47 protein-coding genes and 2 pseudogenes are annotated in these 42979 nt (G+C 62.8%); 26 read left to right on the top strand and 23 right to left on the bottom strand.

Features of this window, described 5'->3' with window-relative positions:
• Window positions 1-117: 117 nt before the first annotated feature.
• The 3 genes and pseudogenes from U1703_RS17260 to U1703_RS17270 all read left to right on the top strand — a co-directional run.
• Window positions 118-665: pseudogene (locus tag U1703_RS17260) on the top strand (IS5 family transposase); the annotation flags it as partial.
• Window positions 666-668: 3 nt separating this feature from the next.
• The gene (locus tag U1703_RS17265) at window positions 669-1958 is read left to right on the top strand and encodes an IS1182 family transposase (RefSeq protein ID WP_332786750.1); all 1290 of its coding nucleotides are present in this window, start codon (window positions 669-671) and stop codon (window positions 1956-1958) included.
• Window positions 1927-2736, top strand: coding sequence for an IS5 family transposase (locus U1703_RS17270; RefSeq protein WP_332786708.1), 810 nt, complete (start codon window positions 1927-1929; stop codon window positions 2734-2736). The genes U1703_RS17265 and U1703_RS17270 overlap by 32 nt, the downstream gene beginning before the upstream one ends.
• A gap of 399 nt (window positions 2737-3135) precedes the next feature.
• Here U1703_RS17270 and U1703_RS17275 read toward each other — a convergent pair whose 3' ends face one another.
• The 13 genes from U1703_RS17275 to U1703_RS17335 form a co-directional block, all read right to left on the bottom strand.
• The gene (locus tag U1703_RS17275) at window positions 3136-3330 is read right to left on the bottom strand and encodes a hypothetical protein (protein WP_332786709.1); all 195 of its coding nucleotides are present in this window, start codon (window positions 3328-3330) and stop codon (window positions 3136-3138) included.
• A 98-nt stretch (window positions 3331-3428) separates the two neighbouring features.
• A complete protein-coding gene (locus tag U1703_RS17280; protein ID WP_332786710.1) occupies window positions 3429-3719 on the bottom strand; it encodes a hypothetical protein in 291 nt (96 codons plus the stop codon).
• Between the two features lie 232 nt (window positions 3720-3951).
• Complete coding sequence (locus tag U1703_RS17285; RefSeq protein ID WP_332786711.1) at window positions 3952-4884, bottom strand: hypothetical protein; 933 nt, start codon at window positions 4882-4884, stop codon at window positions 3952-3954.
• The gene (locus tag U1703_RS17290; RefSeq protein ID WP_332786712.1) at window positions 4881-5180 is read right to left on the bottom strand and encodes a hypothetical protein; all 300 of its coding nucleotides are present in this window, start codon (window positions 5178-5180) and stop codon (window positions 4881-4883) included. The genes U1703_RS17285 and U1703_RS17290 overlap by 4 nt, the downstream gene beginning before the upstream one ends.
• A gap of 83 nt (window positions 5181-5263) precedes the next feature.
• The gene (locus U1703_RS17295; RefSeq protein WP_332786713.1) at window positions 5264-6574 is read right to left on the bottom strand and encodes a hypothetical protein; all 1311 of its coding nucleotides are present in this window, start codon (window positions 6572-6574) and stop codon (window positions 5264-5266) included.
• Window positions 6540-7175 carry a hypothetical protein gene (locus U1703_RS17300; protein WP_332786714.1) on the bottom strand — a complete coding sequence of 212 codons (636 nt, stop codon included), beginning with the start codon at window positions 7173-7175 and terminating at the stop codon, window positions 6540-6542. Before U1703_RS17300 ends, U1703_RS17295 begins: the two co-directional genes overlap by 35 nt.
• 61 nt (window positions 7176-7236) lie before the next feature.
• The gene (locus tag U1703_RS17305; RefSeq protein WP_332786715.1) at window positions 7237-7638 is read right to left on the bottom strand and encodes a type II toxin-antitoxin system VapC family toxin; all 402 of its coding nucleotides are present in this window, start codon (window positions 7636-7638) and stop codon (window positions 7237-7239) included.
• A gap of 8 nt (window positions 7639-7646) precedes the next feature.
• Window positions 7647-7913 (bottom strand): antitoxin, encoded by a 267-nt coding sequence (locus tag U1703_RS17310; protein ID WP_332786716.1) that lies wholly within the window; start codon window positions 7911-7913, stop codon window positions 7647-7649.
• Window positions 7914-8016: 103 nt separating this feature from the next.
• Window positions 8017-8358, bottom strand: a complete 342-nt coding sequence (locus U1703_RS17315) for a hypothetical protein (protein WP_332786717.1) — start codon at window positions 8356-8358, stop codon at window positions 8017-8019.
• 47 nt (window positions 8359-8405) lie between these two features.
• Window positions 8406-8972, bottom strand: coding sequence for a thermonuclease family protein (locus tag U1703_RS17320; protein ID WP_332786751.1), 567 nt, complete (start codon window positions 8970-8972; stop codon window positions 8406-8408).
• A 24-nt stretch (window positions 8973-8996) separates the two neighbouring features.
• Complete coding sequence (locus tag U1703_RS17325; RefSeq protein ID WP_332786718.1) at window positions 8997-9575, bottom strand: DUF6927 domain-containing protein; 579 nt, start codon at window positions 9573-9575, stop codon at window positions 8997-8999.
• Window positions 9576-9626: 51 nt separating this feature from the next.
• Window positions 9627-10556, bottom strand: a complete 930-nt coding sequence (locus U1703_RS17330; RefSeq protein ID WP_332786719.1) for an ArdC family protein — start codon at window positions 10554-10556, stop codon at window positions 9627-9629.
• An 89-nt stretch (window positions 10557-10645) separates the two neighbouring features.
• Entirely contained in the window at window positions 10646-12829 is a 2184-nt protein-coding gene (locus tag U1703_RS17335; protein WP_443025835.1) for a ParB/RepB/Spo0J family partition protein, read from the bottom strand.
• Window positions 12830-12888: 59 nt separating this feature from the next.
• Between U1703_RS17335 and U1703_RS17340 the strand changes: the two genes are divergently transcribed.
• A complete protein-coding gene (locus tag U1703_RS17340; RefSeq protein WP_332786721.1) occupies window positions 12889-13101 on the top strand; it encodes a hypothetical protein in 213 nt (70 codons plus the stop codon).
• A 137-nt stretch (window positions 13102-13238) separates the two neighbouring features.
• On the opposite strand, the gene U1703_RS17345 is transcribed toward U1703_RS17340, so the two are convergent.
• From U1703_RS17345 to U1703_RS17365, 5 genes are all read right to left on the bottom strand, one after another.
• Window positions 13239-17450 (bottom strand): strawberry notch-like NTP hydrolase domain-containing protein, encoded by a 4212-nt coding sequence (locus tag U1703_RS17345; RefSeq protein ID WP_443025836.1) that lies wholly within the window; start codon window positions 17448-17450, stop codon window positions 13239-13241.
• Between the two features lie 112 nt (window positions 17451-17562).
• A complete protein-coding gene (locus U1703_RS17350; RefSeq protein WP_332786722.1) occupies window positions 17563-17754 on the bottom strand; it encodes a hypothetical protein in 192 nt (63 codons plus the stop codon).
• Window positions 17755-17848: 94 nt separating this feature from the next.
• Window positions 17849-18130, bottom strand: coding sequence for a hypothetical protein (locus tag U1703_RS17355; RefSeq protein WP_332786723.1), 282 nt, complete (start codon window positions 18128-18130; stop codon window positions 17849-17851).
• 6 nt (window positions 18131-18136) lie between these two features.
• Window positions 18137-18982 carry a DUF7146 domain-containing protein gene (locus U1703_RS17360; RefSeq protein WP_332786724.1) on the bottom strand — a complete coding sequence of 282 codons (846 nt, stop codon included), beginning with the start codon at window positions 18980-18982 and terminating at the stop codon, window positions 18137-18139.
• Window positions 18983-19037: 55 nt separating this feature from the next.
• Window positions 19038-19259: a hypothetical protein gene (locus tag U1703_RS17365; RefSeq protein ID WP_332786725.1), complete on the bottom strand. Its 222-nt coding sequence runs from the start codon at window positions 19257-19259 to the stop codon at window positions 19038-19040.
• A 238-nt stretch (window positions 19260-19497) separates the two neighbouring features.
• Here U1703_RS17365 and U1703_RS17370 point away from each other — a divergent pair, with 238 nt between their 5' ends.
• The gene (locus tag U1703_RS17370; protein WP_332786726.1) at window positions 19498-19767 is read left to right on the top strand and encodes a hypothetical protein; all 270 of its coding nucleotides are present in this window, start codon (window positions 19498-19500) and stop codon (window positions 19765-19767) included.
• A 49-nt stretch (window positions 19768-19816) separates the two neighbouring features.
• Here the strand turns inward: U1703_RS17370 and U1703_RS17375 are convergent, their stop codons facing one another.
• A complete protein-coding gene (locus U1703_RS17375) occupies window positions 19817-21109 on the bottom strand; it encodes a DUF8535 domain-containing protein (RefSeq protein ID WP_332786727.1) in 1293 nt (430 codons plus the stop codon).
• 14 nt (window positions 21110-21123) lie between these two features.
• Between U1703_RS17375 and U1703_RS17380 the strand changes: the two genes are divergently transcribed.
• The gene (locus U1703_RS17380) at window positions 21124-22179 is read left to right on the top strand and encodes a lytic transglycosylase domain-containing protein (RefSeq protein ID WP_332786728.1); all 1056 of its coding nucleotides are present in this window, start codon (window positions 21124-21126) and stop codon (window positions 22177-22179) included.
• A gap of 174 nt (window positions 22180-22353) precedes the next feature.
• Here the strand turns inward: U1703_RS17380 and U1703_RS17385 are convergent, their stop codons facing one another.
• The 4 genes from U1703_RS17385 to U1703_RS17400 form a co-directional block, all read right to left on the bottom strand.
• Complete coding sequence (locus U1703_RS17385) at window positions 22354-23160, bottom strand: helix-turn-helix domain-containing protein (protein WP_332786729.1); 807 nt, start codon at window positions 23158-23160, stop codon at window positions 22354-22356.
• Between the two features lie 415 nt (window positions 23161-23575).
• Window positions 23576-24421, bottom strand: a complete 846-nt coding sequence (locus tag U1703_RS17390) for a replication initiator protein A (protein ID WP_332786730.1) — start codon at window positions 24419-24421, stop codon at window positions 23576-23578.
• Between the two features lie 235 nt (window positions 24422-24656).
• Complete coding sequence (locus U1703_RS17395; protein ID WP_332786731.1) at window positions 24657-25205, bottom strand: hypothetical protein; 549 nt, start codon at window positions 25203-25205, stop codon at window positions 24657-24659.
• A 79-nt stretch (window positions 25206-25284) separates the two neighbouring features.
• Window positions 25285-25761 (bottom strand): hypothetical protein, encoded by a 477-nt coding sequence (locus tag U1703_RS17400; protein WP_332786732.1) that lies wholly within the window; start codon window positions 25759-25761, stop codon window positions 25285-25287.
• Between the two features lie 338 nt (window positions 25762-26099).
• Here U1703_RS17400 and U1703_RS17405 point away from each other — a divergent pair, with 338 nt between their 5' ends.
• The 20 genes and pseudogenes from U1703_RS17405 to U1703_RS17500 form a co-directional block, all read left to right on the top strand.
• Complete coding sequence (locus U1703_RS17405) at window positions 26100-26420, top strand: TrbC/VirB2 family protein (protein ID WP_332786733.1); 321 nt, start codon at window positions 26100-26102, stop codon at window positions 26418-26420.
• A gap of 61 nt (window positions 26421-26481) precedes the next feature.
• Complete coding sequence (gene traL / locus U1703_RS17410) at window positions 26482-26769, top strand: type IV conjugative transfer system protein TraL (RefSeq protein ID WP_332786734.1); 288 nt, start codon at window positions 26482-26484, stop codon at window positions 26767-26769.
• A gap of 1 nt (window position 26770) precedes the next feature.
• The gene (locus U1703_RS17415; protein WP_332786735.1) at window positions 26771-27340 is read left to right on the top strand and encodes a type IV conjugative transfer system protein TraE; all 570 of its coding nucleotides are present in this window, start codon (window positions 26771-26773) and stop codon (window positions 27338-27340) included.
• Window positions 27337-28146 (top strand): type-F conjugative transfer system secretin TraK, encoded by an 810-nt coding sequence (locus U1703_RS17420; protein WP_332786736.1) that lies wholly within the window; start codon window positions 27337-27339, stop codon window positions 28144-28146. Before U1703_RS17415 ends, U1703_RS17420 begins: the two co-directional genes overlap by 4 nt.
• A 4-nt stretch (window positions 28147-28150) precedes the next feature.
• The gene (locus tag U1703_RS17425; RefSeq protein WP_332786737.1) at window positions 28151-29482 is read left to right on the top strand and encodes a TraB/VirB10 family protein; all 1332 of its coding nucleotides are present in this window, start codon (window positions 28151-28153) and stop codon (window positions 29480-29482) included.
• A gap of 82 nt (window positions 29483-29564) precedes the next feature.
• Complete coding sequence (locus tag U1703_RS17430; RefSeq protein WP_443025837.1) at window positions 29565-30359, top strand: DsbC family protein; 795 nt, start codon at window positions 29565-29567, stop codon at window positions 30357-30359.
• Window positions 30359-31303 (top strand): conjugal transfer protein TraV, encoded by a 945-nt coding sequence (locus U1703_RS17435; RefSeq protein ID WP_332786739.1) that lies wholly within the window; start codon window positions 30359-30361, stop codon window positions 31301-31303. Before U1703_RS17430 ends, U1703_RS17435 begins: the two co-directional genes overlap by 1 nt.
• Window positions 31300-33876: a type IV secretion system protein TraC gene (traC, locus tag U1703_RS17440; RefSeq protein ID WP_332786740.1), complete on the top strand. Its 2577-nt coding sequence runs from the start codon at window positions 31300-31302 to the stop codon at window positions 33874-33876. Before U1703_RS17435 ends, traC begins: the two co-directional genes overlap by 4 nt.
• Before the next feature lie 5 nt (window positions 33877-33881).
• The gene (locus U1703_RS17445) at window positions 33882-34259 is read left to right on the top strand and encodes a hypothetical protein (protein ID WP_332786741.1); all 378 of its coding nucleotides are present in this window, start codon (window positions 33882-33884) and stop codon (window positions 34257-34259) included.
• The gene (locus tag U1703_RS17450) at window positions 34256-34786 is read left to right on the top strand and encodes a type-F conjugative transfer system protein TrbI (protein ID WP_332786742.1); all 531 of its coding nucleotides are present in this window, start codon (window positions 34256-34258) and stop codon (window positions 34784-34786) included. Before U1703_RS17445 ends, U1703_RS17450 begins: the two co-directional genes overlap by 4 nt.
• Entirely contained in the window at window positions 34783-35322 is a 540-nt protein-coding gene (locus tag U1703_RS17455) for a S26 family signal peptidase (RefSeq protein ID WP_332786743.1), read from the top strand. The genes U1703_RS17450 and U1703_RS17455 overlap by 4 nt, the downstream gene beginning before the upstream one ends.
• Window positions 35319-35960, top strand: a complete 642-nt coding sequence (traW, locus tag U1703_RS17460; protein WP_332786744.1) for a type-F conjugative transfer system protein TraW — start codon at window positions 35319-35321, stop codon at window positions 35958-35960. Before U1703_RS17455 ends, traW begins: the two co-directional genes overlap by 4 nt.
• Window positions 35960-36235: a hypothetical protein gene (locus U1703_RS17465; protein ID WP_332786745.1), complete on the top strand. Its 276-nt coding sequence runs from the start codon at window positions 35960-35962 to the stop codon at window positions 36233-36235. Before traW ends, U1703_RS17465 begins: the two co-directional genes overlap by 1 nt.
• Window positions 36235-37266, top strand: coding sequence for a conjugal transfer pilus assembly protein TraU (gene traU, locus U1703_RS17470; protein ID WP_332786746.1), 1032 nt, complete (start codon window positions 36235-36237; stop codon window positions 37264-37266). The genes U1703_RS17465 and traU overlap by 1 nt, the downstream gene beginning before the upstream one ends.
• Window positions 37266-38012, top strand: a complete 747-nt coding sequence (trbC, locus tag U1703_RS17475) for a type-F conjugative transfer system pilin assembly protein TrbC (protein WP_332786747.1) — start codon at window positions 37266-37268, stop codon at window positions 38010-38012. Before traU ends, trbC begins: the two co-directional genes overlap by 1 nt.
• Entirely contained in the window at window positions 38009-39784 is a 1776-nt protein-coding gene (locus U1703_RS17480) for a conjugal transfer protein TraN (RefSeq protein WP_332786748.1), read from the top strand. Before trbC ends, U1703_RS17480 begins: the two co-directional genes overlap by 4 nt.
• A gap of 43 nt (window positions 39785-39827) precedes the next feature.
• The gene (locus tag U1703_RS17485) at window positions 39828-40181 is read left to right on the top strand and encodes a hypothetical protein (protein WP_332786749.1); all 354 of its coding nucleotides are present in this window, start codon (window positions 39828-39830) and stop codon (window positions 40179-40181) included.
• Window positions 40174-41031, top strand: a complete 858-nt coding sequence (locus tag U1703_RS17490) for a conjugal transfer protein TraF (RefSeq protein ID WP_443025838.1) — start codon at window positions 40174-40176, stop codon at window positions 41029-41031. The genes U1703_RS17485 and U1703_RS17490 overlap by 8 nt, the downstream gene beginning before the upstream one ends.
• Complete coding sequence (locus U1703_RS17495) at window positions 41031-42488, top strand: conjugal transfer protein TraH (protein ID WP_443025839.1); 1458 nt, start codon at window positions 41031-41033, stop codon at window positions 42486-42488. Before U1703_RS17490 ends, U1703_RS17495 begins: the two co-directional genes overlap by 1 nt.
• 11 nt (window positions 42489-42499) lie before the next feature.
• A pseudogene (locus U1703_RS17500) lies at window positions 42500-42862 on the top strand (conjugal transfer protein TraG N-terminal domain-containing protein); the annotation flags it as partial.
• Between the last annotated feature and the right edge of the window lie 117 nt (window positions 42863-42979).

The following is a 42979-nucleotide window of genomic DNA, read 5'->3' on the forward strand; positions in this document are numbered from 1 at the left end:
GCCCGCCCTACGCCGCAACCAGCGCGAACGGTGCGCCCGTCATACCCGTCACGCTGCTCGACGAAGGGGGTCCCTTTTGCACGCCGATAGGGGGTCCTTTTTGGACGCCGATTGACAGTGTTCAACCGCATCTTTGCCGGACTGGCGGCCGAGGGCGGACCACCGGATCAGTTGATGATCGATGCCACGCACCTGAAAGCGCATCGAACGGCAGCCAGCCTGCTCAAAAAGGGGCTCTTCCCCGATGTATCGGGCGTACCAAAGGCGGCCTGAACTCCAAGCTGCACGCTATCTGCGATGATCGGGGGCGCCCGCGCGTCATGCTGCTCACCGAAGGGCAGATGAGCGACTACAAGGGTGCAGCCCTCATGTTCGAGGCGATGCCACCCGCTCCCATTCTGCTCGCCGATCGCGGCTACGACGCCGACTGGTTCCGCCAGGCGCTCACCGCGCGTGGAACCGCCGCCTGCATCCCGTCACGCAAAGGCCGCAAGGCACCGATCCCGCATGATGCTGCACTCTACCGCCGTCGTCACAGGATCGAGAACATGTTCGGCCGCCTCAAAGACTGGCGACGCATCCATACCCGCTACGACCGATGTGCTCACGCCTTCATGTCAGCCATCGCACTCGCTGCCACCGTCATCTTCTGGATCAATCAATGAGTCCTGAGCCTAGGTAAAGCGGGTTTCCAGCGGTCGCGACCGAAGGCAACGGGACGGCCTGGGTACGATCCGGCCGACATGCTCAAGCTCTACCTGTACGGCTACCTCAACCGGGTGCGCTCGAGCCGACGCCTGGCGGCGGAGGCGGGCCGCAATCTGGAACTGATCTGGCTACTGCGCGGGGTGCGTCCGGACTTCCGGACTATCGCCGACTTCCGCCGCGACAACCGGGTGGCATTCAAGGCGGTGTTTCGCGAGTTCGTCGTGCTATGCCGCAAGCTCAACCTGTTCGGTCGCGAGCTGCTGGCGGTGGACGGCACCCGGTTGAAGGCGGTGAACAGCCGGTCGCGCAACTTCAGCCGCGAGCGGCTCGCGACCTATCTCGCCGCTGCCGACGCGAGACTGGAACGCTATCTGGCCGAGCTGGACCAGATCGACCGCGGTGAGGATGCGGCCGGCACCGGCCGCGCCGAGGCGCTGGCGACCAAGATCGCCAGATTGCGCGAGCAGCGGCAGGCGAGCGTAGCGCTGATGGAACAGCTGGAGGAAAGCGGCGAAGGGCAGATTTCCCTCACCGATCCCGATGCCCGCGCGATGGTCGCCCATGACAAGGTGACCATCGGCTACAACGCGCAGGTGGCGGTCGATGCGAAGCACAGCCTGATCGTCGAGCAGCACGTCACCAACGCCTGCAACGACATGGGCCTGCTGGCATCCATTGCCGGGGCAGCGAAGGAGGCGCTTGGCGTCGAGCGGATCGATGCAGTCGCGGACATGGGCTACCACAAGGGTGAGGACATCGAGGCGTGCGAGGCGGTTGGCATCACACCGTACATTCCCCGCCCGCACCGGGGCATCAATATCAGCAACGGTCTCTTTCCCAAGGAGCGGTTCCGTTACGATCCGGCAGCCGACGCCTATCACTGCCCCGGCGGGCAGGTGCTCGACACCCGCCACAGCTCGATTACCCGAGGGCATGTCACGGTCCAGTATTCCAAACCCACCGCCTGCGTGGGGTGCCAGATGAAGGTGCTATGTACCACGGGACGCTGGCGGCGGGTGAACCGCTGGGAAAAGGAAGAGATCATCGAGCGCATGGCCGAGCGTCTTGCGAAGCGACCGGACCTCCTTGTCACCCGCCGTTCCACCGTCGAGCACCCGTTCGGCACGATCAAGCAGTCGATGAACCAAGGCGCGTTCCTGATGCGCGGGCTAGAGGCTGTTATGGACTTGGAGGATCGGCTGATTCATCTGATTTTGGATGAGTGTTTGCCGCAAGCCGTATCCGTCTGACATCAACGACGAGGAATGGTCGCTGATCGTGCCATACCTGCTGTTGCAACGGGAGGATGCGGGCCAGCGAGAGCATGATCTGCGCGAGGTTTTCAACGGCTTGCGTTACATCGTGAAGACGGGCGCGCCGTGGCGGTGGATGCCGAACGACCTGCCGCCCTGGGCTGCGGTGTACCAACAGACGCAACGCTGGCTGGCAGCGGGCTGTTTCGAGGCGATGGTGGACGACCTGCGCGGTGTATTGCGACTGGCCGCAGGACGCCCGGCCGAACCCAGCGCGGCCATCATCGACAGTCGGACGCTGCGATCGACGCCCGAGAGCGGGGAACGCGCCGGCTATGACGGGGGCAAGCGCAAGAAAGGCTCGAAAATCCACATGGCGGTGGATACGCTGGGACACCTGTTGGCGCTGCATGTCACACCCGCCAGCGCCGAGGATCGCGGTGAGGTGGAGCGGCTCGCCCGCACCGTGCAGGCCGTCACCGATGGCCACGTCGAGATCGCCTGGGTGGACCAGGGCTATACCGGCGAGCGCGCCGCCAATGCCGCGGCCGGGCACGGTATCGCCTTGAAGGTCGTCAAGCTGCCTGAAGCCAAACGCGGCTTCGTGCTGCTGCCGCGCCGCTGGGTTGTCGAACGATCATTCGCCTGGGCAACCCGCTTCCGCCGCCTCGTCAAAGATTATGAACGCTACGCCGAAACACTCGCCGGACTTCATATCGTCGCCTTCGCATGCCTCATGATGAAGCAAGTCGCTCAACTCCCCATAGGTTCATAACAGCCTCTAGAGAAGGTGCGCGCCGAGTTTAGCCTGACGGCACTTGCCTACAATCTCAGACGGGCCATTACCCTCATCGGCGTGCCGGGGTTGATCCAAGCGGTGCAGGCCTGATTCCCGCAGCCATATTCGCCGTCACGACCGAGGGAATCACTTTCCCAAAGCCGATTTGGCCTCACGAGGGCGCAGCAGTCGGCAAATATCCCAGATTCAGCAATTCCTCTGCGGACTTTCCCGTCCAAGCATCTCGCGTCGCGTTTTCGGACGGTCTGCATCCCAATCGGGACGCTCGCCAGCCTTAGCGTACGATTTTGACCATTCTCTAACCGGACCCCGATCAGGATGGATGTGGATCACACGAGAGGGCTGTGATCCGGGATGGTGATGGATGGCCTCGCGTCAGGCGATGCGAGCAAGCGGGCGGCCTTCGCAGGCGAGACGATCAGCCGTAATGCGGTAGGGCTGGACCGGGTCGCCGGTCGGGTAGACGAACTGGTCCGTGCCGGTGGCCTCGCACATGCGGGTGGCGACGGCATATGCGTTCTCGAACGAGGCGAGCCGTGCGCGCTTGGGTGATGTTTCGATGCCGGTCATGATGATGTCCTTCGGGTGATGTGCTGATGCTGGACCGGCGGATGGAGTGTGGCGATGCCCACACCGTCCGCCGGTCATGAATGGAATACGGCCGCTGGTCAGTAGAGACGCGGCCAGAGCGGCGATCGGGCAGGCTGCTCGGCGAAATCGCGGCGCAGGTTTTCGATCATGCCTGCGGGCACGATCGCGAACGGCTCGACGACAGCGATCGCGGCCTCGGGCGTGGGCAACTCGCGGTCGTTGGTGCCTTCCCAGACGGCGACTTCTTCCTCGCCGGTGGCGTTGGAGAACACCTGGACGAAGAAGGTATTAAGCGGCCGGTCCCAGCCGATGACGGCATGTGCGACCCAGGCTTTATCAGCGCGGCCTTGGAGTTCGTAACGGCTCATCGACTGTCTCCTATCGTCAGGATGTCATGTTGGGTGGCTATTCGCAGGGCAGCGCTGACGCGAAATGCGGTGAGCGTAACCTTGGGAAGGGTGGATGGGACCCGTCAGGCTTGGCGGGTCCTATTTCCCTGCTAAGGGGCGCGGAGGCGTCCTGTCCTCCCACTGGGCGCCGGTAAGGGAAGGCCCTGACGGACATGGGACAGCCACATTCGTCAGGGCCTTCTCGGCCTAGTCACGCGGCCTTGGGGAGGACCGCCAGACCGGCGTGAAACCGATCGAGCCAATCGCGCATGGTCGGCCGTTCGGCGAGCGGGATCGCGGCCGCCACATCCTGGAAGCGGATCAGATCGGTAGGTGCATCGCGGATGATGCGATCGATCTCGTCGCCTGGCAGCAGGCGCTCCTGGCGAATGAACGAAGTCATCGAGCCAGGCCGGTTGCGGGTGCCGCGCCGCCACAGGCCTTCGACCGTGTGGAGGCGGGGCGCTGCGCGGGCTTCGACCAGGACGATCAGGCGCAGGCACCAGTCGGGCAGATCGCGGATCTCCTGTGGCTGGTTGGCGATGCAAAGCCAGCAGGCGGATTTGGGCGGCACGGGCAGGCCTTCGGCCTGGATGCGCGCTTCGCAGGCTGCGCGGTCCCATCGCCAGTCCTGCAAGGGATACTCGCACTGATAGAGGGGATCGTCGATCGCCAGCGCGTGGGTGGCGCGCTGCAGATCGCGCCGGCCGGCGTCATAGCCGATATAGCGAATGACGCGCTGGCCACGGTCCCATGCCGCCAGCGCTGGCGGCCAGCTCGCCAGGAAAGCGTCCTGGGGGGCCTTCTTGTATTTCAGGCTGCAGCTGGAGCCACCCAGCGATTTGCTGGGCAGAGTGGCGTTGGTCAGGCACATTTCCAACAGCCCGTAATAGGGCGGCCAATGCTTGAAACGCTTCGTGCGGTACAAGACGATCTCATGGCGGATGCCGCGCTCCTGCATCCAGGGCTGGATGGCATCGAGATAGGCATAGGTGGCGGGCTTCTCGACGGTGGTGTCGGCGGTCAGCACGAGATCCGGCGCACGGCCTTGCGCAACCAGCTCGATGAGCAGCGCTGTGCTGTCGACGCCAACGCCATATGCGAGCACCGTGGGAGCTGGCGGCAATGCTTCAACGGCGGTCATTGGTAGCGAGGCCGTTCAGCGGGGAAGTGCTCGGGTGCCAGGCCCGCAAACGAAAGGGCGCGGTAGCGGCCGCCCTCATAGAGGATAGAGTCGACGCTGCGACGACGGCGCTGCAGGCGTTCGAGGAGACGGTTGGCGCGCTGGGCAGCCTTGAGTGCTGCTTCGTCGTTCAGGTACACGCCAAGCGGGCGGACACAGCGGCCGGTGTCATAATACCAGCCGCCTTCCTCGGGCCCGCCATAGGCGCGGTCGACCTCATAGAACGCGACAATGGAACGCATCGTGTGGGAACGCATGGTCTGTCATCCTTCCGGCGGCATTACCGGTTACCCCTCTTCCACCCCTCTTTCCTTTCACCTTCCCGCGCCGATCAAAGGGATCAGGCGGCCATGAGTTGGGTGGCGCCACAGAATGCACGCAGAGCCTGAGCCATCTCGCGGCGCAGGTGGGACTTGTTCGAGATGACGATGTCAGGCGACAGCAAAGCACCTGAGGACGTTGCATAGCCGTCGGCAGGGCAGCCTGACGGTATCTCGATGCGGATGAGATGGCCGCGCGGTGACACCGGGCCAGCATAGCGCGCCGTGAATTCTCCGAGTTTGCCGGTAAGCCCATGGATCACCTTGCCCCAGCGGATGTGACCGGCACCGACATTGTCATCGGCCTTGCGCCCCCGATCGAGCCAAAGGCGCAGCTGGCCGCGCTGCAACAGCCGCGTATGCCGTGTGCGCTCCATCGTGCGGCAGAGCGGCAGGACACCGGCAATCCCGTCGACGATGCCAAACTGTGCGTCGTCGACAGCGATCAGGATGTCGTCGAACTCGGCAGCTCCGATCAGCGCGCGCAGCTGGGCGGCCTCGGGGATAGCACCCTTCAATCGGATGCCGGGCATGGCGGTAATGTCAGCGCTGCCCGGCTGAAGCAGAACGAAACCGTGGCGGGCATCTATACCGATGACCGTCATGGCCTCCGCGCCTGGACGGTCAAAGATGAGCGCGACCAGCTCTGGATTGGCGACGATGGCGAGGCGTCGAGGCCAAGGCGTCGGACGCGGCCGATCGCTCGGTTGCGGCCAAGCACTCGGCAAGGGCCGACTAAAAGGAGTGGGGAGGGGGAGCCTGGGCGAATTGTCGGCGCGCAGCGCGGCCAGATTGCTCCGCCGTGCGGTGTCGAACAGATCCTCGACGTTTCCGCCGCCCTCGGCAAAGCCACGATCATAGGCGGCTTGTCGCGCCCAACGAACCGCCAGGTCGGATCCGTCATGGTGGCAGGCATGCGGCCATCCGCGTTGTGCGGCTTGCCAGCCATCGGCATAGCGCACCGCCTCCATCCAGCCATAGCCATGAGCGTCGCGGCCCTGGAGGATCATGCCATCATGTTCGCTGGCCTTGCCCGCTGCGGCCTTGGCCGCGACGAAGGCGAAGTTCGACGCTTGTTGGCGCAGGTCGCTGGCGCGGGCGATGGCAATGTTGATGGGCCGCATGGCGTCGACACGCTTGCGGAAGCGCTCACGGCGATCCGCTGCAGAGGCCTCAACCGGCAGGTCTGGCCAGGTGCGCCAGACACAGGCCAAGGCCTCGGCCATCTCAGGGGAGCGACCCTGCGCTATCCATGTCGCAGGATCAGCGGCGATGAAGGGAGCCTCGGTCATTGCGTTAGGCCGCGCGCAAATGGGCAGCAGGCCGGGCAAGCCCGAGATCGCGCCGGATTTGGGCTGCAAAGGCCAGCGGCGCCATCACGTCCGGCATGGTCGAGGCATAACGCTGCCCGCCGCAGGTATCATGGCGGCCGCGAACGCGGCGATAGCTTACCTCGATGCCAGCACCGAGGAATCCGTAACCGACGGTCACATAGACCTCATCGCCGTGGAGGACGGTCGTGCCGTACATGCCCGTCTTTTCATCCGTGGCGATGGTATAGTCGTCGTGATGAAGATCGAGGGCCTGGGCGACCCGAAAGAGTGCCTTGCGCGCGTCAAGATGGAAGCGCCCGATCGCCTCGTGGTCGAGCTTGGCGCTGCGCGGTTGCGCCGCTGGAAAGGGCGGCCTGGCGCGGGCATCGGCCATCGCTGATGCGCACATGCGCTGGAGCAGGCCGTTTGAATGCCGGGGTTCGCAGAGTTGGCCCAGGCGGCGGGCCAGCAGAATGACGGCGGGGTCGGCCTCGGGGTCGATTCCGGCATGGCGGCAGTCTGCCAGGGCCAAGCCGATCGCATGGACCGTCTCACCAATACGCGTCAGTTCGTCTGCTTGAAGGGCCTGGTGATGGCGAGCGGCGGGGTCGTGAACCATGAGGAAGCTCCGAGATACCGGGCGCATTCACACGCCCGAACCTCTCGCTCCCTCTCTCCTTTCAATGCCCGGGGTAGCTCAGCCAATTTTCGACCCGCAGTCCCCGGATGCGCTGGAATTCGCCAACATTGGCGGTGACCAATGTCGCATCGACGGAATAGGCATGAGCCGCAATCAGCAAGTCATTGGGACCGATCGGCTTCCCAGCCGCTTCCAGCTCAGCCCGGATACCGCCATATTCTCCATCGGCTGGCACATCGAAGGGGAGAATATCGATGCTATCAAGGATCGCCTCGACCTGCGCCAACAAGCGAGGGGACCCTTTCTTGGCACATCCATAACGCAGCTCTGCTGCGGTGATGATGCTGATGCATATGCTGTCGCTGCCGAGAGCCGCAATCTGCTCGAATACACGGCCTTGCGGATTGCGTATCAGGTCAGACACGATGTTGGTGTCGAGCATGTAACGGGTCACAGCTCGACGTCTTTCAGCGGCAGAAGGGTGTTGTCGAGATCCTCGGGGAAGGCATCCTCAACCCCGAGCGGCGACAACGACCTGAGGGTATCGAGCAGATTGGGTCGGGGTTCAGGCTCGATGATGAGGCGATCGCCCTCCTTATGGATCAGCACCGATCTGCCCGAGAACTCAAACTCGGCCGGGATGCGAACGGCTTGGCTCCGATTGTTACGGAACAGTTTGGCCAAGCGCACATCACGGTTCATTGCTGGTTCGGCCATAGCAACGTCTCCTTGCATATGTCGTGTATATACCATGGCGAAGGCTATGGTTCAAATGGGGCCGAAGCCTTTATGATTTGGGACGGAAGGGCTGTGCCCGACATCAAAAATCATGGGTCGGGCGTGTAGCCCATTTTGGGTCCGTACGCTGCTGGTCGACGGCCTGCCGGTACGCTTCATAGCGGTCGATAAACAGAGCAGCGGTCATCTCGTCATTGGCCCAGGCCTCGGGCTCGGCCGTGATCAGCGCGATCGCGGTCATCAGTGCGCCCGCAGCGCTGGTCTGGCCGAGCAGATCGAGGATGCGCAGCGCATCGGCCATATGCTCGAAGGCACGCAGCAGCTCGCCATCAAGCGTGCGATGAATGGGAATCGGAGGGAGCGCGTCGGCAACAGCCGCGTCGGATTGTGCGGCTGATGTTCCGGTGGGCGAGGGGAAAGACAAGGCGGCATCCTTTCAACAGAGACACCGCCATCCTTTCCCGCTCTTCTCTATGCGCCCGGGTCGGTCGCAGGCCCACGTCGGCTTTCACATGAAAGACGTTCGCCGCGGCGCCATTTGTCAGGAGCGAGGGCATTGCCGTCTTGCGCGCCAACATGAGCCGCAGCAGCGCGGTTGAAAGCCGCCGAATAGCGCTCGGCCCGATCTGGATCGGCCTTGAGGTAGCGCAGCGCTGGCACGGCAAGGCCTGCCTCGATCATGGCCTCCCCCATATCCTGGCCGTCGACGGTGATGACGGCGACGGGGCGGCCATAGCTCTGACTGCCGGTCAACTGGATCGTGGCATTGCCGCGCTTCAGGAAGCGGGCGGCATAGTCCTGGGCGGCCTTGCCGCATGGCCAGCAGCCGGACTGACGCTCACAAAGCTGACGCTTTTCATAGGCGTCTGCGCCGAACAGGCGGAAGTCGACCGAGACGGTATCGCCGTCGATCGCGCGGCCGCGCGCAACCAGCGCATCAGCGCGTTGTGAAGACACAAAATCTGCGATCGCCGGCTTGCAGCCGGACAGAACGAGGCAAAGGGCAGCGGCAATGTGCGCTGGGCGGGGTTTGGCCATGGTCAATGCTTTCGGGAAAAGGGATCAGGCAAAGACGGTCTTGTAGACCTTGGTCTCTGGGATGACGCGCCATGGCAGCGTCGCGACACCGCTGATGCGATAGAGATTTGCCCGTCCTGCCACCCGGAAGGCAAGCCCGCCGCGCCCGCGAACGGCAACAAATTCATCACCGCTATAGCCATCCTGGAAGTTGATCGGCTGGTCGAACTTGATCTTCATGCCGTCCGTGATCTTGCGACGCCGAAGCGCGATGCGGTCTCGGCAATTCTTGCGCCAGGCCAGAGAGCGTACGTCATCCGTGGGTGTCAGCATGTCGAGGATATGCTCGGGGCAATCGACCTCGAAAGGACGTCCATGTTCAGTCATACTCTTATAGCCGAAGATCATGCCGTCCGCTGCTCGGGGGTCCCAGCGGATCACGCAGATGACCGCAAACACCTCGCCGGCCCGACCGTTCTGGGTCTCCTGTGCCGCTGCATACCAGATGCGGTTGCCGGGGCAGGACGATGCAAGCACCCTCAAACCCTTGGTGACGCCGTCCGTGACACGCTCATAGGTGAATTGCCCATCGAGATAGGATTTCGGCGTGCTGTACGGCGCCATGCTGCGCTCGCCCTTATATAACCAGCCCATGAATATGGTCTCCGTCAGCGATCAGGCCGCGATCGCGGTGTTCAAGGGGGATGTTGCCGCATTGGCCGCGCAGTCATGGAGATAGCGGATGGCCTGGTCGGCCTTCTTGGCGGCAAGAAAGATGGCGGATGTATTGGTGCGCAGGATCGAGAGCCAATGCGCCAGATAACCGGCATGGCTGGCCTGCAATTCGCTCGGCAGACCCAGCTCGGCGCAGATCATCGCCTCGCCGATACAGGCGACAAGCTCCTCAAAGGCATAGGCGTCGTCGCCGAACCGCTTGGGAAATTCCCGATCGAGGCGCTGCGGGCTGCCGGTCCAGTGGATACACTCGTGCGCCAGCGTGCTGGCATAGGCATCGGCGGAATGAAAACTGCCAAGGTGCGGCATCTGGATGATGTCGCGCAGGGGGCAGTAAAACGCCTCGTCACCACCACGCCGGATCTTCAACGGTAGCTTCGCGAAAAAGGCATCGATCGCGGCCTGCCGTTCGGACAGCAGCCGGGGCAGCGGGGGCACGTCGCGCACATAATACCAGTCGGGCAGGCCGACGATCTCGTCGGCATTAAAGACGGTGTAATGGCGCAGGAAACTGATGATGCGCGCATGGCCAGCTTCGGTGGTGGTGGCCTTGGCACCGCCCTGGCGAACGGTCGCGGCATAGATGGAGAAGGAGGCGGCTGCGCCGGGCAGCAATGCGCCGCCCAGACATTCGGCCTGGCGCGCAGTCATCCAATAGCGACTGCGATAGCCCCGGCTCTCGGCCGTCGACCATAAGAGGAGACAATTGATCCCATTATAGGGACAGCCGTCGTGGCGAAGCGGCCGACCGCCTTCGCCCGTCAACGACCAGGGGCGGCTCCATGGCAGCGCACCGGCTTCGATCCGCTCGACCAGGTTCTGGGTCACGGCCTCGGCAAGCGCGCGGCCGGACAGGCGGGGTTCGGTCATGCCGATCCTTTCGGGCTAGGGAAACGCAGCCATGGTCGACCGCCCGATCAGGGGTGGCCGGCCACAGCGTCGACGTGCGTGACGCCTCGTTATTCGGCCGCGATCGCGTCCGGCTCGTCGACCAGCAGCGCTGCCAGATCGATGTCGGTGTCCAGCTCGCAGTCGTCAGCCGGATCTAGCGGCACCGTCAGCTCGCTGGAGGCCGTGCCATCGGCCACGTCGGCTGTTGCCTTCTCCAGCGAGGGTGCCGGCGTGTTGGGGAAGCGCATGGCAGCGGGCACCCAGGCCAGTGCCGCCTGAGCGACTTCGGCCTCGACGATCGCTTCGCCCGCGAACAGTTTCTGGCACGAGCTGGAAATCTCGGGCTTCTTGCCGCTCGCATAGCGGCTGGAGAGCGTCGGGCCGCCAACTTCATGCAGGACCGACATGAGCGCGCCCTTGGGCACACGGTCGAAGAAGTTCGCCGACGTCGGCCGCCACCACTGGGCAACGTCGACCTCCATGATCGTCGCCAACCGGTTCTGAAGCGCGTTCTGAACGGTCGCGCTATAGCTGTCCTTGGCTTCCAACGAGGTGGCAACGACCCAAGCCAGCCATGCCGCCTTGATGTCGTCTGCGAGGAGACGGAAGGCCTCGAACCGCGCCACCTTATCATCATGCTCGGTCCACTTACTGTCGAGGGCGTCATACGCCTCGGCGATATGAGCCGCAGCGCGGCTTGCCGGGATGGCATCGACCGGCATCGGGTTCTGCGGAAGGGGGGCGCGGATCGTCGCTCCCGAGCCTGACCCACCGTGTTCGCGAGCATCGACCATCAGGAAGAGCATATAGTCGACGGCGAGGGCGGGGTGGCTGAGCAGCGCGGCCCCCAATACGTCACGGCGCTGCATCGCCAGCTGGTCGTACAGCACCTGGCTGAGCTGCTTGCCGTCCGGACCAGCCATCGCGGCCGGCACCGGCTGGGTGGACGCTGGCCGTTCCTCGATCCGCCACGCCGACGCCGGAGCATCGCCCGCACCGTCTTTGCTCTGCGCGTCGGTGTCGTCATGGTCGCTGTCATCACTGCATTCGCCGTCCCCGGCCGCGGGTTCGACCGCGGTGATGGTCAGCGGCGTTTCGCTATAATAGGTCGTGTCGAGGACCATCTGGCCGGTCTTGGTCAGGGTCAGGAACGCACCGACGCGCGAGCGCAGTTCGTCGGGCAAGATCTGCGGACGACGACGAATGTCGCGCGCTTCGGCCTCAAGGGCGTCACCTTCGGCCTCGATCGCCTGGCATTCCTCCTCGGTGAACTCCTGGCCGTTATCGCTCAGGTCGTCGATCGCCTGGAGCCGCTCAGCGATCGCGGTCAGACGCGCATCTTCGTCCTCGCTGAGGGGTGCGGTCGGCAGGCTGACACGGTGGAGCTGCCGTGCAGCGGTATAGATGTCCGTGGATACCAGCGGCCGCACCCAGGCGAGCCCCGCGTCCTCACCCAGCCGCTTGGCCTCGGCCTCTAGCAATTCGGACGCAAGACCCTGCGCGATCTCCGGGTTGATCCACTTGTCGCCTTCGTCGCTGAACAGATCCGCATCGATCTTGCCACCGGCCGCGACATAGGCGTCGGCGCCGATGAGCAGCGCGATCGGCTCGGTCGAGCGGATGGTTTCGCTCAGGATCTGCCGGCGGATAGTGTCGACGCTGTAATAGGCGCTTGCGCCATAGCTGTTCCAAACCAGCATCTGGCGGGCCTGGCTCGATGCCGCACCGTAAGCCTTGGCGAGATCGAGCGTGATCTTACCCTGGGCCAGTGCATCGAAGATCGGCTCCGCCAGCTGGGCCAGGCGCAGCCGTCCCTCGACAAACCGCACCGTCACACCGAGCCGCTTGGCCACGCCGTCGACATCAGCGCCCTTGCTGATGAAATGCTGGAACGCGCGGCATTCCTCGGCCGGGGTCAGCTTCATCTGATGAAAGCTGGCGGCCAGCGAGGTCTCGCTGAGCGTCGCCTCATCGGCCTTGAGAACGCGGACAGGAACGTCATAGGTGTCCAGGGCGATCTTGCCCTGCGTCGCCAGAAGGTTCAGCGCCCGCCAGCGCCGGCCGCCATCGAACACCTCGAAACGACCACGCGACTTGCCCGCGGGTGAGACCAGGAGATTGACTAGAACGCCGCGCGCCTCGATGTCAGCGGCAAGCGACTCGATCTCCAGCGTTTCCTCCGACGCAGTGCGCACGTTGATCGCGGACAGGCTCAGGTTCGACAGCTTCACGGACTGAATGGTCACGGGCATTTCCTTTGACAAGCTCCCGGCTCATCGACCGGTCACCTATCCCCTTCCCCCTCTCTCTTTTGACCACTGCAAGTGTTGCCGGCCTGGATGAGATGATCGAATTAAGCTATGTTGCCGGCCATATCGAAAAGGGGTGCGGAGGTTATGGGTATCTTGAAAGCTGTCTCACCATGGGGTGTTGGAGCTATTCTTGCCGTAGCAATGATAATCACCCCAACACCCAATTCGGATTTTTTGAATCAGGTCAGCAGCGCCTGCCCCTCAGCATTTGAAAAAGGACCGCTTCAGCCCGGTCAGACTTGGATCTCTCTTTTCCAAAAGAATCGCGTGACAGACTGGGTGGACCGCCAGGCTGCGATCGATATGTATAATTCGCAGCCCAACGGACCAGAACCTGCTTGCGTACCTCTCAGGTTCCCGGAAGGATTAGGTTGAGGATGGCTTCGGCCCGGTCCGCCGCCACGAACACACGCGTCTGGTAGCGGATGATCTCGGTGAAGCATCCGAGCGATTTGAGCCAAGCCAGCTGATTGGCCGGTGCCCCGACGATCTCGACACGCTGGTTGCCATTCACGCGCGCCAGTTTGATCGTCATCGCGAACGGGCGGACGACGTCGACGCTGCGGCCCGACAATACCGAGCGCGCAATCGCACCGACTGGCAGGTCGCCCGCCTCGGCGATCCCCAGCTTGGTGTAGAGCTTGGCGATATGCTGGTCGAAGACCAGGCGGCCGAGCCAGCTATTGCCATTCTGGTCGACGATCCGGTTGACCGCGAGATGATCCGACGGGAGGGCCGACCAGATGGGCAGAAGGAGGCCGGTCGCCAATCGGACGATCTGGGTGTCGATTTCGTTGGCGGCCTCTTCGACCTCAGCTGCCCACTTTGCCTCGAAGGTCGCGCGATCGATTGGTTCCCATGCGCTCTCGAACAGCGTGGCGGCGCCATGATATTCGCGCCGGCAGGGACGCTGCAGCTCGGCGCGAGGGATCGGCTCGCCGCTTTCGTCCATCCAGGGTCGCCCCCAGCTACGCAGCGCCACGCGCCCCGAGCGGGTATTCATGAGGAACGCCTCGTCATCCTCGTCGCTGGCAAGAGAGAGAATGCGCGCCAGCGTGATGGGTGTCTTGCGACGCTGGATTTCGATGGTGAGAAGATGGGACTTGGCCCCCGAGATCGGATCGATACGCAACACGACATCGTCGATCACGGTCGCGGTGTCGGCCGTGATCGTCTCGACGCCGACATCAAGCGTCCCAGCCTCGCGCGCTGCTGCGATGCGGGCCTCAACGAGACCGAGAAATTCCTCGAAGATGGCGTTCTGCATGCCGATTGGTAGTGCGAGCAGGCGGTTCAGCCAGCGCTGGATGGGCGGCAGATCGTCCTTCAGCATTCCATCGGGATTGTGGAGGACCAGGCCGGTGCGGTCGCAGAAGTCGCTCATGTTCGCGCTCTTGAGCTTGCCGCGATCGAGGAGGTGGAACCAGCTGATGAGCGCCGCCTGGGCATAGCTGCTCTCCAAGTTGTCGGACGGGTCGAACAGGTTCTGGCCACCGGTCTGGCGCTGGCCGCGCGTCAGCGCTCCAAGCGAGTCCAGACGCCTCGCGATCGTCGACGTGAAGCGCAGCTCGCCTTTGCAGTCGGTCGTGACCGGCCGGAATAGCGGCGTCGAGGCCTGATGCGTGCGGTGGGTGCGTCCCAGCCCCTGGATTGCCCGGTCCGCGCGCCAGCCCGGTTCGAGGAGAAAGTGAACGCGCTGTTGCTGGTTCTTGGCCTCCAGGCTCGCATGGTAGGAGCGCCCGGTGCCGCCCGCGTCCGAGAATACCAGGATGCGCTTGGTCCCAGCCATGAATGCCGCGGCTTCGGCCTGGGAGGTCCTGCCTGTGCGGCTCTCGATCTTCTGTCCACCGGCCGCGGTGGGCACCAGCCGCTTGGAGCGCCCGGTCACCTCAGCGATATGGTCGGGACCGAAATGCGCGATGAGAGCATCGAGGGCCGACGCGATCGGCGGGAGCGCGCAAATCTGCTCGATCATTCGCTCACGCGCTGCCAGTGCCTCGGGGTTGTGAACCGGATTGCCCTCGGTGTCGGACATTGGCCGTGAGCGAACGGTTTCCGTGTCGTCGCTGAAGGTCTCCATCTGGCGCGTCGGAAAGGCGCGTTCGAGATAGTCGATGCAATATTCGAGCGGGGACAGTGTGATGTCGAGATCCGCATGCTCCTCGGCCGACAGGCTGCCGAGCTGGCGATCGAGGATGGCTTCGGCGGTCGTCACCAGCTGCAGAACCACCGACTGGCCGGCCGCTACATGCCGCTCGACCTCGCTGATGACCGAAGGCAGCTTCATCGACAGCAGCACCTGACCGAAAAAGCGCTGCTTGGCGGACTCGAAACGCGACCGCGCGGCCGCCTTGGCGCCACTGTTCAGCGTTTCATTGGCCAGACCATCGACGACGCCAGTGATGCACAGGGCCGCTTCCATGTTCTGCAGAATGATCCGCCAGCCCTCGCAATAGGTGTCGTAGATCGCGATCTGCTCGGGCGTCAGCGCGTGACGCAACACTTCATATTCGACGCCAGCGAAGCTCAACGCCCGGGCGGTATATAGGCCAAGCGCCTTCAGGTCGCGCGCGACCAGCTCCATGGCCGCGATCCCGCCTTCGCGAATCTGGCTGATGAACGCCTCGCGATCGGCAAAGGCGGTGTCCGGCCCCCACAGGCCAAGCCGCACCGCATAGGCAAGATTGTTGACGTCGGAGGCACCGGTGGCGGAGGCATAGAGGATGCGGGCCGCGGGCAGATGGTTTTGGAGAAGAACGCCGCACACGCCCTGCTGCGAGCCCTCGGTCTTGCCCATCACGCCCTCACCGCCGGCGACGCCGCCCATCTCGTGCGCCTCGTCAAACGCGATGACGCCATCGAAATCCGAACCAGCCCAGTCGAGGATCTGCTGGAGACGGGTGGCATCGCCGCGGCTGGAGCGCAGCGTCGGATAGGGGACGAACAACACCCCTTCGGTCAGCGTGATCGGCTCGTTGATCTTCCAGTTCGACAAGGGCTGGATGTCGGCCGACAGGCCACCGAGCGCGGTCCAGTCGCGCTGTGCGTCTTCGAGCAGGGGGGCGTTCTTCGACACCCAGATGTGACGGCGCCGGCCCGCCAGCCAGTTATCGAGGATACAGGCCGCCACCTGTCTTCCTTTGCCGGCACCCGTGCCGTCCCCCAGGAAGAAGGCCTTGCGATATTCACGACCGTCCTCGTCGAGTACCAGGCCGACACCCTGCTTGTCCGGCCGGAAACGCCCACTGAGCATCTGGGTCCAGGCGTGCCCAGCATACACCACCGTTTCCAACTGGGCGGCAGAGAGCAGACGATCGGTGACGGTCCGCTCGGGGAGATGCGGAATATGGCTGGCGATGGGAGACGGAATCGAGCCCATAGCGATCGATTCCACGAGGGCGCTTGGATGCTCCCCGGCCGTATCGAAGACCAGGCGGCTGGGTCGATACGGCAGATAGATGCCAACCTGACGCCCAAGCGGAGCCGGATCAGTCAGCGTGGTATAGCCGACTGGCAGTACGGCGTTGCGCGCCGGAGCGCGAAAGGGGCGGGGCGGCGCGACCTTGGTCGCGCGGGCCGCCCCGAACAGCGCCAGCGCTGGCGTGCGCGACGGCGCGGGGGCGGGCGCCAGCGGGAGGCGGTCAGGAACGGTCACGACGTCAAGAAGCTCGCCGACCGAGCCGCGCTCGATGGTTGGGCAATTCTCAGCGCCATCGGCCTTGTCGATGACGTAGAGCCGCACGTCGATGCTGGTCCCGTGCTTGGCGTAGCAGCCGGTCAGGCGTAGCGAGGTGCGCACGCTGCAGCCCGCAAGCACGGCCGCGAACACCTGTTGCAACCGAGCTGACGGCGCGAACCAGTCCGGCATGATCGCCACGACCCGCCCGCCAGCGCGGACCCGGCGAAGTGCTGCCTGAAGGTGACGCGCGGCCGCCAGGTCGTCAGCGCCGCGCCCGACGCTGCGGGCAAAGGGCGGGTTCATCAGGACCACACTTGGCCGCTCCAGCGCGGCGTGGTGCGCAACCAGCTCAGCGGCATCGTGACCGGTGACGATCGCGGTCGGGAAACTCACAACCAAGCCGTCGCGCCGGCCTGCGTGCAGCTCGTTCAACTGCAGGCTGGCATGGGCCGGGATCTGGGCGACAAGCAGGCCATTGCCCGCGCTCGGCTCCAACACGACGTCATCGGCGCCAATCGCGGCGAGCAATACCGCCAGCGCGGCAATATCGATCGGCGTGCTGAATTGCTGCAGATTGAGCTGCTCCTCACTTCGCACGGTCTGGGTCGGCATGTTGGCGGCCAGGTCGATCGCATGACGGACATCGGCCGGTGCGGTCAGGGCGCGGGGATGGCGAAGCAGATGGAGGGCCAGCGCCCGCTCCAGTGCCTCGAAGCTGTCGCGCTGGCTCCAAAGCCCGTCGGCGTCGCTTCCGCCATAGGCATCGGTCATTACCTGGTTCAGATCAGCGCGCGTGATGCGACCGCGATCGGCAATACGTGCTGCGATCCAGGGCGCAGGGTCATAGCCTATCGAGACGGTCTGCGCGGTATGGTGGGGCATGGAAGATCTCCTCGGGCGGCTGCTTCGTCGCGCCGCCTCCCATCTTCCTTTCCCTCTCTCCTCTATTGGCCCGGACAGCCCTGGAACCGCGGGGAGAAGGGGGGCCGCCCCGTTAGGTCACCGGGGGGGCAATGCGCAGTTTAAATTGCAAAAAGCCGAGTAGGGCGGTGCTGATAGCGACAAAGATCAAGAGGCCCAGCACCGCCCAGATCAGGCCCCATGTCGGTGCAACGTAGATGAAGAAAAACGCCAGTCCGCCCGCGTAAACGAGGAAGTCGAATAGCCGGAAGAGATTGGTCTTCATGGACAGGCCTCAGCTTCATAAGGTCCAGGATCACCGTATAGTCACCAGGATTTCCCCGAGCATTCTACGGTCGCCACCTTCGCGCGGCAACCGGTCATCCCCGGCCGATAGGGCGACTGTTCCCGGTGCGTCGCGGTCTGCTATCGCGCGTACCATATTTCTGCGCCAGCCAAAGATCGCTTTTTTCATATTCCGTCAGCGATGGTGGCAATGGCAACCCTAACAGGATGGTCACCGCCGAGAGGAGCATAGTCATTCCGGAAATAACGCCGAAAAGACACGCCATCTCGGGCTCTCCTAAACGATAGAAGGCGTATGAGGAGGCTCCAAGTAGGAGGATCATCAGCAGCTGCGTTCTCTTGCGAGGAAAGAGCATGATCCTTCACCTTTCTACTTTGGCTGATAGCTGATCGTTCCAGTCGCCGAAACCGTTTGGAAACTGAGGGATCACAACCCGATTGTTCGAGACGTAGGCTGGGATCGCTTTGTTTACGGCGCGTCGACCCTCCGTATCGGGGTCTCCCGCCAGGATGAGTTTGGTGACGCTGGTCGGAATATCGATGAGATCCATCCGGCGAGCGCCCATCGAGGACCAGCAGGGGACGCCATAGAGCCTGGTGAACGCAACGGCCTTCTCGAAGCCTTCGGCGATCGCCAGCGTCGGGCCAACCGTACCGCCGGTCCAGGCACCGGCGCCGGGGGCTCCGAGCTGGGCCTTGGCCGTGTGCCATCCAGTGTCAGGATCGAGAAAAATGCGCTGGATGGCCACCAGGCGCCCAGCGTCACGGATAGCGACCAGCAGCGCCGGCTTATAGGTCGTGTTCGGCTTGGCACCGTGCGGACACTTCGGGTGGAAGCGGATGTCTGCCGGGATCGGCAGCATGTTTCGGCGTCGCAGGTAGCGCTCGCCAAGCGTGCCCATCACGGACCGGGCCTGGTTCCAGATGCGCTCGACATGGGCTGTACCGGTCTGAGCGGGGGTGATGGCTGGTGCGTGGCACGAGCCCGTCACCGGAATACGGTCAAGGCTGCGCAGGACGTCAGGCCGCGTACAACCGGCAAAGCAGGTGAGGAGGATGCCGCGGTCGCCCTGCCGGATCGAGAGACTGGGTTCGCTGTCCTTATGCGCCGGACAGCGACACATCGCGGTATAGCCGTGCCAGGTGCCTCCAAGGGCCTTCACCAGGTCGCGGGCGGCTTGAGACGGGGGGTTCTTGATCACAGCCACGGGCTGTCTCCTGAGGCGTGCGGGGCCGACGCCGAGCATCAACCCCGCCTATTGGTCAGCTGGGGCGGCGCACGGTCACGAGAGCGCAGATCACGCCGTCGCCCTCACGGAAGGCTTTGATCGCTTCATCATCGTCGGGCGGGCACGCGATATCGTCACGCGCCCAATGCTCACGAACGAAGCCGATAAGTGCGTCACGAGCATCATTCTCATTACCGTAGACGTCGGCAATGTCCTCTTCGCCGGGCCGGCGAATGAATAAGATCACAGGTGTCATGGTGGGCCTCTCGACCTTGGGGATGCGAGCGCATCCATTGGATGGAAGAGCATGCGCGGAAGCTTCCCCGCAGCTCACCTTCCGCCTTTCTCCCTCTCCTTTTGGACACTTGGTGAAGCTCGGCACTGCAGGTGCCGATGACGCTGTCTGGTTTGGAGGAGCCTCATAGGGTGGAACCCTGACCATCGCGTCACGGTTGGAGACGGCACGCCGGGGCGACGGATCATGAGGACCGAAAATGGACCAGTTTACGGCGCTAGAAATTGAGAATTGGGTGGCGCTTTATGTCGCGGCGGGCATTTGCTGTGCGTTCGCGATGACTATGTCAGTCGCTGTAACAGGCTGGCAGGCTTACCAGGAGCAGATTTGGAACGATGTGCGGTCGCGGCGTCAGGCGATGCTTTTCCTGCCGCGCTTGTGGTGGCGCTGGCAAAAGCTGTATTTTCTCTCCACACCCGTAACACTCGGCATTGTCGTTGCCTTTGCCGCCTCCATGAAGTGGAGCTGATGCTTTGGGCCGATCGCTGAATAACTGGAAATGGGTCGCCATAAGCACGTCATAGATCGAGCGCCTGCTTCAACCTCATCGGAATAGAGCCGTTTGCAACGTCTTCAGGCGCGATGCTGATCAACTCTCCCAGATGCCGCATCCTGGGATGCGTGACGGCTTTCGAGGCGTGATATGCTTCGTCATTCAGCCCCATCGCCTCGATGACAATGGTGCGGATCTCGCCCGTCATGCGCGACCGCGCCTCGATCAAGAAGTCAGGCCGGCAACTTCCATCCGGGGTAAGCCGATCGAACACCGGTTTGTCGATCGCCAGGTCAATGCCGCTTGCGTCGAGCGTGCGCTGAGATCGCAATAGTTCGCGCAGGACCTCGCGCTCGAAATTCGAGTCGACCGGCACGAACATCTGCCCGTTATAGATCGGCTGCGCATAGCCGCGCAGCGGCGCCAGGCCGTGAGCTTCGGGATATTGGCCGACAACGACGAGGACCAGATAGGGTCCGGCGATGCGGTTGCCACGCACCGATGGCGACTGGACGCGGTTGGCGATCGTGATCAGTTCGCCGTCGGCCACCTGGATGTCGCACCCGCGAATGGCTTTGGCATACATCAGTACGAAGCCTTGCGGCGCATGGTCACGCGGCCATTCACGTCCCATCCGGCGAAGCGTCGCATAGATAGCATTGGTCTGCAGCGGTCGGTGATGCGACCAGAATGCCCGCGCCAGCTCGATCCCCGGCGCGATCTCTATGCGACCTGCGGCATAGCCGATCGCGCTGAAGCCCGCTTTGATCGAACGCTCCTCGCCGGCCGAGATTGGCGCCACAGTGTTCACACCGGCGGTGTCGAGGAGCCGCCACAAGAGGCGGGCCATGCGTGGGACCGACGCATTGCGCGTCCGATCGTCGGTGACATCCTCGTCGGGCCGTTGGGACAGGTTCTCCGGCGCCGGCTTCAGCACCTCGAAAAAGCCAGACGGTGGGTCCGCCGGTGTCGAGCGATTGCGGATCTCCGTAATCCGATTGGTCGCCTGGTCGCGGAAGAACGGGCAGGCCTCTTTATGCTCTGGTCGGTGGGATCCTGTCAGGCGGCGCAGATAATAGGTTTCGGCCTCGGAGAGGAACGCAGGCGTGAGAATGGGCGGCGGGGCGGACGGGCCCAGACAATCGCAGGCCAGCCACTTGAGGCCGATGCGTGCATTCTGGACCAGGGTGATCCCGGCATTCTCGTCGTGGAAGCTACCTTTACCGACGTACCAGCTCACCAGCGCCTGGCGTAGAGCAGGTGGTAGAGGGATGCGGCTGCCTGAACAGCCGTTCGTATCGCGATCGATCAGCCACATAGGCACGGCTCCGCATGTCCCATCAGGACGGCAAAACGGTGCGATGGCAGTCGCGAACGAGCGCCGGAAACGACGCCTGGATCGCCATTTTGCCACCATGTGCCTATCTTGACAATTCGGACTTCGCCGCTCTCCCCTTGGCTGAAAGGGACAAAAGGGAGCACGAAATGCGACAGGGATGGGCCGCCAGCGCGGTGGCAATAGTGGCAATGACAGGGGCGGTTGCAGGGCACGCGCAGACGGGCAGGCGCAGCGTCACACTGATCACGATGAACCAGCCTATGCCAGCCGGCGAGGCTGAACCGGCGGGAAAGCCGAGCGATGAACCAAATGAAACATCGACCGCAGATTCGCTCTTCCGCGTTCACGACCTGAGCCGACGTTACGTCGAATATCGCATGAGCCAGGAGATGACGGCGCCCTCGCTGGCACCGGCTACGGCCCCCGCAGCGCCGCCAGTGGTAAATGCCGTTGCACCACTCTCCAGCATAGCGGTGCCAAGCTGGATGCGCCGTGGTGCACCAGCGCCGATCGTCACCTTCACTCCTGGCTGCGCACCCGCTGCCTATCATCCGTCTGGTTTTCTGAGCGCCGCGACCGAGCGCCGGAGGGCAGCCTATTATGCGATGATCAGCGCGATCGCATGCGAGGCGGGGATCCCGGTCGGTCTGTTCGACGCGATGATCCTGCGGGAAAGCGGCTATGATCCGCTCGCGACCTCATCAAAAAATGCCTTTGGTTTAGCGCAGCTTATGCCTGCCACGGCCGCGCAGCTCGGCGTCGATCGCTATGACACCGTGCAAAACCTTCGCGGGGGCGCACGCTATCTGCGCAGCCATCTCGATCGCTTCGGTCAGGTCCATCTGGCCCTGGCGGCCTATAATGCCGGGCCTGGCCGGGTACGCGGCGGTATGGTGCCGCGGATTGCCGAGACGCAGGCCTATGTGACGAACATCCTGGCCAACTGGAACCGTCTATCAGGCTATGCGCGGGTAGCGCCGCTCCAGCCTATGGTGTCTGGCCAATCTGCGGCCACGCGTCGGCCGGGCGCAACCATCGCCATCTTCTGATCGACGCTTCAACAGGCGCTCCGTGCACGGCTGGGCCGGTCGGAGCCGCTTGCTTCCACTAGGAAGCATTGTGACGGCGCTAGCCGGCACTCCTGGGCTGTCGTGGTGAGGTTGGGCATTTCGTTGTTCTGGTCGTTTTCCGTACTCTCGTCGTTAGACGTCTGCGTTGGCCGTCTAGGCCAACTCATTGTCACCCTTATTGATAGACTCTGTAAGCGGTTGAGCATCAAAATGATCCTCGCAGGAAATGCGATCGATACTGGCGCCCAGGCGGGCCAGAACCTTGCCCAATTCGCCGCCCACCCGGAAGCGCGCGAGCTCCGCTGAACTCAGCGTGTCGACCATGATGTGCAGCTGTTCATCCTGGTCCGCGCGGTACTGTGCGGCATCGTCCGGCACTGGCGCTGGCTTCATCCAACGCGGCAGGAAGCGCTTGGCGATCGCCGGCATCAGCGGGCGATAGGCATTGGACGTCTGCTTGTAGCGCGGCCCGTCGGATGCGCCTTTGACGCGCTCAAAACGGCGCTGCCGAACGAGAAACCCGATCGCCTCTAGGGTATTGATCGCCCGCCCGATGGTGGCACGGCCAAGCTGAGTAGCCTCGGCGAGATAATCATAGGACGGGAACACCCGGCCCCGGTTCAGCCGAGCCAGCGTCAGGATTTCTTCGTAAACGCGCACCGCCGCTGCCGTCAGCCGTGCGACATGCCGTTCGGCCGCACTCAGCAACCGTTCACCTGCCCGTGCCTCCCGCTTCAGCCGTCGCGCCGCATCCAGGGTCTTACGCGCAGCATGGAGCAAGCGATCGGTCTCCCCCTTCGCGGGCACGAGGTAGAAGCTCTCCTCGAATGACCCTGCCTCCACACTTCCGCGCAGAACGGGTGCGCCCGTGCGGTGTATCGCTCCGGACTTTGCGGGCGGACGCCGCATGATCGTGGCGAGCGCGGATGACCCGGCTTCGCCGACAGAAAACAACCCCATCTTCCATTCTCCCTAGGGAGACTGGGACCAGGCAAAAAGATAGCGTGGCGCGAAGCGCGCATCCTTGAACCGGAGTTCGTTTTCGGCTATATGGAGGAGGTACTTCACACCTCGGGTCGACGTTTGGCGACGTCGCTCCATTAAACCTTGGGATGCCCGGCCTTCGTGCCGGGCTTTCCTTTATGTGGTCACAGCCGCTTCCTTCATCGTTGTTAGATCATCCACTTAAGCTTGCCATTTCTGGCGCGCTTTTGATCAGCGCGAAATAGTCTCGATTCGTGCTTTCGCCGACCCATCGCGACAAAAGTTCGTGCTTTCGCTGACCCTTGCGGACTGCAATTCGTGCTTTCGCCGACCGATCGCGGTGGAGGCGGTGCTCTTCTAGCTTGGGTGCTGGCGAAAGCGCTCTCTACCGTTATTTTCGAATTGATGTGATTCGAACTCCGGTTGCGCCAGCATTGCGTCGCGCAGGTTTTTTATGCTCCCCAGCTATAGCATCTAGTAATTCAAACTTAAAATCTGGAATAGACTGAGATTCAATTACCCGCTTCATTTCATGACGAAAGTGCTTAATAGAACTCTGATATCCTAACTGGAGTCTAAGCGCTTCTATATCTACATCAAGTACACCTTGTGGACACATAGATCTCGCTACTTCATATAATCTTCGTTCAATTGGGCCGAGCGAGAAATATAATGAAGAATATTCTAAAACCCTCTTATCTCTCAATATTGCCCTATATAACCAGTCGCAAAGTCTGACTTTTATAGCTTTCAGGCGCCTTTCGCCATTTTTTGTCTTCGAGTATTGAAGTTGCGCATCAGATAGCCACGAAAAGAATCCTGATTGCCCCTCTCCGCCTGCCTCAATATTTGTTTTAATTTGAGTGCCTTGAAGGCGTTCTAATGCATCCGAGAGTCGCGTATAGGAGCGAGCGGACGCGCTATCTCCTGTTACCCGAAAAAGATCATGTGCCGTAAAATAAAAATCTTGGCTAACTTGCTGGCCCGCTTCTAACTTAGCCACCATCAAACTTGCGATGTATAATAACACTTCCTTATCATATATTGTAGCAACGCCTTTTGGCGTGGCTACTATCTCAATGGAAACAGAATCATTATTGTATTTTAAAGGCTTGGTCCATTTGCCTTTGCTCAATGCAAAAAACGGAAAAGCCATCAAAGATGACTCGCCCCTTACTTCTTTAAGGAGAGGGCTATCCAGCGCGAAGAGGTCGCCTTGGTTCGCAGGAAGGGTCATTAGTGGAGTGTCCTATCCCAAGGTCGGCGAAAGCACGAAGTTGAGCGTTATCTGTGTCCGCCATACGGGCACACGCGTCCGTGGAGGGGGGCGGTTCGTGTTTTCGCCGACCGTTGGCCGCACAGCGCGAATCCATTCGTGCTTTTGACGACCGTTTACTCGGTTTGAAGGGGGTGTTGCGCTGGAGCTCATGAGTCGGCGTTGATCGTACAAAGTCGAAAAATCCGATACATCATCAACCGGTTTTTTGCAGCGCCTCCCTCATAGCCCATAGGTCACCCGAGCGATCGAGGCGCGCACTTCGTCTGACAGCAATACCTGAATAGTGCCTCTCAAAGAAATCAAGAACATGTTCTTGGGCCTGCAGGCCATGCTCCTCGCGGATATCGCTATCCCTCAAACCTTCGATATGCCCCAGCACCTCGGTTAGCCGGGATGCCAAGCCATTTGTCATAGTCGACATAAGGGAAGCAACTCGATCAGCGGCTGCAAGGTCTGATACCTTGTTGCTCAGGAAGAGCTCGCATGCGAGCATTGCAATGAAATGGTTTGTTTCCAGCGCTGAACAGATTGCTGAAGCTTCATCCAACCGCATTGGTCGTCGCTTCGCCGGTGTGCGGTGAAGAATATCGCCTAGCCGGCTATGCTTTATAGCGGTGCGTGATCCTAGGTCGCGGATGCTGACATTGAGCGCATCCATTCTCGATATAAAAAAGTCGCTGATATCGAGAATAGGTGTGGCGTCCGCCACATCTACTCGCATCATCCCCGCCGATGCATTCATCTTCGAGCCCTCCCAAGCCGTCTTAACTCGACTAGCGGAGCATCAATTTGAAATGCAACCTTTTGGCCTGAATATTCTTTTAATTGTCAGGCCGCCCCCCGATGGGCACCACATTGTCGTTACGCTCTCTCAACAAAGCTGAATATTCGCGCGCCTCTGCTAAGCTGAGACCGAGCTTTGTTAAAACCTCTGTCTTATTTTCTTCGACGACATAGTCAAAAAGCATGAGTGATATGGCACTAGCGAATGAAATGGACTCGCTAAGGGCCTTGCTGATAGCCGGAATGGCATGCTCCACGTCATCACCAACAGTAGGCAATATTTCCAATATGATAGGAATTTCGCCGTCCGTAGGTATTATTTTTAGATGTTTTTTGAGTTCGTCCGGCTTATAATTTGCAGGAATGTCACTAGCGACTCCTGCCCGCGCTTCAACGACTTGTGATATCGTCGCAAATTGCTCCTCTCTATTGGAAAATAGTCGAACGCTTTCGGTGGCAAGGCGGAAGAGGTACGTTGAGGCGTCAAGCCGATATGTTTTTTTTATTTCTGGCACTTAACGCCCCCTATTTTTCGACTTAGTTTTCAATCATTTCGTAGCTAGATGCGATAGAAATCGGATTTCTATCGCCCTTGCAAGCGGAACAATAGCAGCAGCCAGCCTGATTTGGTCCGATTGACTGTCCGCAATTACGGACAGCTGTCCGTCGCGTTGGACGAAGCGTCCGTGCCGGCGGACGTTCCGTTGCTTCAATGCCACACCCCTGCACGCATGATCTCGAATATGTTTGTCTCAGGGCCGGTATTTGCGGTTCAATTTGCGACACTCTGCCTCCCCCCACACCCTTGATGACGGCGCGGATTTCACTGCGCCGAATCCAGGGAGCTTTCCTCATGAAAAGTATGCTGCGCCAGGCAGGGCGGTACGAGATGGCGATGCTCGCCGTTCTCGCACTGGCTTTTGTCCTGTGCTTCTTTGCGCCGTCGGCCTTCGCCGGCGCTGACGCCACCTTCGATACCGCCCTTCAGAAATTCACCGGCTTCCTGTCGGGTTCGGGTGGCAAGGTCATCACCGTGCTGTCGCTCGCTGGCGGCATTGTCGGCATGGCCTCGGGTCGTTTCAGCCTGGGTCAGGTTGCCGTCCCCGTCGGCGTCGGCGTCGGCGCTGGCACCGGCGTTCCGATCGTCACCTCGACCGTCACCGCGACGATCTGACCGTCTGCTCATGACGGTGCGTGGCAGCGCGCCGTCATGAGCCCTTCTGGAAGGTGGCGACATGGCAGCCAATTACATGATTCCGTCTCATCTGGATGATCCCGAGCTGATCGGGTTTTGGACGCTGGATGAGTTCCTCGCGATGGTCCTCCCATTCATCTGGGGAGTCATGTCCCAGCACATCATCATTGGCATGGCGCTAGCTGGCGCCGGCTGGTGGGCTTTGAAAAAGTTGAAAGCTGGGCGTGCGGCATCGTGGCTGATCCATATGGCCTATTGGTACCTCCCCGGCGGCTTCCCCTCCGTCAAGGCCACGCCACCTTCCTACCTCCGCTTGATGGTGGGTTAAGATGGATTTCTCCTATCAGCATGGTCAGAGCCAGCGCGTGCTGCGCCAGCGCAATGTGCTTGGCGTTGCCGCGTTTGGTCTAACCTGCGCTGTCATAGCGCTACTCTTATTCGCCACCTCGCGGCCGCGTGAGATCGTGCTTCAGCCGGTGCTCCAGTCCCCGGTGACCATTTCCAGCTCAGGCGTCAGTCACGAATATCTGGAAATGGTGACGCGCGACACCGCGCTCCTGATGCTCAACCGCTCGCCCGGCAATCTCGACTATTGGATGACCTCGGTCCTCAACCTGGTCGCGCCGCGCGCGCAGGGCCGGATCAAGGCTGACCTGGTCAAGATCGTCAGTGAGCAGCGCGGGTCGAGCCTCTCGCAATTCTTTGCGATCGAGACGATGTCGATCGACACCAAGAACCTTCGTTCCACCGTCAATGGCAAGCTCAACACCATTGTCGGCCAGCAGGTCGTGTCGAGCGACATGCGCACCTTTGAATTCCAGTGGGAATACAGCGGCCTGTCGCTGAAGCTGATCGGCTTCGGGCTGGTCACGCCCAAAAAGCCCGGAGAAGCCCAATGAGCCTCGGTCTCTATGCCCTGGGCAGTGCTGTCGTGGGCACCGCCCTGGCGGCCCGCAGCCAATGCACGCTCAGCCGCATGACGGGCGGCTTGCTGATCGGCGTGGCGGCACTCGCCTATACGACACCCGCCTTTGCCGATCCCGACCAGACGCTGCGGGCGGCGGACGGCGCGCAGGTCACCTGCAGCGCCTCTGCCAAGGACCTGACCCGCATCAGCCTCGTGGAGGACGAATTCGCCAGCGTCTCCAAGGTCAGCACCGGCAATCCGGGCGACGACTTCAGCGTCGTCAACGAGCCCGTTCGCGGTGACATCTACTTGTCGGTGCCGGAAGGCTTCAGCCGCCCGGCGCTGTCGTTCTTTGCCACCAGCAAGCGCGGCTACGTGTACAAGTTCGTCTGCCGGGTCAGCGGCAATGAGGCGGTTCAGGTGTTCATCACCAATCCCGCGATCGCCAAGGCCGATGTCGCAGACGCCGCCCCCCAGGCTGCTGCCGGACCGCAGGACGCTGCGATCGGGCTGGTCCAGGCCATGTATTCGGGCCGGATCGTCGACGGCTACGAGATGCGTCAGCGCTCTATGAAGCCTGTCTATGTCGGTGATCTCAAGGTCCAGATGATCGCGGAGTATCGCGGCACCGATCTGACCGGCCGGGTCCTGCGCATCGAGAACAAAGGCACCCAGGAAACGGTACTGACCGAGGCAACGGTCGCCCCGCCAAGCACACTGGCCGTCTCGATCGCGGAGCCCAAGCTCGCCCCCGGCCGTGTCACCACGGCCTATCTCGTCTCTCGCACCGGGAACTGAGCGGATGGACATTCGCAATATCTTTTCGCGTCGGCGCCGCAGCCTCGATGGCGGCGCACCTGACCCGACCTCGCCCGTCGATTCCGATCTCGCCAGCAATGACCGCACCCTCAAGAAGCAGAAGCTCCTTTTGGCGAGTGTCGCCGGTATCGGCCTTATCGGCTCCTCGTTCTACATCTTCGGCGGTGACGATAAGGCCCCCGGCCTCGTCTCAGACAAAGCCGGCGACGTGAAGGTCTCGACGCCTGACCTCATGAACCGCAACCTGTCCGAACAGGAGTGGATCGCGTCGTCGGAGAACCGCTTCCAGTCGACCGAAAATCAGCTGAAGGCCGTAAACGGTACGCAGAGCCGACTCGACGCGCTGTCGGCCGAGCTCGATCGGCTCAAGTCGCAGAACCAGTCGATGTCCGACGATGGCCAGCGGGTACTCTCTGCCTACCAGTCGGAAAACGAGCAGCTCCGCCGCCAGATCAACGAGCGTCAGAGCGCACCGCCACAGCCGGTTGCCGGCCCCAGCGCGATGTACGGCCCGGGCGCGGCACCATTGTATCAGCGCCCCGATGGCGCCCCCCAGACGGCCGCAGCAGACGTCGCACCCGCGCGTCCCAGCGAGGTAAAGCTCGTCTCCTTCACGACGGCCGGTAATGGCACCGCGACGAAGGTCGAGAAGGGCAACACGGTCTATACCGACAGCCCGAACTATCTGCCGCCCAATAGCTTCGCGACCGCGCGCGTCATCGTCGGCGTCGATGCGGCCGCGGGTGTCAACAGCCAGACCGACCCGCTGCCTGTCGTGCTGCGCGTGACAGGGCCTGCCCGCTCGGTCTTCCAGAACGGCAAGCTCCTCACCACCAAGATCCAGGGCTGCCTCATCAACGGCGCGGCTCGCGGCGAACTCTCCTCGGAGAAGGTCTACGTCAAGCTGCAGAAGATGACCTGCCCGCAGCCGGGTGGCCGTTATGCGGTCTCCGAAGTGAAGGGCTTCATCGCCTTTGGCGGCAAGACGGGCGTGCGCGGCCGTGTCGTCAGCCGCGAGGGTTCGCTCGTCAGCCAGGCCTTTATCGCCGGCCTCGTCGGCGGGTTCGGCCGCGGCTTTGCCGCCAATGCCAATTCCGCGCTGCTCGGTCCCAGCGTCACGGTCAATGGTCAGCGCCAGCAGCTTGGGCTCGGTGAGATCGCACAGGGCGGCCTGGGTCAGGGCGTGGCGCAGACCGGCGACATGGTCTCGAAATATCTAATCGAGCGCGCCGAACAATATCAGCCGGTCATCGAGATGCCGACCGGCGTCGACGTCGAAATCGTCTTCCTGGAGGGTGTCCATGTCCGCAATTAAGCCCCGGCCTAAATGGCTGGCCCGTCTGGTGGGCTCACGGTCCTTCAGCCCGGTATCCATCGGTATATACGCAGCGTGCGGAATGGTCGGCTGTGCTCTCGGCGGGGCAGGCGTGGCCCATGCCGTGCGGACCGCCATCCATACCGTCCCGGTCGAGGATCTGCTCAAGAAGCGCCTACCGAAGACCAAGATATCGGGCGTCGATTGCAAGCGGGTGTCGGGCCTGTGCGAAGTCACGGCCGGTCAGAACCTGTTCTATGTCGACAATTCGGCGCGCTATCTCGTCATCGGCCGCATCTATGACATGGAGACGCGCCAGGACCTGACCGCCGCGCGCCTCCTGGAGATGAACCCGGATACGCTGGTCGGCGGGGCTGCCAAGGCGAATGCCGCAGCCGAAGCCGGTGAGGCCCCCGCCCCTGGCACCGGCCGCCCGGCCGCGCCTGCCCCGATCCGCCATCTGCCAATCGAGACCCTGCCTGCCACCGGCTCGATCGTCTGGGGCAACCCGGCGGGCAAGCCTGTGACCGTCTTCAGCGACTTCCGCTGCGGCTATTGCCGGGCGCTGACCAACACGCTGCGGTCGATGAACGTCAAGGTGATCGAGCGGCCGATCTCGACGCTTGGTAGCCGCGAGCTGGCCAATCAGGTCTACTGCGCCAAGAACCGTGAAAAGGCGCTTCACGCCGCCTATGCCGGCGATCCGGTTCAGGGTTCGGGCACCTGCGACACCTCGGGCCTGGATGCCAATGAGCGCTTTGCCAAGGCGCACAATCTAACGGGTACGCCAGTCATCGTCCGCGCCGATGGTGCGACGCTGGAGGGTTATCGCCCGAAGGAATTCCTTACGAAGTGGCTCGCCGGGGGGGACTCGTGATGGCGCGGCGGTACACCCTGCTGGCGCTCGTCGCCGGCACCACCTGCCTTTCCGGCTGCGTCGCGATGGGCAGCAATGTGAAGGGCTCGTTCTCCTGCGTTGCGCCCGATGGCATGTGCGCGCCCTCGTCGACGATCGACGACCGAGCGCTGGCGCTGATCTCGGGTGCCGATGGCGATCGCATGATCGCGCCGATCGGCACCTATACGCCTGAGCCAGCGCCTGCACCGTCGCAGGTTCGCGGTTTTCAGACCGTTGCTGCCAACACCGGACGCACGCAGGAGAAGGTCCTGCGCATCGTATTTCCGGCGCATATCGACGGCGCCGGCCGGCTTCATGAGCAGACCGCCGTCCACGCCGTCGTCGCGCAAGGCGACTGGCGAGAGGCAGCAGCGATGGATGCGGTGGCAACGACGCGGGGCGATGTCGCGACCGCGACCGGAGCCGCATCGCTTCTCGCAGCCGTCGAGAAGGTCGACCTACCCGTCGATGCGAGCCAGCCCGACCCCGACCTGCCGAGCGCAGCGATGGTCCAGGCGGCACGCGCCAAGGCAAGCGGTCCGAAGTCCGCTAGCGCCGGCGATCCGGTGGGCGCCATCAAGGATGGTGTAGCGGCCGCGATCGCAAAGCGTCGCACCCCTCCGATCGCCACCGGCCAGGCCGCTGAAGCTCGGACATCCGCCACCCCCTCGCCCACTTCTTCCGCGCCTGCCTCGACCGTTGCCACGACCGCGCCGGTCACGGCTCCTGTCACCACCGCTGCCGCACCGGCTCACGCGACCCCCGCGGGCCGGGCTGCCCTGGCCGCCGTTCGCTCGGCCCCCGTGCTGCGAGAGGCCGGAGCCCGCACCCAGAGCGAGGTGCGCGACGCCGCACAGTCGAGCGGCGCGGCACCGGTGGTCCGCGCGGCGAACTTTCCCGCCATTGTTGGAGGCGACCGATGAGCTTGATGTCCTGGCTGCAGGAGAATTTCCTCGGCGATAGCAGCCGCCCCGATAGTGCCGCGCCCTCGACGGTCGTTCCCCGCCTGAGCCACTGGCTGCCGTATCGCAGCTACGACCCGCGCACCCACATCTTCTATAACAGCGCGTCGCGCGGCTTCGTGCTGGAGGCCGCCCCGATGCTGGGCGCCAATGAACGTACCGGCGAGATTCTGACCCAGTTTCTGTCGGAAGGCGTGCCCTCGCCCGGCAGTCTGCAAATCCACGCCTGGATGAGCCCGCGCGTCAGCGAGCGGCTCTCGGCCTGGTACACGCCGCGCTACCTGGCAGGCGGCGTCTATGAGCGCATGGCCAAGCACCGCAGCGAATATTTGATGAAAGGGGTGTGGGACTCGCTGTCGAATTCAGCACCGTTTCACCTGCGTAATCACCGTGTGGCCTTGTCCTACACGACACCTGAATCGAGCAGCGTCTCGAACGACGAAATCGTCTCGGTCATGCAGGGGCTCATCTCCTGCCTGGAGTCGGTCGGGATCGAGGCACGGCCGATGGATCCGCGTGGCCTCATCTCCTGGATCGATGACATCACCTCGCCCACGACCGCGCCGGGCGATGATGCGATCACCTATAACGCGTTCGACTCGATCGCCGATCAGGCGGTCCGCCACGATGTCGAGATCCGCATCGATCCCGACCACATCCTGCTGCGCACCGAACGGTTTCGCCCGACCGGCCGAACCGTCGACGGCGCGCCCGAGATCGGCGAGATCTATCCAGACGTTTTCGACGTCCGCTCGTTCTCGGTGCGCAACCTGCCGCAGCGCTGGGCGCCGTGGGACATGGCCAAGCTCATCGGCGATGTCTTTGCCGACAAGCTGCGCATGCCCTGCCCGGTATCGACCAATCTGTGCCTCGAATTTCCTGACGCTGAAGGGCAGAGCAGCCGTGCGAGCCGCAGGTTCATGCGCACCACCAGCCTCGCGGACTCCAAGAGCGCGCGCTACCTGCCGCAGCTGCGCGACCAGTCGGCCGAATGGAAGTTCGTCAAGGATGAGATGCGTCAGGGTCGCAAGCTCATCCAAGGCTTCTACTCGGTCACGTCCTTCAGCCCCAAGAGCCGGGGTGACGCCAATGAGCGCATGCTGAAGTCGGTCTATAGAGCGGCCGGCTGGGATTTGCTCGACGATCGCTATCTGCAGATCCAGGGCCTGCTAGCGGCCATGCCGATGACGCTGGGCAATGGCCTCGCGTCCGACCTGCGCAGCATGAAGCGCTTCCGGACCATGCTGACCACCTCGGCCGCCAGCCTCATGCCGCTGCAGGGCGAGTATCTGGGCGGCAACATCCCCCATCTGATGCTGATCGGGCGGCGTGGCCAGCCTTTCTACTGGTCGCCCTTCGAGAATACCGCCGGCAACCACAACGTCGCTGTCTTCGGCAAGTCGGGGTCCGGCAAGTCGGTGGCGCTGCAGGAGCTGTGTGCCGCTCTTCGCGGAGCCGGCTCCAAGGTCGTCGTCATCGACGATGGCCGGTCGTTCGAGCATTCGGCCAAGCTCCAGGGCGGGGCCTTTGTCGAGTTCACCATGTCCTCGGGCTTCTGCCTCAATCCGTTCGCCATGATCGACCAGGCGCAGGCGGAAGAGGATGAGGACTACCTCATGGACTGCTTTGCGATGCTGAAAAGCATCGTCAACCAAATGGCGCGCCACGTCGACAAGCTGAACGACACCGAGCGCGGCCTGATCGACGGCGCGATCAACGAGGTCTGGAAGGCCAAGGGCCGCAAGGGCTGCGTCGACGACGTCATCGCCGCACTCGACGCGACCGGCAATCCGGTCGCACACGAGTTGGGGATCGCCATGCGGCCATTCTCCAGCGCTGGCACCTATGGCCGCTTTTTCGAGGGCGACGTCTCGTTCCAGCTGACGGCCGACCTGACCGTGTTCGAGCTGTCCGACCTGTCTTCGCGCGAGGAACTGCGCTCGGTCGTGCTGACCGCGATCATGTTCCTGTCCTCGCAGATGATGCGCCGTGTCGATCGCTCGATCCCCAAGGCGCTCCTCCTCGATGAGGCCTGGCAGATGCTGAAAGGCGGCTCGATGGCCGACTTTATCGAGGCCTATGCCCGCACCTGCCGGAAATACGGTGCGTCCCTCGTCACCGCGACCCAGAGCCTCAATGACTATTACAAGTCGGATGGCTCGAAGGCCGCGCTCGAGAACAGCGATTGGTTCATGATCCTTCAGCAGAAGGCCGAGACCATCGCGGACTTCAAGAAGAACGACCGCTTCGACATGGACGATCATACCGACGCGCTCCTTCGTTCTCTGAAGCGCAGCGGCTCGGAATATTCGGACATCATGATCAAGGGGCCGGACTCGATGGCGGTCGGCCGCCTCGTCCTCGATCCCTATTCCGCGACCGTCTATTCCTCGTCGCCCGGCACCTTCGCCTCGATCAGGGACCTGGTGGCCAGTGGCCTGCCGATGGACGCCGCGATCGAGCGTGTCGCCTTCCCCGATGACCAGACCAAATGGGGCGGCCATGACGCCGCCCTGGCGGTCGCGGCGGAGTAACGCCCATGGCGACCATCATCGATTCCGTGCCGCTTAGCGTCTCCACCCGCCGTCGGCCGTCACTGTGGCGGACGATCCGCGATGCACGCGGCTACATGCTGTTCTTCAGCCTGCACGTCACCGGACTGCTCGCCTCGACGCTCCTCATCAGCTGGGGGCTGATCGTCCTGTTCTTCCTGGCGATCGGCGGCTTCTCCGTGGACGGCGCGATGCACCACCTCGCCAATCTGGCTGACCGCTATGTCCAGGCAGATGCGGACCGGGTGACCGGCTTCAAGGTGGCGCTGGGCATCGTCCAGATCACGCTGGCCGGCGCGGTCCTCTTCATGCGCCGCCACCTCCTCATTCCTGCCGACCGCAAAGTCTCGGAGCCCCAAGCATGACCACCCCGACCGAGCCCGTGATCGACACGACCGTCGACACCACTTCCTCTTCCGCGCCTGCCGCCCTGCCAGCGCGCCGAGCGGTCTTTGCCGGCTTCACCGGCCAGCAGCTGGCGATCGGCCTGGCGCTGGCCGTCGTGCTGATCTGGGGCATGTGGGTGACGCGCAGTCTCCTGACCGGGCGCGACGATCACATCGTTCGCGTCGATATGTCGCGCATCGTCGGCGAATATGTACAGGCGCAGGCGCGCAGCAACACCGACCCGCAAGAAGTCCAGGGTGAGATGCGTCGCTTCATGGCGGCGCTGGAAACCGAGCTGCAGCGTCGCGGTGCCAACGGTCAGGTCGTGCTCGTCGGCGAGGCCATTCTTTCCAAGAACGTCCCCGACATCACCGCCTCGGTCGCGACCGCCGTTTATAACTCGGGGGTCAAGCGTCCCCAACCCGCCATGGCACCCGCACAGAGCACTGCGCCCGCCACCATGCCGGTCGCTCCGACTGCCGTGACCGAGGTGCCCGCACGATGAGCGAGGTCGCGGCCAATCCGGACGGCGCGCCCGCCTGGCGGCCGCGCAAGCATTTGTGGAAGGCGCTCGGCCTGCTCGTCGTCGCGGGCATCGGCCTCAAGGCGATCGGTGAGTGGCGCGACACACATGCCCTGCTCATCAATACCAGCGCCTCGCTGCCCAACTGGGCCTTCGTCATCCACAAGAACGCGGTGCCGGCGCGCGGCGATTATGTGTTTTTCGTGCCGCCTGCAGGCCCACTGGTCGCGCGGCATTTCGGCATTAGACCGCAGATGTTCGGCAAGATCGTCTATGGCATGCCCGGCGATATCGTCGAGCACCGTGGTGCGGACGTGTTGGTGGCTGGCCGCCTCGTCGGTCGGATGAAGGCGCAGAGCCGCTTTGGCGAGCCGCTGGCGGCCGGACCGACAGGCACCATCCCGGCAAGCTGCTATTATGTCGGCTCGCCCCACAAAGACGGCTTCGACAGCCGCTATGCCGCGATCGGCTATGCATGCTCGAACAAGATCGTCGGCACCGGATGGCCTGTCCTGTGAGGCGCGCCGTCGAAATCGCGGGCGTTGCAGCCCTCCTGTCGCTTGGCATATCGTCCGGCCCACTGATCGCGAGCGATCACGGCATGGTTGGCCAGACCTTTCCCATCATTGAGCCTGATCTGCTCGCCACGATCGAGGCGCGGCTCAAGCGACTGGAGTCGACGGGTGAAATCGACCGGATGAACGCGACCTTCGCCAAGCGGGCAGAGGCGCGCATTCGCCGTCCCAAGCCCGTCGCCGGCATCAGCACGGCAACCGAAGCACGGAAGTGGATCTATGATCCCACCATCACGATCGATCACGACGTGCGCGACCAGAAGGGCAATCTGATCGCCGCGCGCGGTCAGAGCGTCAATCCGCTCGATTTCGTGACCATGCGCCAGGCGCTCGTCTTCATCGACGGCGACGACAAGGCGCAAATGGCCTGGGCCACGTCGCGCTACACCGACCTGAAAGCCAAGCTCATCCTGGTGAACGGGTCGCCCATCGATGAGATGACCCGCGCCAAGCGCCGCTTCTATTTCGACCAGGAAGGCCGGCTGACGGCCAAGTTCGGCATTCGCCACACGCCTGCGGTCGCAGCCCAGGACGGCCGTGTCGTCCGGCTCGATGAAATCGTCCTGAAAGGAGCGCAATGATGCTTTGGCTCGATCTGTTGCGCACACCCATGGCAGCCCCTGAGACGCCGTCGCTGCGCCGTATGCGCTACCTCTTCCAGGCGCTTTGCTTCCTCTCCGCCGCCAGCGTCGGCACGCTCAGCACGATCCAGGATGTGTTCGGCCGACGCGGCACCATCGCGATCCTCATTCTGCTCGCGGCAACGTCCATCCATGGGATCGTCTACCTGGTCCGCAAGAACGCGGCCGACAATGCGTGGCTCGATCAGGCACAGTCGAGCGAGCTGTCATCGTGATGAGCTGGCTGCGCACCCTCATTCTCAGCCTTTTGCTTCTGGGTGGCATCGCCGCGGTCGCGCCCGAGCTGCGCGCGCAGGTCCCGTCGGGCAAGTCGCAGTGCAACGGCAAGTTCGTGAACCCGATCACGGACGTCTGCTGGTCTTGCCTGTTCCCGCTATCGGTCGGCGCGCTGAAGATCTGGCCCAGCGCCCGCGCCGATACCGACAACCCCGACCTGCCCGTCTGCGCATGCGGCAGCCCTGTCCCGCGCATTGGCATTGCGGCAGGATTCTGGGAGCCGGTGCGCCTGGCTGACGTGTCGATGAAGCCCTGGTGCTTCGTCAATCTGGGCGGCGCCAAGATTTCGCCCGGTTTCGACATCGGCAATGGCCATCTGGAAGGCCCCTCGGCTGTCGGTGGCAAGGCGCAGAACACCTCGAAGTGGCATGTCCACTGGTATGTCTACCCGCTCCTCTACTGGATGGAGCTGCTGACCGACTTCCTGTGCTTCGAGCAGGCCTCGTTCGACATCGCCTATATCACCGAGATCGACCCCCTTTGGCAGGACGATACGCTGACGGCGCTGATCAACCCGGAAGCGGTCGTCTTCTCCAACCCGATCGCCCAGGCCGCGTGCGCCGGCGATTGCATCGCCTCGACCGCCAAGCTGCCGCTCGATGCGATCTTCTGGTGCGCTGGCTGCCAGGGTCCGATGTATCCGATGAACGGCAACATCGCCGCCTCGATCGGCCATGTGCAGGCCTCGCGTCTCGCGCTCTCGCGCTTTGCCTACAAAATCCACCGCGAGGGTCTGGCCTGGGGCACGATGGGCTCGGCCGGGCTCTGCAACAAATATCCGATGCCGATGCTGCGCAAGCAGCAATACCGCGTCCAGATGGTCAATCCCTCGCCGATGGTGAGCGGCAAGATGGCGTGCTCGCCACTCGGCGCCTCGACCATGCCGCCCCAGGCGGGACGCGCTTATCCTGTGAAAGGTGAAGACATGGGCTACCTGGTGTGGCGCAAACGCAATTGCTGCATCCTGTGATGCGGCGTCTTCTTATCGCCAGCTCGGCCGCGATCGCCGGCATCGTCGGCATCCAGGCCATTGCCCAGACGGTCGACGGGCTCGACCTGCAAGCGGTCAAGCGCCGCGCCGCAGTCGTCCAGGGCGACGCGCAAGCCTTTGCCGACCATGTTCGCGGTCGTGGTGATGCCTTTCGCGAAGAGGCATTGTCGGTGCGCGACAACGGCTTGGAAAACCTGAAGGCGGTCGCCAAGACCGACCTGCCCAAGGGACCGGCCGGGGCGGTCGACTTCGACGAGATCATCGCCGGCGCTGGCCGCAACGTGACAGAGGGACGCGGAGAGGCACCGCAGTTCATCGTCTTTGCCAGCCTGTCGATGCCAGAGGCATCGCTGCGCCGGCTGATCGCGGATACGGCAGCGGCAGGCGGCATCGTCGTTTTTCGCGGCTTTCCGAACAACTCGCTGACCGAATTCCGTCGTCTCCTCTCGCGCGTCGTCGACAAGCAGGAGCAGGCCAACAATATCGGCATCGACCCTCGCCTCTTCCGCGCTTTCGATGTCCAGGCCGTGCCGACCTATGTGGCGGTGTCGTCCGACTTCGACCTGTGTTCGGGGTTTCAGTGCCGCACCGCAGTGCCGCCCTATGACCGCATGGCGGGCAATGTGACGGTCGCCTATGCGCTGGAGGCTTTTGCCAATGCCCGCGGCCCGGGCGCTGGCGTTGCGGCCGTGGCGGCCCGCAACATGAAGCGAGCCGCGCTATGAAGCGCTTCCTGCCGATCGTCCTCATGATGACAGCCTCGGCCGCGACCGGCGTCGTCGCGCAGACGACATTGGAAGAGGCGCGTCGCCAAGGCCAGGACATGGGCAAGAAGACCCGCGCCGACGCCTCGCTGGTGCCAGGCCAAACGCAGGTCGACATGGTGCCGGGCTATCAGGGCACGAGCCTGCCCGAGGGTGCCTATTTCAGCGACCCTGACAAGCTGGCGAGCGAGGGCGCGGCCCAGGCGGCAAAGAACGACGTCTTCGGCACCGTCACCGACCGCCAGCGCACGCGTGCCAGCTTCACCAACGCCGAGATCCTGGCCACGACCAAGCGGGCGACCGAGATCGAGCAGGACCCGAACCGCTTCCTGAATGGCGATGAGTTCGGCGGTTCGTCAGGCAAGTGTGAACCCCTCCCGCCCTCGGCCGGCGAGAAGGGCTATTACGAGGCGACCTGTAACAAGGGCACCAAGATCGAGGAGGGTCTACAGACCTGCACCGCCCGCATGGTCCCCAAGGTCGTCAATAATGCCCGCTACTTCTACTGGGGCTCGACCAATGTGTCTGGCCTCGCCCCCGAGACCGCGTTGCAGAGCCAGGTATCGGCTGGGGTCTGCAAGGCCGTAGGCACGACGATGCACGGGTGCGATGCGCAGATCGAACTGGGCGCAGGCGGCACGGACGTCGAGGGGTACAGGCGCTTCTGCAAAAGCAAGATGTCTGCGACTGCCTCACTTTATTCCTGCTCGTCCGAACTGGCTGGCAGCACCATCGGCGAACATCAGAACCACAAGACCGGCACCCTCTGGTATAAGAAGGAAGGGGAAAACTCGGTCACCGTCAGCCGTCAGGAGAGCGGCTGCGATACGCTGAATGGCGGGAGCTGCTCGGCGGTGCAGGAAACCTGCATCGAGCCGGAAGAGACCCGCATGATCGAGGGCGTAGCGGTTACGCAGAGCTGCTGGGCGTGGCGTCGTGAGGCGACCTGTTATTCACAGACGCCAGCCAGCGACTGTACGGATCTTGAGGATAATCGTCAGTGCACCTTCCTGCGCAACGAATGCCTGGATGATCCGCAGGAAGGCGACTGCAAGGTCAGCCAAAAGGTCTATAGCTGCCCCCTGCCCGACATGGGACCGCCCGACCCCAAGCAATATGTCTGTGGCGGCGACGTCTACTGCATCAACGGCAATTGCGAGACCATCGAGCGGGAAGCCTCGACCGAGTTCAAAGATGCGCTCGTTGGCCTGCATGCGCTCGGCGATGCCGGCAAGACCTTCGACCCTGACAAGCTGACCGTGTTCTCCGGCGAGCGCAGCACCTGCAGCAAGAAGATATTCGGGGCGGCCAATTGCTGCACGGGCAAGGGTATCCCGCTCCTGACCCCCTGGCTGTGCAGCGCGGCGGAAAAGAAGCTCGATGAGCGTGACGACAAGGGGCTCTGCCACAAAATCGGCACCTATTGCTCGACCAAGATCCTCGGCATCTGCGTCACCTCGAACGATGCCTATTGCTGCTTTGGCAGCAAACTTGCCCGCATCCTGCAGGTTCAGGGTCGCCTCCAGCTCGGCAAGGCATGGGCCAAGCCCAAGACCGAACAGTGCCAGGGCTTCACGATCGAGGAGTTCCAGCGGCTCGATCTGTCGCAGATGGATTTCCGGGAAATCTATGCCGAGTTCACCGAAGCCGCGCGTCTGCCCGACGAAGTGCAGACGATGACCGACATCCAGAACAAGATCGAAGGATATTATGACCGCCATGGCCGTGAATGACCGTGACGTGTCGGGGGGCCACGAACGCCCCCCCATCTCGTCCATGACGGTCGTCGAGCTTGCCGCATTCCTGCGCGTCTCGCGCTCGGCAAAGGCGTCGTCGGCCGGCGAAGTGGCGGCCACGCTTGGTCACTGGTTCGATTGTGACGTCGACCCCCAGGCCACCGAGGCAACGCTGCGTTCGATGATCGGCCGCGGCTGGCTGGCATTCGCCAAGGGCGGGGTCCGTCCGGCCAGCGCTGGCCGGGGCGAGGCACGGATCGCGCTGCGCGGTCTCATCCGCATGCTCGATCAGGGAACCCGCATGATCGAGGTCGCGGCCATGACAACCATGCTCAAGCTCGCAGGCTTCGAGCTCGACGGCGAACACAATGATGAGGAGGATCACGATGCGTAACGGGGGGATGATGTGGGGGCGCAGCATGTCGGCCGTGGCGGCCGTCCTGATGGTGTTGCCAATGCCGGCAGCGTCGGCGATCGCCGGCGTCCAGGAGACCACTTCTGACATGAGCCAGGATGTCGCGCCGACCGCCGGCGATGACGGCTTCTACTGCGGCGAGCGCAAACTCGGTCAGTGGTTCTATTGCTCGAAGCCCAAGCCCAAGCCTGCCACCCCGCAAGCGACCCCGGCACCGGCCCCCTCGGCCGCCAAGCGGCTGACCGAGATCCGCGAGCTGCTCGACGAACTGAAGGCGCGCGCAATCCTCGATCCGTCGGAAGAGAATGTCATCGCATATGTCCGCTTCCAGCGTGAGCAGCTCGACCGGGCCTCGACTTTCTCCGACACCTGGCAGCGCGCGCTGTGGCAGAACCCCGACATCGACTACACCCTGCAGCGCCCGGTCGGCACGGTCGCCAAGCGTGCCTGGTCGGATAACCGCAAGGCGGATCGTGCCCAGGTCCTCGCCCATCTCGGCGAGCGCTACGGCATGTTCTACTTCTTCGCGCAGAGCTGCGGCGCCTGCGAGATCTTCGCCCCCATCCTGCGCTCGGTCGCCGATACCAACCGCATGTCGGTGATGGCGGTCTCGATGGATGGCGGCCCCAGCAAGGATTTCCCGCGCTACGTCGTCGATTCCGGCCAGCGCGCGCGGATGGGCGTGCCGGGCAACGCCACGCCAGCCCTTGTCCTCTTCGATACCCAGACGCGCCGCACGGTGCCGATCGGCTTCGGCATCATGTCGGCCGACGAAATCATGGAGCGGATCTTCGTCCTCACAAACACCAAGGTCGGGAGTGACTACTGATGGCAAACCGCCCCCCCTTCTTCCGCGCTGTCTACCGCCGTTTCGCCGCCACCACGGCCGTTGTGGCGGTCCTCGCCATCGTCCCGGCCGACATCGCCCAGGCCGATGTGGCGGGCAAGATGGACAGCTACTTCAAGGAAACCGGTGCGGCCGCCAATGTCACCGGCCCGTCCGCCTATAAGGGTCAGGCGGCGGGCTATTATTCCGGCGGCAATATCTGGTCACGCTTCCCGCAGAAGTCGGTGTCGCCGCTGAACATCCAGTTGCCCAGCGCCAGGGCAGGATGCGGCGGTATCGACCTGTTCGCCGGGTCCTTCTCCTTCATCAACGCCTCCGAGATGATCGCGCTGATGAAGGGCGTCGCCAACAACGCGCTTGGTTTTGCCTTCAAGCTCGCGATCGACAGCGTCTCGCCCGAGATCGGCAAGGTCATGGGTGAGTTCAGTCAGGCCGCCCAGCAGATGAACCAGATGAACATCTCGTCGTGCGAGGCAGCACAGGGCCTGGTCGGCGGCCTTTGGCCCAAACTGCAGGGCGCAAAGTCCACGATCTGTACGTCGGTCGGCAACAGCCAGGGCGTGTTCTCCGACTGGGCGCGGTCCCGCCAGGGCTGCAACGCGGAGGATAAACAGGACGATATCCTGGCCGGCAACAAGGATGAGCGCATGGCGGATCACATCCCCGGCGCACGGCGCAATTACACCTGGCAGGCTCTGAAACGAGGCGGCCGTTTTGGTGCCTTCGACAAGCAGTTTTCCGAATATTTGATGACCCTGGTCGGAACGGTGATCATGAACACCGGTAAGGGCGGTGATAACTCCATCCGTTACATGGGCCCGGCAGAGGACGCCGTGGTCACCGCCCTTCTCGATGGCACCCAGGACGGCAACAAGGTCAAAATCCTAAAGTGCGATGAGGAGGAAGAGTGCCTCAATGTCGTGGAAACAGAACTTACTATCCCGACCAAGATGGGATTGCGTAACCGTGTATATGATCTGATCAATTCGATGCACGAAAAGATCATGAGCGAAGGCAAGCTAAGCGACGAAGAAAAGCAGTTGCTGAACATGTCCCCCATCCCTCTTTATAAAATGCTTGCCGTCCAAGCCATGTCTCAAAGAACGTTTAGCGATCAGGACGTCAAGGTCATGTCTGAGATTGTGGCAACGACCCTTTTGAGCGCCATGATCGATAATATGCTCGATCGTATCGGACAATCTCAGCTCAGCTTCGAGCCGGCGGATCAGCCAACCGCAGCAACGTGGCGCCAGCAACTCGCCGAAGCGAAGGCTAAATACTCCAAACGCGAATATCGCATTCGAGATACGGTTCAGGTGGCTGCAACCCTAATCGATCGAACGATGATGGTTGAATCTACACTGCAGAACTCGATGTCGCCGGGCATGGCGGCCGCGATCGGTTTCGCACGCGGCTTGCCGCGTGGCAAAGGCCTTTAAGGGGAACTTGAATGGTCGAGGTCTTCACGATCGGTGGCGGCGACTATCTCGTCAACGTTTTCAACGCCGTCGCCACCTGGACGGGCGGCGGAGGCTATAAGTCGCTGATCAGGGTCGCGATGGTCATCGGCCTCATATATTCGCTGTGCGCGCTGGCCTTTACCCGCAACATCAGCGCCTGGCTAAATTGGTATCTTAGTTCGGCCGCCATCTACATGTGCCTGATGGTTCCTACGGTTACGGTGAAGGTAACTGACCGGATCAACCCCAGCCTCCAGGCCGCAGTCATTGATCACGTCCCGCTCGGGCTTGGCGTTATGGCGAGTTTCACCAGCACGGTTGGTGATTGGCTGACGAACAAGGCAGAAACCGTTTGACGTGCTCCCCGGAAATCATGCCATTGGTAAGTTAGCTCGTCAGATGGAGACGAGCGATGCGGCGAGGCCGTTTTACCGAGGATCAGATCATAGGCGTGCTGCGTGAGCACGAGG

Source organism: Sphingomonas flavida (genome assembly GCF_036663655.1).
Taxonomy (GTDB): Bacteria; Pseudomonadota; Alphaproteobacteria; order Sphingomonadales; family Sphingomonadaceae; genus Sphingomonas.

What these genes read in the sequence shown, in the direction of transcription:
- U1703_RS17270 (WP_332786708.1), top strand. Translation starts at nt 1,927, where the DNA reads ATGAGTGTTTGCCGCAAGCCGTATCCGTCTGACATCAACGACGAGGAA.
- U1703_RS17275 (WP_332786709.1), bottom strand. Translation starts at nt 3,330, where the DNA reads ATGACCGGCATCGAAACATCACCCAAGCGCGCACGGCTCGCCTCGTTC.
- U1703_RS17280 (WP_332786710.1), bottom strand. Translation starts at nt 3,719, where the DNA reads ATGAGCCGTTACGAACTCCAAGGCCGCGCTGATAAAGCCTGGGTCGCA.
- U1703_RS17285 (WP_332786711.1), bottom strand. Translation starts at nt 4,884, where the DNA reads ATGACCGCCGTTGAAGCATTGCCGCCAGCTCCCACGGTGCTCGCATAT.
- U1703_RS17290 (WP_332786712.1), bottom strand. Translation starts at nt 5,180, where the DNA reads ATGCGTTCCCACACGATGCGTTCCATTGTCGCGTTCTATGAGGTCGAC.
- U1703_RS17300 (WP_332786714.1), bottom strand. Translation starts at nt 7,175, where the DNA reads ATGGTTCACGACCCCGCCGCTCGCCATCACCAGGCCCTTCAAGCAGAC.
- U1703_RS17305 (WP_332786715.1), bottom strand. Translation starts at nt 7,638, where the DNA reads ATGCTCGACACCAACATCGTGTCTGACCTGATACGCAATCCGCAAGGC.
- U1703_RS17310 (WP_332786716.1), bottom strand. Translation starts at nt 7,913, where the DNA reads ATGGCCGAACCAGCAATGAACCGTGATGTGCGCTTGGCCAAACTGTTC.
- U1703_RS17320 (WP_332786751.1), bottom strand. Translation starts at nt 8,972, where the DNA reads ATGGCCAAACCCCGCCCAGCGCACATTGCCGCTGCCCTTTGCCTCGTT.
- U1703_RS17325 (WP_332786718.1), bottom strand. Translation starts at nt 9,575, where the DNA reads ATGGCGCCGTACAGCACGCCGAAATCCTATCTCGATGGGCAATTCACC.
- U1703_RS17330 (WP_332786719.1), bottom strand. Translation starts at nt 10,556, where the DNA reads ATGACCGAACCCCGCCTGTCCGGCCGCGCGCTTGCCGAGGCCGTGACC.
- U1703_RS17335 (WP_443025835.1), bottom strand. Translation starts at nt 12,829, where the DNA reads ATGCCCGTGACCATTCAGTCCGTGAAGCTGTCGAACCTGAGCCTGTCC.
- U1703_RS17345 (WP_443025836.1), bottom strand. Translation starts at nt 17,450, where the DNA reads ATGCCCCACCATACCGCGCAGACCGTCTCGATAGGCTATGACCCTGCG.
- U1703_RS17350 (WP_332786722.1), bottom strand. Translation starts at nt 17,754, where the DNA reads ATGAAGACCAATCTCTTCCGGCTATTCGACTTCCTCGTTTACGCGGGC.
- U1703_RS17355 (WP_332786723.1), bottom strand. Translation starts at nt 18,130, where the DNA reads ATGCTCTTTCCTCGCAAGAGAACGCAGCTGCTGATGATCCTCCTACTT.
- U1703_RS17365 (WP_332786725.1), bottom strand. Translation starts at nt 19,259, where the DNA reads ATGACACCTGTGATCTTATTCATTCGCCGGCCCGGCGAAGAGGACATT.
- U1703_RS17370 (WP_332786726.1), top strand. Translation starts at nt 19,498, where the DNA reads ATGGACCAGTTTACGGCGCTAGAAATTGAGAATTGGGTGGCGCTTTAT.
- U1703_RS17375 (WP_332786727.1), bottom strand. Translation starts at nt 21,109, where the DNA reads ATGTGGCTGATCGATCGCGATACGAACGGCTGTTCAGGCAGCCGCATC.
- U1703_RS17380 (WP_332786728.1), top strand. Translation starts at nt 21,124, where the DNA reads ATGTCCCATCAGGACGGCAAAACGGTGCGATGGCAGTCGCGAACGAGC.
- U1703_RS17385 (WP_332786729.1), bottom strand. Translation starts at nt 23,160, where the DNA reads ATGGGGTTGTTTTCTGTCGGCGAAGCCGGGTCATCCGCGCTCGCCACG.
- U1703_RS17390 (WP_332786730.1), bottom strand. Translation starts at nt 24,421, where the DNA reads ATGACCCTTCCTGCGAACCAAGGCGACCTCTTCGCGCTGGATAGCCCT.
- U1703_RS17395 (WP_332786731.1), bottom strand. Translation starts at nt 25,205, where the DNA reads ATGAATGCATCGGCGGGGATGATGCGAGTAGATGTGGCGGACGCCACA.
- U1703_RS17405 (WP_332786733.1), top strand. Translation starts at nt 26,100, where the DNA reads ATGAAAAGTATGCTGCGCCAGGCAGGGCGGTACGAGATGGCGATGCTC.
- traL (WP_332786734.1), top strand. Translation starts at nt 26,482, where the DNA reads ATGGCAGCCAATTACATGATTCCGTCTCATCTGGATGATCCCGAGCTG.
- U1703_RS17415 (WP_332786735.1), top strand. Translation starts at nt 26,771, where the DNA reads ATGGATTTCTCCTATCAGCATGGTCAGAGCCAGCGCGTGCTGCGCCAG.
- U1703_RS17420 (WP_332786736.1), top strand. Translation starts at nt 27,337, where the DNA reads ATGAGCCTCGGTCTCTATGCCCTGGGCAGTGCTGTCGTGGGCACCGCC.
- U1703_RS17425 (WP_332786737.1), top strand. Translation starts at nt 28,151, where the DNA reads ATGGACATTCGCAATATCTTTTCGCGTCGGCGCCGCAGCCTCGATGGC.
- U1703_RS17430 (WP_443025837.1), top strand. Translation starts at nt 29,565, where the DNA reads ATGGTCGGCTGTGCTCTCGGCGGGGCAGGCGTGGCCCATGCCGTGCGG.
- U1703_RS17435 (WP_332786739.1), top strand. Translation starts at nt 30,359, where the DNA reads ATGGCGCGGCGGTACACCCTGCTGGCGCTCGTCGCCGGCACCACCTGC.
- traC (WP_332786740.1), top strand. Translation starts at nt 31,300, where the DNA reads ATGAGCTTGATGTCCTGGCTGCAGGAGAATTTCCTCGGCGATAGCAGC.
- U1703_RS17445 (WP_332786741.1), top strand. Translation starts at nt 33,882, where the DNA reads ATGGCGACCATCATCGATTCCGTGCCGCTTAGCGTCTCCACCCGCCGT.
- U1703_RS17450 (WP_332786742.1), top strand. Translation starts at nt 34,256, where the DNA reads ATGACCACCCCGACCGAGCCCGTGATCGACACGACCGTCGACACCACT.
- U1703_RS17455 (WP_332786743.1), top strand. Translation starts at nt 34,783, where the DNA reads ATGAGCGAGGTCGCGGCCAATCCGGACGGCGCGCCCGCCTGGCGGCCG.
- U1703_RS17465 (WP_332786745.1), top strand. Translation starts at nt 35,960, where the DNA reads ATGCTTTGGCTCGATCTGTTGCGCACACCCATGGCAGCCCCTGAGACG.
- traU (WP_332786746.1), top strand. Translation starts at nt 36,235, where the DNA reads ATGAGCTGGCTGCGCACCCTCATTCTCAGCCTTTTGCTTCTGGGTGGC.
- trbC (WP_332786747.1), top strand. Translation starts at nt 37,266, where the DNA reads ATGCGGCGTCTTCTTATCGCCAGCTCGGCCGCGATCGCCGGCATCGTC.
- U1703_RS17480 (WP_332786748.1), top strand. Translation starts at nt 38,009, where the DNA reads ATGAAGCGCTTCCTGCCGATCGTCCTCATGATGACAGCCTCGGCCGCG.
- U1703_RS17485 (WP_332786749.1), top strand. Translation starts at nt 39,828, where the DNA reads ATGACGGTCGTCGAGCTTGCCGCATTCCTGCGCGTCTCGCGCTCGGCA.
- U1703_RS17490 (WP_443025838.1), top strand. Translation starts at nt 40,174, where the DNA reads ATGCGTAACGGGGGGATGATGTGGGGGCGCAGCATGTCGGCCGTGGCG.
- U1703_RS17495 (WP_443025839.1), top strand. Translation starts at nt 41,031, where the DNA reads ATGGCAAACCGCCCCCCCTTCTTCCGCGCTGTCTACCGCCGTTTCGCC.